This is a genomic window from Priestia sp. P5 (assembly GCF_029522155.1).
In the GTDB taxonomy this organism is placed as follows: domain Bacteria; phylum Bacillota; class Bacilli; order Bacillales; family Bacillaceae_H; genus Priestia; species Priestia megaterium_E.
This window is the reverse complement of record NZ_JAKWFJ010000001.1, coordinates 2171896-2227844: the sequence shown is the minus strand read 5'-3', so window position 1 is coordinate 2227844 and position 55949 is coordinate 2171896. Positions and strand designations below refer to the sequence as shown.

At 37.6% G+C, this 55949-nt stretch carries 60 protein-coding genes, 1 tRNA gene and 2 riboswitches (1 of these 63 running past the window's edge); of the genes, 20 read left to right on the top strand and 41 right to left on the bottom strand.

The window, feature by feature from the left end; all coding sequences use genetic code 11:
* Positions 1-11 precede the first annotated feature (11 nt).
* Complete coding sequence (locus MMB69_RS12050) at positions 12-989, top strand: DMT family transporter (RefSeq protein WP_277447776.1); 978 nt, start codon at positions 12-14, stop codon at positions 987-989.
* A 46-nt stretch (positions 990-1035) separates the two neighbouring features.
* Here MMB69_RS12050 and MMB69_RS12045 read toward each other — a convergent pair whose 3' ends face one another.
* The gene (locus MMB69_RS12045) at positions 1036-1824 is read right to left on the bottom strand and encodes a DUF4240 domain-containing protein (RefSeq protein ID WP_277447775.1); all 789 of its coding nucleotides are present in this window, start codon (positions 1822-1824) and stop codon (positions 1036-1038) included.
* A gap of 297 nt (positions 1825-2121) precedes the next feature.
* Here MMB69_RS12045 and MMB69_RS12040 point away from each other — a divergent pair, with 297 nt between their 5' ends.
* Positions 2122-2550, top strand: coding sequence for a GNAT family N-acetyltransferase (locus MMB69_RS12040; protein WP_277447774.1), 429 nt, complete (start codon positions 2122-2124; stop codon positions 2548-2550).
* A 67-nt stretch (positions 2551-2617) separates the two neighbouring features.
* On the opposite strand, the gene ilvD is transcribed toward MMB69_RS12040, so the two are convergent.
* Positions 2618-4294, bottom strand: a complete 1677-nt coding sequence (ilvD, locus tag MMB69_RS12035) for a dihydroxy-acid dehydratase (RefSeq protein WP_116373413.1) — start codon at positions 4292-4294, stop codon at positions 2618-2620.
* Between the two features lie 225 nt (positions 4295-4519).
* Between ilvD and MMB69_RS12030 the strand changes: the two genes are divergently transcribed.
* Entirely contained in the window at positions 4520-5464 is a 945-nt protein-coding gene (locus MMB69_RS12030) for an alpha/beta hydrolase (RefSeq protein WP_277447773.1), read from the top strand.
* Positions 5465-5484: 20 nt separating this feature from the next.
* Here MMB69_RS12030 and MMB69_RS12025 read toward each other — a convergent pair whose 3' ends face one another.
* From MMB69_RS12025 to MMB69_RS11995, 7 genes are all read right to left on the bottom strand, one after another.
* A complete protein-coding gene (locus tag MMB69_RS12025) occupies positions 5485-6411 on the bottom strand; it encodes a manganese-dependent inorganic pyrophosphatase (RefSeq protein ID WP_014459925.1) in 927 nt (308 codons plus the stop codon).
* A 255-nt stretch (positions 6412-6666) separates the two neighbouring features.
* Positions 6667-7125, bottom strand: coding sequence for a hypothetical protein (locus MMB69_RS12020; RefSeq protein WP_014459924.1), 459 nt, complete (start codon positions 7123-7125; stop codon positions 6667-6669).
* A gap of 106 nt (positions 7126-7231) precedes the next feature.
* Positions 7232-7513, bottom strand: coding sequence for a hypothetical protein (locus tag MMB69_RS12015; protein WP_269870761.1), 282 nt, complete (start codon positions 7511-7513; stop codon positions 7232-7234).
* Positions 7514-7650: 137 nt separating this feature from the next.
* Positions 7651-7878 carry a hypothetical protein gene (locus MMB69_RS12010; RefSeq protein WP_014459922.1) on the bottom strand — a complete coding sequence of 76 codons (228 nt, stop codon included), beginning with the start codon at positions 7876-7878 and terminating at the stop codon, positions 7651-7653.
* 224 nt (positions 7879-8102) lie between these two features.
* Positions 8103-9176, bottom strand: coding sequence for a branched-chain amino acid aminotransferase (locus MMB69_RS12005; protein ID WP_221785078.1), 1074 nt, complete (start codon positions 9174-9176; stop codon positions 8103-8105).
* 220 nt (positions 9177-9396) lie between these two features.
* Complete coding sequence (locus MMB69_RS12000) at positions 9397-9882, bottom strand: hypothetical protein (protein ID WP_221785077.1); 486 nt, start codon at positions 9880-9882, stop codon at positions 9397-9399.
* 20 nt (positions 9883-9902) lie between these two features.
* Positions 9903-10490, bottom strand: a complete 588-nt coding sequence (locus tag MMB69_RS11995) for a lysophospholipid acyltransferase family protein (RefSeq protein ID WP_221785076.1) — start codon at positions 10488-10490, stop codon at positions 9903-9905.
* 269 nt (positions 10491-10759) lie between these two features.
* Here MMB69_RS11995 and MMB69_RS11990 point away from each other — a divergent pair, with 269 nt between their 5' ends.
* From MMB69_RS11990 to uraH, 3 genes are read left to right on the top strand one after another with little or no spacing between them, the layout of a single operon-like run.
* Complete coding sequence (locus MMB69_RS11990; RefSeq protein WP_221785075.1) at positions 10760-12082, top strand: nucleobase:cation symporter-2 family protein; 1323 nt, start codon at positions 10760-10762, stop codon at positions 12080-12082.
* Between the two features lie 11 nt (positions 12083-12093).
* The gene (gene uraD / locus MMB69_RS11985) at positions 12094-12621 is read left to right on the top strand and encodes a 2-oxo-4-hydroxy-4-carboxy-5-ureidoimidazoline decarboxylase (protein ID WP_221780065.1); all 528 of its coding nucleotides are present in this window, start codon (positions 12094-12096) and stop codon (positions 12619-12621) included.
* Positions 12618-12974, top strand: a complete 357-nt coding sequence (uraH, locus tag MMB69_RS11980; protein WP_264409216.1) for a hydroxyisourate hydrolase — start codon at positions 12618-12620, stop codon at positions 12972-12974. The genes uraD and uraH overlap by 4 nt, the downstream gene beginning before the upstream one ends.
* A 36-nt stretch (positions 12975-13010) precedes the next feature.
* Here the strand turns inward: uraH and MMB69_RS11975 are convergent, their stop codons facing one another.
* Positions 13011-13511 (bottom strand): GNAT family N-acetyltransferase, encoded by a 501-nt coding sequence (locus MMB69_RS11975; RefSeq protein ID WP_221785073.1) that lies wholly within the window; start codon positions 13509-13511, stop codon positions 13011-13013.
* 416 nt (positions 13512-13927) lie between these two features.
* Between MMB69_RS11975 and MMB69_RS11970 the strand changes: the two genes are divergently transcribed.
* The 3 genes from MMB69_RS11970 to MMB69_RS11960 all read left to right on the top strand — a co-directional run bounded on the left by MMB69_RS11970 (position 13928) and on the right by MMB69_RS11960 (position 17295).
* The gene (locus tag MMB69_RS11970) at positions 13928-14422 is read left to right on the top strand and encodes a hypothetical protein (RefSeq protein ID WP_221785072.1); all 495 of its coding nucleotides are present in this window, start codon (positions 13928-13930) and stop codon (positions 14420-14422) included.
* 506 nt (positions 14423-14928) lie between these two features.
* Complete coding sequence (locus MMB69_RS11965; protein ID WP_221785071.1) at positions 14929-15858, top strand: PD-(D/E)XK nuclease family protein; 930 nt, start codon at positions 14929-14931, stop codon at positions 15856-15858.
* Positions 15859-16014: 156 nt separating this feature from the next.
* Positions 16015-17295: an Nramp family divalent metal transporter gene (locus MMB69_RS11960; RefSeq protein ID WP_029714919.1), complete on the top strand. Its 1281-nt coding sequence runs from the start codon at positions 16015-16017 to the stop codon at positions 17293-17295.
* A gap of 88 nt (positions 17296-17383) precedes the next feature.
* On the opposite strand, the gene MMB69_RS11955 is transcribed toward MMB69_RS11960, so the two are convergent.
* The 3 genes from MMB69_RS11955 to MMB69_RS11945 all read right to left on the bottom strand — a co-directional run bounded on the left by MMB69_RS11955 (position 17384) and on the right by MMB69_RS11945 (position 19801).
* Positions 17384-17893 (bottom strand): hypothetical protein, encoded by a 510-nt coding sequence (locus MMB69_RS11955; protein ID WP_221785070.1) that lies wholly within the window; start codon positions 17891-17893, stop codon positions 17384-17386.
* Between the two features lie 307 nt (positions 17894-18200).
* Positions 18201-18824: a hypothetical protein gene (locus tag MMB69_RS11950; protein WP_277447772.1), complete on the bottom strand. Its 624-nt coding sequence runs from the start codon at positions 18822-18824 to the stop codon at positions 18201-18203.
* A 188-nt stretch (positions 18825-19012) separates the two neighbouring features.
* Positions 19013-19801, bottom strand: a complete 789-nt coding sequence (locus MMB69_RS11945) for an HAD family hydrolase (protein WP_013057222.1) — start codon at positions 19799-19801, stop codon at positions 19013-19015.
* Between the two features lie 198 nt (positions 19802-19999).
* Between MMB69_RS11945 and MMB69_RS11940 the strand changes: the two genes are divergently transcribed.
* Positions 20000-20452 carry a MarR family winged helix-turn-helix transcriptional regulator gene (locus MMB69_RS11940; protein WP_221785068.1) on the top strand — a complete coding sequence of 151 codons (453 nt, stop codon included), beginning with the start codon at positions 20000-20002 and terminating at the stop codon, positions 20450-20452.
* Positions 20453-20488: 36 nt separating this feature from the next.
* Here the strand turns inward: MMB69_RS11940 and MMB69_RS11935 are convergent, their stop codons facing one another.
* The gene (locus MMB69_RS11935; protein WP_013083346.1) at positions 20489-20923 is read right to left on the bottom strand and encodes a hypothetical protein; all 435 of its coding nucleotides are present in this window, start codon (positions 20921-20923) and stop codon (positions 20489-20491) included.
* A 141-nt stretch (positions 20924-21064) separates the two neighbouring features.
* A complete protein-coding gene (locus MMB69_RS11930; protein WP_264409218.1) occupies positions 21065-22147 on the bottom strand; it encodes a tyrosine-type recombinase/integrase in 1083 nt (360 codons plus the stop codon).
* Between the two features lie 394 nt (positions 22148-22541).
* Here MMB69_RS11930 and MMB69_RS11925 point away from each other — a divergent pair.
* Positions 22542-22625, top strand: a tRNA-OTHER gene (locus MMB69_RS11925).
* A gap of 53 nt (positions 22626-22678) precedes the next feature.
* Here the strand turns inward: MMB69_RS11925 and MMB69_RS11920 are convergent.
* From MMB69_RS11920 to thiT, 7 genes are all read right to left on the bottom strand, one after another.
* Complete coding sequence (locus tag MMB69_RS11920; RefSeq protein WP_221785066.1) at positions 22679-23869, bottom strand: TcaA NTF2-like domain-containing protein; 1191 nt, start codon at positions 23867-23869, stop codon at positions 22679-22681.
* A gap of 47 nt (positions 23870-23916) precedes the next feature.
* Positions 23917-24846, bottom strand: coding sequence for a TcaA NTF2-like domain-containing protein (locus MMB69_RS11915; protein WP_277447771.1), 930 nt, complete (start codon positions 24844-24846; stop codon positions 23917-23919).
* Between the two features lie 143 nt (positions 24847-24989).
* The gene (gene eat, locus MMB69_RS11910; protein ID WP_221785064.1) at positions 24990-26339 is read right to left on the bottom strand and encodes an ethanolamine permease; all 1350 of its coding nucleotides are present in this window, start codon (positions 26337-26339) and stop codon (positions 24990-24992) included.
* Positions 26340-26360: 21 nt separating this feature from the next.
* Positions 26361-27074, bottom strand: coding sequence for an ethanolamine ammonia-lyase subunit EutC (eutC, locus tag MMB69_RS11905; RefSeq protein WP_277447770.1), 714 nt, complete (start codon positions 27072-27074; stop codon positions 26361-26363).
* 14 nt (positions 27075-27088) lie between these two features.
* A complete protein-coding gene (locus MMB69_RS11900; RefSeq protein ID WP_221785062.1) occupies positions 27089-28459 on the bottom strand; it encodes an ethanolamine ammonia-lyase subunit EutB in 1371 nt (456 codons plus the stop codon).
* Positions 28460-28485: 26 nt separating this feature from the next.
* Positions 28486-29904 carry an ethanolamine ammonia-lyase reactivating factor EutA gene (locus MMB69_RS11895; RefSeq protein ID WP_277447769.1) on the bottom strand — a complete coding sequence of 473 codons (1419 nt, stop codon included), beginning with the start codon at positions 29902-29904 and terminating at the stop codon, positions 28486-28488.
* A gap of 158 nt (positions 29905-30062) precedes the next feature.
* On the bottom strand, positions 30063-30668 hold the full coding sequence (gene thiT, locus MMB69_RS11890; RefSeq protein ID WP_277447768.1) for an energy-coupled thiamine transporter ThiT: 606 nt from the start codon (positions 30666-30668) through the stop codon (positions 30063-30065).
* 32 nt (positions 30669-30700) lie between these two features.
* A riboswitch (TPP riboswitch) is annotated at positions 30701-30801 on the bottom strand.
* Positions 30802-30975: 174 nt separating this feature from the next.
* Positions 30976-31160, top strand: a riboswitch (Lysine riboswitch).
* A 102-nt stretch (positions 31161-31262) separates the two neighbouring features.
* Here thiT and MMB69_RS11885 point away from each other — a divergent pair.
* A complete protein-coding gene (locus tag MMB69_RS11885) occupies positions 31263-32702 on the top strand; it encodes an amino acid permease (protein WP_025751749.1) in 1440 nt (479 codons plus the stop codon).
* Between the two features lie 36 nt (positions 32703-32738).
* Here MMB69_RS11885 and MMB69_RS11880 read toward each other — a convergent pair whose 3' ends face one another.
* From MMB69_RS11880 to MMB69_RS11860, 5 genes are all read right to left on the bottom strand, one after another.
* Positions 32739-33113: a hypothetical protein gene (locus MMB69_RS11880; RefSeq protein WP_221785059.1), complete on the bottom strand. Its 375-nt coding sequence runs from the start codon at positions 33111-33113 to the stop codon at positions 32739-32741.
* Between the two features lie 103 nt (positions 33114-33216).
* Entirely contained in the window at positions 33217-33708 is a 492-nt protein-coding gene (locus tag MMB69_RS11875) for a GNAT family N-acetyltransferase (RefSeq protein ID WP_221785058.1), read from the bottom strand.
* A gap of 91 nt (positions 33709-33799) precedes the next feature.
* Entirely contained in the window at positions 33800-34387 is a 588-nt protein-coding gene (locus MMB69_RS11870) for a cysteine hydrolase family protein (protein WP_221785057.1), read from the bottom strand.
* 21 nt (positions 34388-34408) lie between these two features.
* Positions 34409-34717 (bottom strand): cupin domain-containing protein, encoded by a 309-nt coding sequence (locus MMB69_RS11865; protein ID WP_221785056.1) that lies wholly within the window; start codon positions 34715-34717, stop codon positions 34409-34411.
* Positions 34692-35459: a YqcI/YcgG family protein gene (locus tag MMB69_RS11860; RefSeq protein WP_115654057.1), complete on the bottom strand. Its 768-nt coding sequence runs from the start codon at positions 35457-35459 to the stop codon at positions 34692-34694. The genes MMB69_RS11865 and MMB69_RS11860 overlap by 26 nt, the downstream gene beginning before the upstream one ends.
* 152 nt (positions 35460-35611) lie before the next feature.
* Here MMB69_RS11860 and MMB69_RS11855 point away from each other — a divergent pair, with 152 nt between their 5' ends.
* A complete protein-coding gene (locus MMB69_RS11855) occupies positions 35612-36253 on the top strand; it encodes a LysE family transporter (RefSeq protein ID WP_221785055.1) in 642 nt (213 codons plus the stop codon).
* Here the strand turns inward: MMB69_RS11855 and MMB69_RS11850 are convergent.
* The 4 genes from MMB69_RS11850 to MMB69_RS11835 form a co-directional block, all read right to left on the bottom strand.
* Positions 36239-37060 (bottom strand): alpha/beta fold hydrolase, encoded by an 822-nt coding sequence (locus MMB69_RS11850; protein WP_221785054.1) that lies wholly within the window; start codon positions 37058-37060, stop codon positions 36239-36241. The genes MMB69_RS11855 and MMB69_RS11850 overlap by 15 nt on opposite strands.
* Before the next feature lie 212 nt (positions 37061-37272).
* Positions 37273-39699, bottom strand: a complete 2427-nt coding sequence (parC, locus tag MMB69_RS11845; protein ID WP_221785053.1) for a DNA topoisomerase IV subunit A — start codon at positions 39697-39699, stop codon at positions 37273-37275.
* A complete protein-coding gene (parE, locus tag MMB69_RS11840) occupies positions 39696-41672 on the bottom strand; it encodes a DNA topoisomerase IV subunit B (RefSeq protein ID WP_221785052.1) in 1977 nt (658 codons plus the stop codon). The genes parC and parE overlap by 4 nt, the downstream gene beginning before the upstream one ends.
* A gap of 333 nt (positions 41673-42005) precedes the next feature.
* The gene (locus MMB69_RS11835) at positions 42006-42419 is read right to left on the bottom strand and encodes a CoA-binding protein (protein ID WP_221785051.1); all 414 of its coding nucleotides are present in this window, start codon (positions 42417-42419) and stop codon (positions 42006-42008) included.
* A 205-nt stretch (positions 42420-42624) separates the two neighbouring features.
* Between MMB69_RS11835 and plsY the strand changes: the two genes are divergently transcribed.
* Entirely contained in the window at positions 42625-43218 is a 594-nt protein-coding gene (plsY, locus tag MMB69_RS11830; protein ID WP_013083364.1) for a glycerol-3-phosphate 1-O-acyltransferase PlsY, read from the top strand.
* Between the two features lie 379 nt (positions 43219-43597).
* Positions 43598-43888: a HesB/YadR/YfhF family protein gene (locus MMB69_RS11825; RefSeq protein ID WP_013057245.1), complete on the top strand. Its 291-nt coding sequence runs from the start codon at positions 43598-43600 to the stop codon at positions 43886-43888.
* Positions 43889-43929: 41 nt separating this feature from the next.
* Here the strand turns inward: MMB69_RS11825 and MMB69_RS11820 are convergent, their stop codons facing one another.
* From MMB69_RS11820 to tlp, 3 genes are all read right to left on the bottom strand, one after another.
* Complete coding sequence (locus MMB69_RS11820) at positions 43930-44352, bottom strand: acyl-CoA thioesterase (RefSeq protein ID WP_195696906.1); 423 nt, start codon at positions 44350-44352, stop codon at positions 43930-43932.
* A gap of 78 nt (positions 44353-44430) precedes the next feature.
* The gene (locus tag MMB69_RS11815) at positions 44431-45858 is read right to left on the bottom strand and encodes a phospholipase D family protein (RefSeq protein WP_221785050.1); all 1428 of its coding nucleotides are present in this window, start codon (positions 45856-45858) and stop codon (positions 44431-44433) included.
* A 112-nt stretch (positions 45859-45970) separates the two neighbouring features.
* Entirely contained in the window at positions 45971-46213 is a 243-nt protein-coding gene (tlp, locus tag MMB69_RS11810) for a small acid-soluble spore protein Tlp (protein ID WP_014459887.1), read from the bottom strand.
* 173 nt (positions 46214-46386) lie between these two features.
* On the opposite strand from tlp, the gene MMB69_RS11805 reads away from it, so the two are divergent.
* Positions 46387-46998: a hypothetical protein gene (locus tag MMB69_RS11805; RefSeq protein ID WP_221785049.1), complete on the top strand. Its 612-nt coding sequence runs from the start codon at positions 46387-46389 to the stop codon at positions 46996-46998.
* A gap of 31 nt (positions 46999-47029) precedes the next feature.
* Here the strand turns inward: MMB69_RS11805 and MMB69_RS11800 are convergent, their stop codons facing one another.
* From MMB69_RS11800 to acnA, 4 genes are all read right to left on the bottom strand, one after another.
* Positions 47030-47173: an acid-soluble spore protein N gene (locus tag MMB69_RS11800; protein WP_221785048.1), complete on the bottom strand. Its 144-nt coding sequence runs from the start codon at positions 47171-47173 to the stop codon at positions 47030-47032.
* A gap of 44 nt (positions 47174-47217) precedes the next feature.
* The gene (locus MMB69_RS11795) at positions 47218-47361 is read right to left on the bottom strand and encodes an FbpB family small basic protein (protein WP_013057252.1); all 144 of its coding nucleotides are present in this window, start codon (positions 47359-47361) and stop codon (positions 47218-47220) included.
* Positions 47362-47573: 212 nt separating this feature from the next.
* A complete protein-coding gene (locus tag MMB69_RS11790; RefSeq protein ID WP_013057253.1) occupies positions 47574-48173 on the bottom strand; it encodes a TlpA disulfide reductase family protein in 600 nt (199 codons plus the stop codon).
* Positions 48174-48368: 195 nt separating this feature from the next.
* Positions 48369-51089 (bottom strand): aconitate hydratase AcnA, encoded by a 2721-nt coding sequence (gene acnA, locus MMB69_RS11785; protein WP_221785047.1) that lies wholly within the window; start codon positions 51087-51089, stop codon positions 48369-48371.
* A 221-nt stretch (positions 51090-51310) separates the two neighbouring features.
* On the opposite strand from acnA, the gene sspO reads away from it, so the two are divergent.
* The 4 genes from sspO (at position 51311) to ku (ending at position 53390) form a co-directional block, all read left to right on the top strand.
* Entirely contained in the window at positions 51311-51460 is a 150-nt protein-coding gene (gene sspO / locus MMB69_RS11780; RefSeq protein WP_013083371.1) for a small acid-soluble spore protein O, read from the top strand.
* 212 nt (positions 51461-51672) lie between these two features.
* Positions 51673-51813 (top strand): small acid-soluble spore protein P, encoded by a 141-nt coding sequence (locus MMB69_RS11775; RefSeq protein WP_013057256.1) that lies wholly within the window; start codon positions 51673-51675, stop codon positions 51811-51813.
* Between the two features lie 152 nt (positions 51814-51965).
* The gene (locus MMB69_RS11770; protein ID WP_221785046.1) at positions 51966-52406 is read left to right on the top strand and encodes an Hsp20/alpha crystallin family protein; all 441 of its coding nucleotides are present in this window, start codon (positions 51966-51968) and stop codon (positions 52404-52406) included.
* A 150-nt stretch (positions 52407-52556) separates the two neighbouring features.
* Positions 52557-53390 carry a non-homologous end joining protein Ku gene (ku, locus tag MMB69_RS11765; protein ID WP_221785045.1) on the top strand — a complete coding sequence of 278 codons (834 nt, stop codon included), beginning with the start codon at positions 52557-52559 and terminating at the stop codon, positions 53388-53390.
* Positions 53391-53412: 22 nt separating this feature from the next.
* Here the strand turns inward: ku and MMB69_RS11760 are convergent, their stop codons facing one another.
* The 3 genes from MMB69_RS11760 to MMB69_RS11750 all read right to left on the bottom strand — a co-directional run.
* Complete coding sequence (locus MMB69_RS11760; protein ID WP_014459877.1) at positions 53413-53811, bottom strand: hypothetical protein; 399 nt, start codon at positions 53809-53811, stop codon at positions 53413-53415.
* Between the two features lie 186 nt (positions 53812-53997).
* Positions 53998-55710, bottom strand: coding sequence for a DUF2357 domain-containing protein (locus MMB69_RS11755; protein ID WP_221785044.1), 1713 nt, complete (start codon positions 55708-55710; stop codon positions 53998-54000).
* Positions 55664-55949 carry the final stretch of an MrcB family domain-containing protein gene (locus MMB69_RS11750; protein ID WP_221785043.1) on the bottom strand. Its footprint extends 1349 nt past the window's final position, so only the last 286 of its 1635 coding nucleotides appear in the window; its start codon lies off the right edge, out of view — the gene reads right to left on this strand; its stop codon occupies positions 55664-55666. Before MMB69_RS11750 ends, MMB69_RS11755 begins: the two co-directional genes overlap by 47 nt.

The following is a 55949-nucleotide window of genomic DNA, read 5'->3' as shown; positions in this document are numbered from 1 at the left end:
GAGGGTAAACAATGAAAGCAATAATATGGGGACTATTATCTTCCATGTTCTTTTCCGCTACGTTTATCGTCAACCGAGCAATGAATATATCTGGAACAAGTTGGGCATGGACTGCATCCCTCCGCTTTTTATTCGCTATTCCTATTTTACTAATTTTAGTGCTGCTGCAAAAGAAATTTACGACTCTGTGGAAAGAAATGAAAAAACATCCGTGGGCTTGGCTTGGCTGGGGTACACTTGCAGGAGTAGGCTTTTATTCTCTCTTAAGTTTTTCCTCACTTTTCGGACCATCATGGCTAGTGGCAGGAACGTGGCAAGTGACCATTCTAGCAGGAGCCCTTCTTTCCCCTTTGTTTTTTATAAAAGTTCAAACTGCAGAAGGATATAAAAAAGCAAGAGGGAAAATTCCTCTAAAAACACTTAGCGTTTCAGCGTTTATTTTAGTAGGCGTGATTCTTATGCAGGTAAAAGAAGCAGAAAATATTACGGCTATGCAGTTTATTCTAGGGTTTCTACCTGTTGTTGTCGCTGCATTTTTATACCCGCTTGGAAACCGAAAAATGATGGAAATATGCAGCGGAAAGCTCGATACGTTCCAACGTGTGTTAGGAATGGCGTTAGGAAGCATTCCGCTAAGCATTATTTACGCAATATACGGCTTCTTTACTACAAGTATTCCGAGTGCTCCCCAATTTTCTCAAGCCTTTCTCTTGGCAATGAGTTCAGGTGTAATTGCTACGATGACGTTCTTTTACGCAACAGACTTGGCAAAAGAAAACTTAGGTTTGCTTGGAGCGGTCGAAGCAACTCAATCAGGCAGCATGATTTTTACCGTGCTTGGCGAAGTGTTTTTATTAAATGGACGTATGCCAACAGGGATTGCGTTAGCTGGTATGACGATAATCGTAATTGGAATGATTATGAACAGTATGCTAAACAAAAAAACAAAACTGTCTTCGGCCGCCCCGTCACGTACTCTATCAAAATAAAAAAAGAGGAGATGAAAATCTGTTTAAAGGTTTCCATCTCCTCTTTTTAATATTCGAGATGATTGTTCCAATAGCGGCTCCAAAGCACAGGGAATCGCATCTGTAAACCATCCTCATCATCTTCATCCCAATCAAGATCCAAATCTTGCTCATCGTACCACACTGGGTCAAACTGGTCATATTTATCATAATAATAGTCGTTATCTAAACCTGTCTTTTCTTCATAAGCTTCACACGCTACAGAAAGTAATTCTTCTAATTGAGGAGCATAGCCTTCTGCTTCTAGTGGTTTAAGTACAGAAATCATCGTCTCAGGAGATTCAATTGCTTCATAATAAATGTCTTTTCCCTGATATAAAAGCCACGCTCTAAAATAATCAAAACAATCATCTGAACAACCGCCCATTACAATATAAGCTGCTGCCCACAATGAAGAAGTATAGGATTGATCAAAATGCTGATTTAATAGCTGATCAAAGCGAAAAATGTCCTTTTCAGAACGCTTCGCTAGCGTGGAGCGGAGCCATTCCATTTGCTCATCGACATCTAATTTTGTCTTCGCCTTTTTTATCAGTTCCCAAAAGAGAGCCTCTGACATCGTGCTGTCTTTCATTACTTGCATCGAACAAGTTAAAGGCTTATATCCTTTCTTCAATTTTGCACGAATCAGCTTTTCAGCTTCTGCTTCACAAGCTTCTGCGGAAGCAAACTCTTTCACTTGCATGCGACCGGCTGTATCAACTTTTCCAAAGTGAATGACTAACTTGCTGTCTCTTCTTTCAACTTTCCAAAATTTATTCGATTGCTCATCTTTATACACTAAGGTTATTTGCATGATACATTCCCCTTTTTCATCCCACTACTATTGTGAATATTTCTCTTTTTACAAGTTATGTAGATTCACAGCGCTTCATAATCCCTTTTCTTTGCTTTTTTAACATGCTTCAGTCGATTTTACTATTGCTGAAGTCGTTTAAACAGTGAGCAATGACCACAAATTTGTGTAATATGTTCATTCGTTGGTTTTTTTGTTGCATTTACAACATTTTATTTTTCGTTTATACTCTTTTTATATCACGTATTTTTATTATACAAAAAAGAAGCCTAAATTCGTAGAAAAGGAAGGATTTTAATGAAAATTGAGCATGTTACAACAAAAGAGCAGCTTGAAGAAGTATTCCGTATACGTAAAACAGTGTTTGTTGAAGAACAAGGCGTGCCCGTAAAAGATGAATTTGATGAACATGAGGAAACGGCAAAACATATGTTGATTTACTATAACAATAAACCGGCAGCTTCTGGTAGATTCCGCATAGTAGACGATTACGCCAAAATAGAGCGAATATGCGTATTAAAGGAATTTAGAAAATACGGGCTCGGAAAAGAAGTGGTGGCCAGCTTAGAAGAAGCAGCGAAAAGAGAAAGATTAACTCAAGCTAAGCTTCACGGTCAAGTTCAGGCTGAACCTTTTTATCATAAGTTAGGCTATAAGACTGTTTCTGATGTCTTTATGGAAGACGGTATTCCACACGTTATTATGAAAAAAGAATTTACTCGTTAAAACTGCTTCTTTGCACAGTTACTTTAGTAAAGAAAAAGGCTCTCAGCAGAGAGCCTTTTTTGTACTATTAGATTTTCATAATTCCGCCCGTGCTTGCAGAAGTTACAAGTTTAGAATATCTTGCAAGATAGCCTTTTTTCACTTTTGGCTCAAAGCCTTTCCAGTTTGCTTTTCGTTCTGCCCAAACATCTGGAGAAACTTGAACATTCATCGAACGATCTTCAATGTCAATCACGATGTGGTCGCCATCTTCTACAAATGCTAGCGGCCCGCCTTCAGCAGCTTCTGGAGACGCGTGGCCAATTGATAATCCACGTGAAGCGCCAGAGAAGCGTCCGTCTGTTAATAGCGCTACTTTTGCACCTAGTCCCATTCCCATAATTTGAGAAGTTGGAGCTAGCATTTCAGGCATTCCCGGTCCGCCTTTTGGTCCTTCATAACGAATGACTACGACATGTCCTTCTTTTACTTTTCCGTTAGCAATACCGTGCAGCGCCTCGTCTTGAGAATCAAATACAATTGCTGGTCCTTCGTGGCGAGTAATGCCGTCTTGAACACCGCCTGTTTTAATGATCGCGCCGTCTGGAGCTAAGTTACCAAACAATACAGCAAGTCCGCCTTTTTCAGTGAACGGCTTATCGATTGGATGGATAACGTTATAGTCTTTTACATCGCATCCGGCAATGTTTTCACCTAGCGTTTTTCCAGTAACTGTCATCGTATCTAAATGAAGAGCCCCTTCTTTTTTAGATAGCTCGTTTAAAGCGGCTGATACGCCTCCTGCTTCATGTAAGTCTTCAATAAATACATCAGAAGCCGGAGCCAGTTTTGCCAAGTGAGGCACGCGTTCTGCTACTTCATTAATACGCTCTAATGGGTACTCAATTTCAGCTTCATTCGCAAGAGCTAGCGTATGAAGAACTGTATTTGTAGAACCACCTAACGCCATGTCCAAAGCAAACGCGTTGTCGATTGCTTTTTCTGTTACAATATCACGTGGTTTTAAATCTAATTTAATTAATTCCATAAGCTGTTTAGCAGATTTTTTAACAAATTCTCTACGTTCAGGAGCAACTGCTAAGATTGTACCATTTCCAGGTAAAGCAAGTCCTAACGCTTCAGCTAAGCAGTTCATTGAGTTCGCTGTAAACATTCCTGAACAAGATCCGCATGTCGGACAGCCGAATTGTTCTAATTCAAGTAATCCTTTATCATCAAGTTTACCCGCTTGATGAGCTCCTACGCCTTCAAATACTGAAGAAAGAGAAATCTTACGACCGTCGCTCGTTACGCCAGCCTTCATTGGTCCACCACTAACAAAAACTGTCGGAATATTCAGACGTAATGAAGCCATTAACATCCCAGGCGTGATTTTATCACAGTTTGGAATACATACCATTCCATCAAACCAGTGAGCAGATACTACCGTTTCAACTGAGTCAGCAATGATTTCACGACTTGGTAATGAATAGCGCATACCGATATGTCCCATCGCAATACCGTCATCTACACCGATAGTATTCATTTCAAAAGGTACGCCACCAGCTTCGCGAATCGCATCTTTTACGATTTTACCAAACTCTTGTAAGTGAACATGACCTGGTACAATATCAATATATGAATTGACAACCGCAATAAACGGTTTGCCGAAATCCTCTTCTTTTACACCAGCTGCACGCAGTAGGCTGCGGTGCGGTGCTCTGTCGAATCCTTTTTTGATCATGTTACTTCTTAATTCTGCCACAATAATTCCCTCCGTATTCATCTAACCTATTAAAAACTGAATCTTTTTAAATTGTTTAATAATTTTTAATATAAATACTAATTTAACAAATCACATAAAGGTTTGTAAAGGTTTATGACAAAATAATCATTTTTTATTTTAAAATAGTAAAATCACCCGCATAAATTAGTATAATATATACATATATCCCTTATTTTACAGGGAAGCAGAAGGTTGATGCTGAGCATGAAACAATCCTTTTACTACAGAGGTCATCAGGAAAAAGAAATATTTGCACAAAAATGGGATGTTGAAAACAATTCTGCAAAAGGTGTTGTCCAAATAGCCCATGGGATGGCCGAACATATTGGACGCTACGAATACTTTGCTAATGTATTAACTCAACATGGCTACATCGTATATGGAAATGATCACCGCGGTCACGGTCAAACAGCTTTAAAAGATGAAGAAAAGCGTTTTTTTGCTGAAGAAAATGGTTTTGACACCGTAGTTTACGACATGATTGCTCTGACTAGGCACATTTCAACGGAACACTCCAACCTACCAATCTTTCTTTTCAGTCACAGCATGGGATCTTTTCTAACGAGAAGATATATTCAATTGAATACGGATCATATTCATGGAGTTATTTTAGAAGGTACAGGAACGGTTCATACGCTAGCTAGAACTGGAGGTATACTTATAGCTAACCTACAGATGAAAGTAAAAGGAAAACGGTCACCAAGTCCTCTTCTTGATAAACTATCTTTCGGGGAATATAATAAGGCGTTTGAACCTGCTCGCACGTCGTTTGACTGGTTTACCCGAGATCATGAAGTGATTGATGCCTACATAAATGATTCGAACTGCGGAGGAGTTTTCACAGCGGGATTTTTCTATGACTTATTAACAGGAATTAAACAAATCTCTAACTTAGCTAATATAAAACTAGTACCATCAAACCTGCCTGTTTATTTAATATCTGGAGAACATGATCCAGTAGGCAGCTATACAAAAGGTGTACTCAAAGTATATAACGACTTTAAAAAAGCCGGATTGCAGGACGTAAGCTACCGTTTTTTTAAAGAGTGCCGTCATGAGTTGCTTAATGAACTAAATAAAGATGAAGTGATAGAAGATATACTAAATTGGCTTGACGTGCAAATGAACAAAAAAACGGTTCGTGTTTAGACACGAACCGCTTTTTTTTATTAAGCAAATACAGATGTTAATACAGGCACTACTTGTTTTTTACGTGATACAACGCCTTCTAAGACAGCTGTATTGTTTTCAAGCGTTACGTTGTATGCTTCTTCTACTTTCGAAGCAGCAGAACCTAATGCTAATGCAGTAGAGTTGCTGTTTAAAATATCTGTAACAACTAAAAGGAATAATTGTAATCCTTTTTCTTCGATTGTTTTAGTAATCGCTTCTTCCAATTCAACTTTGCGCACTAAAACGTCGTTTACGTCAATTGCATTCACTTGTGCAATTTCTACTTTGCTTGTACCCATGCTGAATTCTTTAGCATCTAATGAAATTAATTGTGAAGCTGTTTTATCGCCTAAGTCAGCTCCAGCTTTCAACATTGCTAATCCGTACTCTTCTGCATCTACGCCTGCAATTTCCGCTAATTCTTTAGCAGCTGCAACGTCTTGGTCTGTGCAAGTTGGTGATTTGAATAATAAAGAATCAGAAATGATAGCTGATAGCATAAGACCTGCGATGTTAGGTTCGATTTCTACGCCGTTTTCTTTATACATCTTGTTTAAGATCGTTGCCGTACATCCAACTGGCTCTGCACGATAGTATAAAGGATCTGCTGTTTCAAAGTTAGCAATACGGTGATGATCAATTACTTCAAGCACACGAACTTGATCAATATCGTTTGCACTTTGCTGGCGTTCGTTGTGGTCCACTAAAATAACTTCATTTGTTTCTTTAGATACTTCATCAACGAAACGTGGTAGTTCAGCGTTGAACTTTTCAAGAGCAAATTGCGTTTCACCGTTAATATCACCTAATCGAATTGGTTCAGCGTCTACACCTAATTTATTCTTTAAATCAGCGTATGCAATTGCAGAACAGATTGTATCTGTGTCAGGATTTTTATGTCCAAAAATTAACGTCTTTGCCATCTTAAATCTCTCTCCTTCTTACATATGTAAATAGCATTTTTGCGTAAATTTAGTTAATTCGTTCACGCAACATTGCCATTTTAACATAAACTTTTACATTATTTTAATTTTTTTGCGAAAAATGATGTTCATCCGCAGATATTTTGCCATTTTGTATCTTTTTCATAGTAAAAACACCTCTATTTCCGATATAAATAGAAGGTTTTATACGTTCATTATATAAAAGTTAGCGATAAAACACAACCTGTCTCTCTATCACTTGATAGATAACTTAAACGCAGTATCTTGCCACTTTTGATAAAGAAAAAGTAGAACAGCAATAACCATCATTAGTACAAATAATAAAAAATGATTCATTTCCTTCAGTGTATAAATGTCTAGTTTTTCAAAGATAGGACTCATGACAAATGCCTGAAATAAATCGAAAGCTGCATTGATAATCATAAACATCCAAAAGCCAGGATAGGTAAAATAAAAAATAAAAAGCGTGCCTATTATAAATATGCCAAAAGGAAAAGGCGTCATATTAACAAAGAAAAAAAGAGTTTTATTCACTTCCCACCAGTTAAAGCGATCTGCAATTTGAAAAACCATCGTTAACAATACCACTCCGAATAGTGATACAGCCATATACCGCTTTACTCGCTCTTTATCAACTGCAAAAAGCAATAGCCAAGGACCGATAAAAAACACCCACATTACAATTTGCGCCATGAACATTCCGCCTTTCATTTTAAAAAAAGAGAATATACATTATTCTGTCCTTATTTATGTAAAACAACCAAAAAAAGCACCCCATATGAAGGGGTGCTTTTTTTGGTTATCGTCGCGGTGTAAAGTTGAAATATTCATTTACTTTAGCTCCTAGCTCTTCAAGAAACTGCTGAGCAGTCATTTCCTCTACACTTTGGGTATACCAAGCAAGCTGAGATTTTTTGTGAACATTGTTGTAATATACATCTCTTGACCAATATGTTTTTGATCGGTATGTATAATTAAAGTGAATGAATAGTTCACTCCCGTCTGGACACTGCAACAATACGCGGTAATGTGGATTACGACGATTTTTATCTAAACTCATTTCTTTGATCTGCGCTAACATTATTCACCTCTAAAGCCATTACTTAATCATTTAAAGGTAAATGCCACACCACGCTATGTCCTAGCTCTGCCATCAACTAGAAAATCATATATTTTCTAAAATTCTACACGATATAGGACAAAAGAGGAAGAGATAATTTATTGGTGGACGTGTAAAGTTTCATATAAATCTTTTAGCTGCTCAGGGTATTGAGACCTTACGTAATAACCCGTAGGACGGTGCTCGATTAAATGAGAAGCAAATAAATAGCCAATGAGCACGTGCATTTGTTCATCTGAGGTTTCTTGGTTTAATTCTCTTTCCAGTCGTTCAGCTAAGTGTGAAGCCAGCTGTTTAATTTTTTCATCATGTGATAAAAAAAGCATTTTGTTCTCCCCCTTATAACGAATAAGTAATGCTGTGAATTTCAATAAAGACAAAGTATTGCTTTTATAAGGATAATTATATTTTATTTTACAATAAAAGTATATAAATAGTTCTAAATATTCAAAAAATAACTTGTTTCTTTTGGACTATTCGGCAACAAACAAAAAAAGAAGCGGGAGCTGTTCCGCTTCTTTTGCGTAAAAAGATATTCGATTACCGAAATTTATTCTACTTCCACTGCCCAGCCGAATGGATCTTCCACTGTACCATTTTGAATACCTGTTAGAGTGTCATACAGTTTTTGTGACACTTCTCCCGTGTTTCCACCGTTGAGGACCATTTTCTCGTTATTCCAAAATAGTTCGCCAATTGGAGAAATAACTGCAGCTGTACCTGTTCCAAATGCCTCTTCTAGTTTGCCTTCGGAATAAGCTTGCTTAATTTCTTCCATAGAAATACGGCGCTCAGTTACAGGCATATCCCAGTGTTTTAACAGCTCAATGATAGATTTACGCGTAATTCCTTCCAAAATACTTCCGTTCACAGATGGCGTTACTACTTCTCCATCGATTTTGAAGAAAATATTCATGCTTCCTACTTCTTCAATGTACTTGCGTTCAACGCCGTCTAACCACAGTACTTGTGAATACCCTTTTGAGTCAGAAAGCTGCTGAGCTTTTAAGCTTGAAGCATAGTTTCCGCCTGTTTTAGCTGTTCCTGTCCCTCCGGCTACAGCACGAACAAATTCGCTTTCAACCGCAATTTTTACAGGAGCAATCCCTTCTTTGTAATATGAACCAACTGGAGAAAGAATAATGATAAATTGATAGCGGCTAGATGGCGCTACTCCTAAGTAAGGCTCTGTTGCGATGACAAACGGGCGAATGTATAGTGATGTACCTTCAGCAGTAGGAATCCATTCGCGGTCAATTTTAATCAGCTGCTTTAACGCTTCTAGCGCTAAGTCTTCATCAACATGAGGAATACAAAGACGATCGTTTGATTTATTTAAACGTTTGAAGTTCTCATCTGGTCTAAATAGTAATACTTGCTCTTTTTTTGTTACATATGCTTTTAGTCCTTCAAAAACAGACTGCCCGTAATGAAAGATCATAGATGCCGGATCTAATGTGATAGGTTGATAAGGTACAATACGAGCATCGTGCCATCCTTGGCCTTCTGTATAATCCATAATGAACATATGGTCCGTAAAGACTTTCCCGAATTGCAATTGATCAGATTGCGGCTTTTCTTTTTTTGTTTGACTTAGTGTTACATCGATTGAATAAGTTGTCATAGTTGTTTCTCCTTGCTCTTTATATTTACGGGTTTTTCGCTTAAACCTCTATATAAGTTACATTGTACAACTTTAGGGAAGCGTGTCACAATAGTTAGAGACGAAAAATTCTAAAAATTTTATAAAAATTATAAAGAAATAGCACCTAATCGAATTAAGTGCTGAACTGAGAAGGTTTTCTTTCTTAAAAAAACTATTTCTACATTTTATTTACAACCATTTATAAACCAATTTTCACTCGAAGCTTTTCATCTTGTATTGAAAATTGTTTGATTTTCCCTACTGGAATGACCCTTACTTTATCAATTTCATTGAGATTGATATGAATTTGTTTTTCTTCATACGTAGTAACAGGCGGCTTATGAAAAATTCGATAGTTGATCCAATTTTGATTAAGAGGTTTCATTTCATGGATTTTGAATAAAAGCGTACGTTCTTTTGCTTCAAGAGGTTCTAGCACAATGGAAAATGGAATTCTCACCAGAAATTTTTTAATAATTCCATTCACGTGAATATAGGAGTCTTGAAATGAAATAGAAAATTGCTGAATTTGATCTTGCTTTGTCATTTGCTTTTGAAAAATTCGCATGAGCATAGAAGCGGATATAGGAACGGTTACACCGCTTTCAGCCATCTTTTCTTTCATTTTTGCCTGCACATCATCACTAATCACATTGTTTAGCTTTCTCTGTACCCAATCCTTCATGATGCACCTCCGCTATGAAGTTATTTTTCTGTTTCCTCTAACGCACGAATCGAAGCTGTTAAATGATTGGACACGTCCGCGAGCCGATTTTTTGTAAGTTTCCCTTCAGCAAGATAGATGGGCTTCCCAAAGGAAATGACAATGGGATCCTTTGAAAATATCTCTTTTACATTTGCGGGTCCTTTGTAAACTGCGGGTACAATAGGAACCTTTGCCATACTTGCTATAGTGACTGCTCCTCTTTTTAAGGGAACGTCTTCCTCTGTTCGCGTGCCGCTAGGGAAAATCCCGACGATATGTCCTTCTTTTGCTAATTTAATAGGTGTTTTAATGCTGCTGGGTCCCGGGTTGTTACGATCTACTGGGAATGCGTTAAGTTTTTTTAATACATTACTAGTGAGTATATGATTAAAAAGCTCCTTTTTTGCCATAAAATGAATTTGGTGAGGCAAAATAGCCACACCAAGCGCTACAACGTCTACCCATCCTTTATGCGAACAAGCGATCACAAAACCTGTGTCTGTTGGTAAAGACTCTTTATTCCTTATGTAAAGCTTACCTCTTCTTTTTAATAAAAATTTACATGCGTGAGCCGCAAGATTATACATAAACATTTCCTCTTCCCTCTATTATTTGAAAATATATACAAAATTATATCACTTGATATTAATATCTGGTACTAAAAAATAAATGTAACATCTTTTTACACGATAGCTTACCTACTTCTCTATATATTGTAAAAAAGTAGATATTGAAACCTCTGTTTTTGGTCAACTTGACTAATGACATCCCTTAAAAAACATTTTACTATTAATGTATCATTCTAAATGTAATATTTATTAACATTACATGTGATATAATTAAAGGAGGTTTTTAGGTGAATAACCAAAATCGACCGTTTCGACTAGCTTCATTAGGATTACAGCACGTACTCGCTATGTATGCAGGTGCCATTCTCGTTCCGCTGATGGTAGGACGCGCATTAAATTTAAATGCACATGACTTAGCCTATCTCGTAGCCATTGATTTACTGACCTGCGGACTAGCTACGCTGCTGCAGGCTTGGACGAACAGGTGGTTTGGGATTGGCCTTCCTGTTGTACTTGGAAGCTCATTTGTAGCGGTGACTCCTATGATTGCAATTGGAACTCAATATGGAATTAGTGCCGTTTACGGAGCGATTATTGCCGGTGGTATTTTCATCGTACTGGCAGCAAGTTTTTTAGGGAAGATTATTAAATTTTTCCCTCCCGTTGTCACCGGAACGGTTGTGACGATGATTGGTTTATCGCTTGTACCATCCGCTGTCCGAAATATGGCAGGAGGAGTGGGAAGCAAAGATTTTGGTTCTCTTTCTAATCTTCTTCTTTCTTTTGGTGTTCTAGCGCTTATTTTAATTTTAAATCGATTTTTCAGCGGTTTTCTTCGTTCTCTTTCTGTGTTGATTGGAATTGTAGTTGGAACAATAGCCGCTGTATTAATGGGAAAAGTTGATTTTACTAATTTTAATGAAGCTTCTTGGCTGCACATTCCCACTCCTTTTTATTTCGGGATGCCTACTTTTGAAATCGGCCCTATTTTAACAATGATTCTCGTATGCTTGGTCATTATCATTGAGTCTACAGGCGTATTTTTAGCGTTAGGAAAGCTGTGTGATCGGGAATTAACGGAAAAAGATTTTACAAAAGGCTACCGTGCAGAAGGAATCGCCATTGTCCTTGGAGGACTATTTAATGCTTTCCCTTACAATACATTCGCTCAGAATGTAGGACTGGTTCAATTATCGAAAGTAAAAACAAAAAATGTAGTGGTAGTAGCCGGCTTCATTCTCGTATTACTGGGGCTTGTTCCGAAAATAGCTGCTTTTACAACCATTATTCCCACCCCTGTTTTAGGAGGAGCAATGGTCGTGTTGTTCGGTTTAGTTATTTCATCAGGCATCAAAATGCTAAGTGCTGTCGATTTGGCCAAACAAGAAAATTTGCTGATTATTGCGTGCTCTCTTTCACTTGGCCTTGGTGTAACGGTGGTACCTGATTTATTCGCTCAGCTCCCAAGTGCTTTGCGCGTAATTGTAAGTGATGGAGTTATTACGGGAAGCTTGGCTGCCATTTTATTAAATCTCTTTTTTAACGCATCAATTGAACGAAAAGTACCTTCTGTCTCTTTAGAGAAGACAGATTATTCGGAAATAAAATAAAGAGGTGTAGTATGAATAACGTATCTGTGCAGTATGTAAATCAGCTTAGCAAGAAGCATTTTGTCTCATTAGTTGGTGATATATTTGAACATTCACCTTGGGTTGCAGAAGAGGCTTATTTTAAAGGCCCTTTCTCTTCCGTTGAACAACTTCATGGCATGATGAAAGAAATTGTAGCGCAAGCATCTGTAGAAAAACAGCTAAAGCTGCTGCAAGCTCATCCAAATCTAGGTGAAAATATTGCTATGACATCTGCTTCTACTGAAGAACAAACCAAAGCAGGCTTACAAAACTTAACACAAGATGAGTATGAACAGTTTTCTTTTCTTAATGGAAGGTATATGGAGAAGTTTCCTTTTCCTTTTATTTTGGCAGTACGAGGTAAACAAAAAGAAGATATTTACGAGGCAATGCAAAGTCGTTTACTAAATACCGAGCAAATAGAGTTTGATACAGCGTTAGAAGAAGTATATAAAATTGCTTTCTTTCGCTTAACTGATAAAATTACTGAAGATAAGGAGACAAAGAAACGAGCATGACTAAAATTACAACGCATATTTTAGATCTTACCCACGGATGTCCGGCTGCTTTTGTCAAAGTTGATTTTTATCATATTCAGTCGGAAAGTAAACGAATAAAAATTTCACACGGTACTACAAATGAAGACGGGAGGTTAATAACTCCGCTCTTCTCTTCTGAAGCGTTTGAGTCAGGAGATTATGAACTTTTGTTTCACATTGGGGAATATTATAAAAAACAAGAGGTCCAAACAACAAATCCCCCCTTTTTAAATCAGGTTTCTGTTCGAGTCGGATTGTCTTCTGAACAAGAACATTATCACGTCCCTTTGCTTGTGTCACCGTGGGGATACCAAATTTATAGAGGAAGTTAAAAAAAGAAACGGCGTCTTTAAACGTCGTTTCTTTTTTTAGTTGAGCAATTTAGACATATAGTATTCATCAATAAACAAACCGCCAATTCGCAGTGAATGTTTTTTTGTTCCTTCAATTTCGAATCCTACTTTATCATATAAAGAAAGAGCCTTTTCATGCTGTATAGCGACTGTCAGTTCAAGACGATGAATATGGTGTTCTCTCGCCCATTCTTCAAGTGCACCGATTAAAGTCGTCCCAATCCCTTGATTTTGAAACGTCTTTCGAATACCTAATGTCAAAGAAGCGATGTGAGCGTTTCGGTTAGCTTCGCCCCCTGTTGCAGCTATATATCCCACAAGCATCTCGCTTTCTTCTGCTACAATAATCGTAGAGTTTGGCTGTTGCTTAAAGATTTCGATGTTTTTCTCCTGCTGATCTGTACTCAGCTTTCGCTCTCCGCTTTCGAACAGCATAAACTTACTTTCTTCTTCAATTTGTTTAAGCAAATCTACAAAGTTTGCAGCATCATGTAATTCTAGTTCTCTAATTTCCATGCTGATCCCCCTTTTTCTGTGTCCCTTTTGTTTGTATATGTATTGGTTCACCTTTATGAAATATAGCTTTACAGTTTCTTACGAAAAATACGACTTTTTAAGAAGTGGAAGTAGAACAAAAAACCTACTAATCTCCCTTTTTTTGAAATGCTTTTTTCCTCTGTATAATTTTAAATCACTTATCAACTTCTGTAAATTTTTTAGATTCCCTCTTTTAATTTCCATTTATCTTCCTTTTATATGAGTTTGATTTTGATCTAAGGAGACCTTTTATAGAAAACACATGACTATTATCCTGTTTTTTGTGAAGAAAGAAAGCAATAAATGTAATTTTATTTATAATCGTTTAGAATATAAAAAGTGGAAATTTTATGTACCTATTCTCCTTAATTATTAGTCTGTGAAAGGAAATTATTATGAAAGTACAACCCGCAAAATGTGGTGTATATGTCTTAAGCGGTCTAGGAGCTGTTATGGTGTTCTTCTTACTTTTACTTAAGAACAGTGCTTTCTTTCTAGAGGAAGAATACGATCAAAACAAACCTGAAGCTGCGCTTGCGGTCAACGAACATACCTATCACCTTCACAAAGGTTCTATTAACTGGTCAAACGGCCGTTCAACAACAAAAAAAGAAATAAATATATATGATTTATATACATACATATCGCAGCAAAAAAGCATACCATTGAAGCAGCAGCAATCAGTTAAGCTCCATTTTTCGAATTTAGACGGTGCTTATATTCGTAGTGTGAGTGTGCATATATGGAGAGATAACGGTGAAAAAACCAAGCTGTTTGTCAAAAATAATGAATTTAAGGTTCCTACAAATCAAGGTTTGTACGTTGTTGATATCGCGATTAACTCTACAAGAGGAACCATGCAATATGCGGCAAATGTGCAAATACAGTAAGTTTTTATATATTTACGTTTGGTCTAGAAAATCGGATAAGAAAACTCTTGTTGCAAGTAGGAAACGATCTGTGGAATAAAAAAGAAGTATTAAAAATATAGTGAAAGCATTCAAATAACAGCCCTTAACTTTTTCAGAAAATAATCCCATAAAAAAAGAGAGCGATAGCGCTCTCCTTTTTTATAAAATGAAAAAGACGTCCACGCAGGACGTCTTTGATGCGTTTGTGGCGGGGACCGTGTGACCACATTCACACGTTTAGCTCGAAAGCATGTCCTTCGACTTACACAAATTAGCTCATCGCTTTATTAATATAACATCCGCCACAGAAAAAAGCAATCAATTTTTAAATAGTTTTTTTCTATTTATACATATTTCGCGAGAATCCACAAAATAATATGCATGCGTAGCTATTCACTCTCTACATTTTTAGTCTATTTTAACTCAAGTACGAATATACTAATAGACCAACCTATGCGCAGTTTTTGAAAAAGGATGTGAATAGCTTGTTTCAAATCACTGATTTCCCTGAATTTTCATGGTCGTACTCCAGGCATAAAATGGTCACACAATGCAAACGAAAGTATGCATATCATTATTATGTCTCACATAACGGATGGCTTGACAGCGCTTCTGCTCAGTCTCAGAGCGCTTATCGTCTAAAAAAGGTTTCCACTTTATCTATGTACGCCGGACAAGCCGTTCGTCAGGTGATTACAGAGGCCATTTCTGACTATACCTCTACACAGATTGTCCCGGATGAACAGAACTTAACGGAGAAAGCGCAGCAGCTACTAAATAACGCACTGCGTGATTCTACTGACTATGGAGAGCTTTGGTATCATAAGCCTGCTCAGTATAAGATGCTTTTAGAATTCTACGAAAACGGCTATATTTCTAAAAAAGATCTTAAAGACATGCAAAAACGGGTACACATTTGTGTACATCACTTTTTACAAAGTAAATCGTTTGGCGACATCGTATCTTCACCTTTTTTAGAAGTGGAGCCTCATCAGTCGTTTCGTTCTATAAATGTGTATGATCATAAAGTATATGCGCCTTTTCATTCTCTTTTAAAAAATCCAGTCACAGACGAATTTACGATTGTTGATTGGAAAACAAGTAAACAAACAAAAGACGATTTGTTTCAACTGGCGATATACGCCCTCTACGTGTTAGCCGAATATAATATTTCTGTTGATCAGATAAAAGTCCGAAACGAATACTTGCTTTCAGGCAGTGCGCGTACCTATCAGCTTACTCTTCATGAAATTGAAGCTGTTCTTCAGCAAGTTGATACAAGTATTGATTATATGAAAACTTTTTTGGAAGACTCAGAGGTAAATCAGCCTCTTCCGCTTGAGCATTTCCCTCAAGCAGATACGCCTTCCTCCTGTCATGGCTGTGCATTCAAAGAATTATGCCAAACGGGGTAAAAAACAGCTAAAGATGATTTATATTTTTTGCTAAACTTTTTTATTGTCAAAAGAACCTTTGCTAGCATATAATTTGCATTAAGGAAACATTTTATACTTCATATAAAAAAATTAGCTTGGGCTATTTATTGTTCATCAAAGAAAGGAGCACTAGACATGAAAGATCAAAACGGCAGTAAAGCATTATCAGCTATGCAGCTAAGTGCTCAAGACGTATTGTCGGGTAAAACAAAAGGAATTAAGCGATTGTTACCTTTCTTAGGGCCTGCCTTTATCGCAGCGGTTGCTTATATTGACCCGGGTAATTTTGCTACTAACATCGCAGCAGGCTCTCAATACGGATACATGTTGCTTTGGGTTGTATTAATTTCTAACTTAATGGCTGTCTTAATTCAATCGTTATCAGCTAAATTAGGTATTGCAACAGGCTTGAATTTACCCGAGATAGCACAGGAACACTTCCCGTCTTTCGTTTCTTTTGGTCTTTGGATACAAGGGGAATTGGTCATTATGGCGACGGATTTAGCAGAATTTATTGGGGCTGCTCTTGGCATTTATTTATTATTTCATATTCCTTTGTTCCCAGCTGCACTCATCGCAGCGGTAGGTTCTTTTGCTATTTTAGAGTTACAAAGACGAGGTGTTCGACTGCTAGAAGCAGCGATTGCGGCGATGGTTTTTATTGTGGTATTAGCTTTTGGGACTCAAATGTTTCTTGCGCATCCAGACGGCGCAAGTGTTGTCCACGGCTTATTTGTCCCTCAGTTTCACGGGACAGACAGCGTGCTGTTAGCTTCCGGGATTTTAGGTGCTACAGTTATGCCACACGCGATTTATTTGCACTCAGCTCTTACGCAGCGCCGCGTGGTAGGAACTACAGAATCAGAGAAAAAAGCGATTTTCCGCTTTGAATTTATCGATATTGTGATTGCCATGATTATCGCTGGTGCAATTAATGCAAGCATGCTGATTGTCGCAGCCGCTCTATTCTTCAAAAACGGACTAAACGTGCAAGATTTGGACGTGGCTTTTACACAATTTGAACATTTAATTGGTCCCTTTGCAGCTATTGCGTTCGGTGTTGGATTATTATCTTCAGGCCTTTCCAGTTCTTCGGTCGGAACGATGTCTGGAGATGTCATCATGCAAGGGTTTATTAAACGCAGAATCCCTTTATATCTTCGCCGTTTCATTACAATTATTCCGCCGCTTTTGATTATCGGACTTGGCGTAAATCCAACAAGTGCACTAGTTGTCAGTCAAGTTATTTTATCGTTCGGAATTGCATTTGCGCTTGTACCTCTTATCATGTTCACAAGTAATAAAAAAATCATGGGCGGATTGGTTAATCATAAAGCTACAACGGCTGTAGCTTGGGTGATAGCTGCATTAGTCATTTGTTTAAATATCTTTTTGATTTACCAAACGTTCGCGTAGTAAATCAAACCTTCAAGAAAAAACAAAAAAGAGACCCTGAAAAGTTAGATATAGTCTAACAACTGGGTCTCTTTTTTATTATTTTTTATTAAACGATAGTAAAAATGAAGTAGACGAGAGTTCCAATAATGGCCGACAGTACTAAGCAACCCAGTGGATATAAATAAGAATAGTTTTCTTTACGGATTGAAAGTATACGATCAACAACAAAAATAAGAACAATTCCTATCATTCCGAATTCAAACATTAAAAATCCAAAAATGGCATGGAATATGAAGGATAGGACAAAATCAATTTTTTTACTACGGTCTTTTACAAAAGCACTGACTAATAAATCAACGATAACCGTGCCTAACGTCCCCATTATTAAAAAGAAGGGTGTAAAAAATAAAAGGTATAAAGGAAATAAATCAATGAAATGCGGACTGGTTTTTTTAATAGAAAAATTGGGAATTGACTCTTTTATACCTGGCATAAAACAAAAAAGTAAAGTAAAAAGAAACGCAGCTATAATAGCGGCTGATAGCTTTCTATTTAAATGCATGTTTATTTTTTTATTACTAAATTCAGTAGTTGTTTTTGTATGTTTATGATTCATATGTCTTTAACGTGATGTACGCACCTTTTCCTTTCTCATAACTTTTTTATTTATATTTTATGTCTATCTTTTGTTACCAGCAGTTACAATGATACACGTTCTTTTTGAACTTGACTACACTAACGCGCTTTATGTCTATTCTCTTTTTCTTTTTGTGTCTATCGTTTACTCCGCTTCCCTTGTATATTCCTTCTTTTTATTCAGGGGTTGCAGTATAGTTAACGCTTTCTATGAGAAACAAGATGATGTTACAAAAAACCCCCTCTTTTTCGATAAAACAAAAGACGGGCGTTTTTTCTGTATGTAATTAATAATTCTGTTTGGCTTCTTCAAACTTAAACACATCCGCTCGTTCTGATTGCTGTGTAATTAACAGGTTATACGTATGGTTGGCCTTTTTTGGAATTTTAAATGCAACATCGAGGTTAAGTGGTTCATCGTCAGATAGTGACGGTAATGAAAAAGCTGTCCACAGGGTGTGCGGGGTTTCTGTCGATAAATTTCCTCCATCAGACGGTTCGTAGGTTTGATAAGTTGCTGTGTCTTGTAATGTAAACGTCGTGTCGTTTAATACTACAGTCGAATGTTCATTAGGTGTTCGCTGAAACTGAACGGATACGACAATGTACTGGGTGTTTACTTGTTTAGCTCCTTTAACAGGATAAGATTGCGCATCCGTTGTGGACACATAATATTGACCGTGTTTTGATCGTTCTCCAAATGCTAATCGATCATCGGTTTCATCTTCTTGAGCTACCCGACTTACAGGAGCCATCGTTTCATCTGTTGCTGAAATGGTATCTGTTCCCGGGGCATGTTTAGGTTGAGGTTTTTTGTAAGTGACGTGCGTATCGCCTTGTTTGTCTTCACAAGCGGCGAGACTTGTGAACAAAACAGCCGCTACAAGGCTTCTGGTAACTATTTTCTTCATGTTATTCCTCCAATGACTAGTCTATATACTATGCTACATGGTATTTATCTGTTAATAAAGGATAAGATTGGTACAATGTGAATGAAGTCAGTGAGATTTGGAACGGATATAGGACCTGCAAAGACTGCTGTGCTTATTTTTACAACAAAAAAAAGAGACGATTTACGCCTCTTTTTTGTTTGTTCATATTATGAATTTAGTTCATCTAAAATTGAATGCAGTTCACTTAAATGGGTAATTTCATAAGTAGGAATGACTTCATTTCGCTCTTTATCGTGACGATTAATCCATACAGATTTCATTCCAACGCGAGAAGAACCCAGTATATCTGTCATTAAATTATCTCCAACCATAATCGCTTCATCTTTCTTTAAATCCATAAGTGATAAAGCATGGTCGAAAATAGATGGATCAGGCTTACCGCGGCCAAATGCACCTGAAATCACAATCTCATCAAAATATGGAACTAGTTCTGATGTAATATCTAATTTAGTATTTTGTAAGTCAGGTGAACCGTTTGTTAACAGCAGCAGCTTGTACTTTCCTTTTAATTGATCAAGCACTTCAAACGTTTCTTCGTATACAAACGGTGTTTTGCGGCGCTCTAACGGAAAACGTTCAGCTAATTCCGCTCCAAAAGCATCGTCGTGAATTCCTAGGGCACGAAGGCCTCGAGTCCAAGCTTCTTTGCGATAAGTAGGAACAATATCTTTCATTTTGCGGAATTCATCATGATCGTCTAAAAAATTTCCCCATAACCCTTCAAATGGATTAATACCAATCATTTGCGTAAATTCATAGGTTTCATACGAAGCGTATAATTCTCTTGCTTCCTTACGCACCGCTTCTTCTAGTTCTTCAGGTTTTAGATTATATTTTTCACTTGCATATGTACATGTTGCAACGAATGCTTCTTTTACGCTTTTTTGATCCCAAAGTAGCGTGTCATCTAAGTCGAAAAATACCGCTTTAATCATGGATGTGTGTACCCCCTACTGTTTTTGAAAAAGTTTAACTATTCTTACACTAGATTACAAGGATACACACAATAAGTCTAGTGTATTTGCGATTTATTCTGTAAATTTATTTTTATCAAGCGTCCTCTTTACAAACAAATTTACAGAAATAAAAACAGCTGATATAATCACAGCATGTATGTATGCAGGAGGTTTTATATGGAATCGTTAGAAGAAATGTTCGGCATTCCCACCGTTCGTACAAGTAAGCGCTTAAGCAGAGTAGTTGCCGCACGCTTGCGTCCTTTTGGGATTACGCCAGAACAGTGGACCGTTTTAAAACGCGTATCAGAAGCTGAATATAGTACGCAGAAACAATTAGCTGAACGAGCGGATAAAGATCAAGCGACGCTGACTAAAATTTTAGATTTACTAGAAAAGCAAAATTGGATTCAACGTATCAGAAATCCAGAAGATCGCCGCTCGTTTTTTATTCAAATAACAGAAGACGGCCTGCGTTTAAAAGCAGAAGTAACGCCTGCTGTAGAACAGGTATTTTTCGAATTAACGTCCGGATTAAACGAGCAGCAGGTTAAAATTTACACCGAGACTTTACAAAAACTTGAACACCGCGCCGAACAATTGCTTCAAGACGCAGAAGACCTGCGTTAAATACCCAAAACCCCACAGCTAACATTCTGCGGGGTTTTACACGTAGTTGGCGATGCATAGTACTTCTTTGATTTTTGAAATCACTTGTTTGGTTTCATCTGTTAAAGAGGTGAATTTAAACGCGATGGATTCTGCATTTGGATTAATGAAGGGTTCTTTGTTCGTGTCTTTGCGGTAGTCTTCAATTTGTTCTAAACAATATTTTAAAATAAACGACAAGTTCGCACGTCGAAATCTCAAACTGACGGTAGAAGGCCACCTTTTTTGAAACTGATTGCTTCCCTCATACTGAATCGCTCCAATGTAGCGCTCTCCGGATAAAAAAGATTCCTTGCTTCGGTATAGCTGAACGGTTTGGGCTGTTCCGCTCCAGTCAATATAAATACCTGCTGTTTCACAAACTTCGTATATGTAATGAAAAAGCTCCGTTACTTCTCCGAAATGGTAGTGAAGCGGATGTTTAGCCGTCATAGGTAGCTCCCTCCTTTATCGACTTTCTACCATTATATTGTAGGAAAAGTAACTTATTCATTTATACAACTTATTTCATACGCATAAGCAGTAAAAATGAAAAAATATGTTTTTTAGTTTACATAAAAATATTATAAGTAATTAGCGATAACCCGATTTTCGAAACGCGTCGTATATTGTATCCTCTTGAAGTTTTTCAAGATAAACGTTCGTTGTAGCAATAGAAGAATGCCCTACTACTTGTTTCACAACCGCAAGCGGAACGTCATTAGCTAAACTATTTGTAATAAAGGTATGACGAAACCAATGAGGAGAAATAGACGCGTTTCCTTTTACTTTATAAACAGCTGATTTAATCGTTCGATACAATGTTGTATAGGACAGTCGCTTCTTTTCCCCGGTACGATAGTACTCTTTAATGGAATAAAAAAGCGGTTCGGTGTCAAAAGGACTTAGTTCAGTGCTTTCATTTAACGCTTGCCGGTAAGCGTTAAGCGTTTCTTTCACATCGTCAAACACAGGAATCGTTCGTTCTTTTTTTCCTTTACCAATCACATCTACAACCAAATTTCCTCGGCGGTCTTCGCGGAAGCTTCCCCAATTTAAACTCAGCAGTTCACTTGAACGCATTCCACTCATATACAAAAGCATTCCCATTAAGCGGTTGCGCGCTTTGAATTCCTTTTCATGTTGGCGAATGCGCACGACGGATTCTAACGCATTTACAATTACCTGTGCTTCGCGATCGGTTAGCTCTCGATACTCGGTGCGATTTTGTTTTTCTTTATCACTGTAGTGTCCTTTTGCAATAGATGGCTTTTCAATCCACGTCGTATACAGCGAAGGATAAAAATGAGTAGCGTGTCCAAACTCTAGCATTCTTCTAAAAAATTCTAGCTTTCTTGCAGCAGTTCGATTTGCATATTGATTCATCATTTCTTCATTAAATAATTTGACTTCCATAAATCCAATCGATTTTAATGTAATCTCTCGTTCATAGAAAAAAGACAGAATCGTTTTCATGTCTTGATTGTAAGATCTGATCGTATGAGGAGAAAGTGATTTTTTGATAATACGCATTGAAAAAAAGAGCTGAATAAATTCTTCATCTGAAACGTGCTTTAAATTCAAGTTGTTATCTTCATCTAACAGCTCTGCCTCTTCCCACTGCTCTTTTAGCTGGCGAAACGAATTTTTCGCAGGCGACAATTCAAATTCTTCCATTTTACCCCTCCTAATTATAAAAAACGAAGATATACTTTTTAAACGAACCAGGATTCGATATAACAAATTTTTATCAATCCACGACAAATGCCATTAAAAGTTTTTAAAAACCTCTCAAAACTCAATTTAAAAAGCCGGTTTTTAAAGATTCCAACATATATATCCATTATATGTAAAATTTATTCTATTTTCTGCTTATTTTTCTACTTTATCATATAAACGCTTGATAAGGAAGAGTTATCTTGCGTTAGTCAAGTAAAGGGTTTTAAAGAGAATAAGCTTTGTTTAGCAATGAGAAACTAACGTTGCAAGAAGTTAGTTTGCTTGTAAAGAAAAATCAATGAATCGTAAGCCGATGAATAACAAAAGCAAAAGAAACAAATACTTCTATTGTGAACTTGTAGCTCAATAGCAGAGCAGCCAGTCGTATTATCCTATACAGCTGTGCATCTTGCGGGTTCGAATCCCGCCAAGTTCTTTTCTAGAATTTCTTTCTGTAACAAAAAACATCACGCTCTGCGTGATGTTTTTTTAAAGTGATTCAATTTTAGTCAGGTGCAGCTGTTTATTGCTGTAGGAAACGGTATAGGTTCGATAATACTCTTTTTCCTGACTTTGACCGTTCGTTGTAATTGAAATGACTTCTTTCGTTTGGATTGTATAGACCGCTTCGCCCTCTTCTTCACTCATAGATTCAACATCTAATACCGAATAATCAACGAGTTCTTCTCGAATATCTCTTTCATACAGCATCTTCACAAGCTGCTTTTGATCATTCCATAAAACACTGTCCTGTTCGATATAAGGCTGTACGTGTTCAAATTTATTTGTGTTAATGGACTTTGTTAAATCTCTTAAGTAATGTTCAATAAAAATATCCGCTGTTTCTTGATCAACTTTTTGGATGTTTTTTAAATTAAAATCTTTTTCTTCCTTCTTTTCTTTTTCTTTTTCACCTTCTTTAAAATCGTCGATCCGCTGAGAACTGTTTTTGCTGATGGCATACTTTGTATTGTTCTCTTTGAAAACTAAGATTTCTTCCTTTTCCCCTTTTTCATTTGTACGTGTTGTTTCACCTTGGTATGAAATATCACTAGAGGGATTAATTGACTTTACGTATTCGATATATTCATCGGCCGTAATGTTGAGGTATTTTTGATGATAGGTAACTTCATCCCATTCGTTTAACTTCCAGTGCTTATTAACGTATTTAAAATTCATGTAAATGGTCAGTCCGCCGCTTCCTTCTTTACTAATTGGCTCAATAGCCGAGACCGAAAATTGCCCAGCATGATTGTTAATAAGTTCAAATCGAATGAGATGAGTTACATCAGGAAAAAAGCTCATGTTGCATTCTTTGCAGTAATAATTAGTAGAGATACTTTTTAGCTTTGTTGCAATTAAAGATGATGTTGCGTATGGCGTTAGCGCTTTTTTTAGCGTTTCATAATCAGCAGGGTTAGATTCATTTTCCCATTCGTACTCTTCGCCTAATTCTTTATAGGTACTTGAAATTTTGTTCATCGTCTCAACCGCAGTTTTTTGTGCTTTTTTTTCTGATACAAGATCAGGCTTGATAGATGACTTGGCTTGATCTTTTGGGATCACTTCATCTGAGGAAGGTTCGGTTGGTTTGGATAACTTAACTGTTTCTTTTTCTTCACAGGCTGTCAAAACCATTAGCAGCAGTAGAACGAATGCAATCGTCCATTTTTTATACATAAGGTGTCCTCCTCAAGGCCGAATTTAGTCTGTTTTTAAAATGATCTTTAATTCTCAAACGTATCGAGCACGTAATCACCGCTTGGAATTCCCCACTTTGCCTTTTTATTTTGATCTGTTTTAGCAAGTAATGAAATGGAATTTTCTTTGAGCGTAATGACAATTGTTCCTTTATTTCCTTGTCCATCATTTTCATATTCAATGGCTGCTTGGTTATTTTCAAAGCGAATATTTTTTTGTTCAACGGTTGACACGCGGATTTTGCTAGGTGGCTGGTACGAGTTTATTTTAATCGTTGCTTCCGAATTGGATGTAGCAAGAAATTGAATGATAGGAGATCCGTTATCATTGCCAGTGGTCCATTTTCCATCGTAGTCGTGTAAGTCTGTTGTTTGTGTAGTGGGAGTTTCAGTGCTTTCATTTGGTTTAGATGAAAAGTCAAATGGTTCTACACTCGATAGCTTTAACGTATCGTTTTGATAAACGGCTGTATAAAGGCGGTCACAAATTTTATTATAAGGTTCTTTACCCGGCTGCTTTAATAAGCTTTCCTCGTGGGTTTGTATTTTGAACACATGGTTAGGTTCTTCATACCAGTTGACAATATGAAACGTTTGCTTCTTCTGCTCGATACCTTGGCGTGTGAAATTTTCAACAAGAAGTTTCTGCTCTTTATAAAAAGAACTGTCCGCTTTCAAAAAAGCTTTTAGATCATCAAAGGAGTTTTGATCAACTGCTTTTCCAAACGCTGAAAAGTAATCAGTCATCCAGGCTGTAATAAATTTTCCGCTCATTGCTTCTTTATTTAAATCAATCGATTGAATGCTTTCCATTTGTGTTTTTGGTTCATTTAGTACTTTTTTTGCATCTTTTTCTACTATCATTGTATTTCCGTCTTTTATTGTCTCTTCTTGCTGACAGGCTGATAACAGAATAGATGAAACAACCGTGATAATGATCGTATTACGTTTGTTCATCATAATTGCCCCTTCTTTGTCTAATATAAATGTATGTATAATCTTCCAACAAACAGACCTAGTATATCATTCTACAAAAAAACGCTCAACCCTTTAATTTCACAAGAAAAACGGCTTGCCTTTACAGCGAGCCGTTTTTCTTCTTATTTAATAGACGCTTCTTGATATGAATTGGCTGCTTCTTTTTTAAGCTGTCTAGAACCATAAAAGACATAGTAAATAATTGAAAGAAGGAAAATTCCAAGAATCACATACATTAAAGGTAGAGAAACACCAAACAGCATTAAATTTGTTGTAAGAACACTGTATTTTATAATGCTGTATAAGCATAGAATCCCTAATACTAAGGCAACGCTTGGCACTACCGGGTATTTCACTTTAAAAGGACGGGATAGATTAGGTTCTTTTTTGCGTAAAATAAAAAGAGAAACTAAACTGATGCAGTACATCATCATTGCTCCGAACACGGATAAGATAATAAGTGCATTGGCAAACGTGGCAGATCCTGCACAAATCACGCCGATTGCTCCCGGAATCAACAAACCGCCGACAGGAACTCCTTTTTTATTCGTTTTAGCAAGAAATTTAGGGAAGTAACCATCTCGTGCAAGTGCATAGGTTTGTCTTGAAAATCCCATGATGATTCCATTTAAACTAGCAATCAATCCGAATAATCCAATAATAGCAACCACGGTTGAAATGCCGTTTCCGTATACAGAAGACAGTGCCTGCGGAAGTGGATAATCGGCTAGTTTCCCGCTTCCTCCGCCAAGTCCTGCTGTTACAAATAGTGTAAACAAGGTTGCGGTTGCTAGAGTAATAATCGCTCCAATAAACCCTTTAGGGATATTTTTCTTAGGATTTTCCACTTCTTCTGCTGCCATCGCTCCGCCTTCTATTGCCAGATAAAACCAAACAGCAAATGGAATAGCTGCTAATACCCCTGTTGGCCCGTTAATAAATGAATGATCATTAAAAATATTCGATGTTTGTACATGAGGCAAACCAGCTACATAAAAAATAGATAAACCAATTAGTGCAACAATGGTAGCTGTAAGCTCAATCACTGCTACTTCTTTTACCCCGATTAAATTTAATAAAACAAAGAAAATAAAAGCGCCTACCGTTGCATATACAGGGTTAACGGCTGGAATAAGGAAGTGTAGGTATGCTCCTGTTGAGACCGCAATAGCAGGAGGAGCAAAAATAAATTCAAGCAAGCATGCAATTCCTGCGATATATCCCCCAAAAGGTCCAAGTGCTCTTCTTGCATAAGCTGAAGGCCCACCGGCTTGCGGGATAGACGTTGAAAGCTCTGCATAACTGAACATAAACGTTGTGTAAAACACGGTTACAATTAAGGTTGCAATTGCAAGTCCGATAATCCCGCCTTGTTCAAACCCGTAATTCCACCCAAAGTATTGTCCTGAAATAACCATGCCTACTGAAATAGCCCATAAATGAATAGGTTTTAATTGTTTTTGTAACGCCATATCTTCTCCTCCTTTTGATGTTTAGACAATAAGATGTACACCACTTGTTTGCTGCTTGATCATTTTGTCAATCATGGTACCGATATGCGCGGCTGCCTCAATAGGGGGCGTCCCTCTTTTATGAATATTAGAAATAACCATACGGTCAGACTCCTTTTTACCTTTTCTAGGTTCATAACACATGTAAGCACTCATTGATTCAGCACTAACCAGCCCAGGTCGCTCTCCAATCAATAGCACAAGTGCTTTTGGCTTTATGATCTCGCCAATTTCATCCATACACGCAACTCGTCCCCCTTTTACAAAAAATGAAGTTCCGATACGAAGTCCATATGACTCCAGTGAATCGATTAAAGCAGGATACACGTCGCTCATGTTTTCTTCAATTGCCTTAGCGCTCAGTCCATCTGATACCACTACTTGTACATCAGGCTGTGGCACGCAGTTTTTAAAAATTTCTTTCTTAGCGTCATCTGCTAATAACCTCCCTTGATCCGGCCGTTTTAAATAATGTTCTTTTGACTCCACGCGTGTATTCACAGAAAAAAGGTTAAACTCAGATAGAATATCTTCTGAAACTGCGCCGTATACAGAATCTACGGCTGCAGCATGATCCGCGCGAAAAGATAAAACGTCTTTTGTTAGCGGCCTTGTTCCTGTACGGCCGACACCTATGCGGGCAGGGGTAAATTGTTTAAGTGTTTCTAGCGGATCTCGATTTGACATTGGTATCATAGTAAGCACCTTCCTTAAATCAAATTCATAAAAATAGTTGGATCTCCAGCTCTTGATGTAAAGCGTCCGTTTTCCATAATACGCTGATCTTCAAGCCACTTTTGAAATAACGGCGTTGGGGTACGGCCAAGTACATTACGTACTGTTGCGATGTCATGATAACTAAGAGACTGGTAGTTTAGCATGCAGTCATCAGCCATGGGCACTCCTATGACAAAGTTCACTCCAGCTGTTCCCAGAAGCATACTTAAATTATCCATGTCATTTTGATCAGCATCCATGTGGTTGGTGTAACATACGTCTACTCCCATAGGCAGGCCGTGCATTTTGCCCATAAAATGATCTTCTAACCCAGCTCGTAGAACTTGTTTGCTGTTATATAAATATTCAGGTCCAATAAATCCAACAACCGTATTAACTAAGAAAGGCTTATAGTGACGAGCTAAGCCGTAACATCTAGCTTCAAGCGTTACTTGATCAATATTATAGTGAGCTTCCGATGACAGTTCAGAACCTTGTCCTGTTTCGAAATACCAGCGGTTCGGACCTTTTGCCGTCCCTTTTTCATGAATTAGCGCTGTCGCTTCATCAAGCATAGACAGTGAAATTCCAAATGAATCATTACCGGCTTCTGTGCCTGCCAAACTTTGAAAAATCAAGTCAGCAGATGCTCCTTTTTCAATTGCTCTCATCTGACTCGTCACATGTGACAACACACAGTTTTGAGTTGGGATTGCCCATTCATTGATTATATTTTTTGTTTCATTCAAAAGCGCGTAGATATTATCCGTTGTGTCAATAACAGGGTTAATTCCGATAACCGCATCTCCAATTCCATAGCTTAACGCTTCATATAGAGATGCTCTCATTCCCTTTAAGTTATCTGAAGGATGATTAGGCTGGGCTCGAGAAGCCAATACTCCTTTTTGGCCGATAGTCGTTTGACAACTAGTTTGCACTTCTATCTTGGCAGCTCCTTGAATTAAATCTAAATTGGACATGATTTTAGTAGCTGCCGCAATCATTTCGCTGCTTAACCCTTTGCTAAGTGCAAGAAGGTCTTCTCCGCTATGCTGATCGGATAAAATGTATTCTCTTAAACCTCCTACTGTCCAATTTTTAATAATGTCGTAAACCGATGAATCAATCTGACTTTCGATTAATGCCGAGACGTTGTCTTCATCTGCGCTGAGCAGCGGGTAATTTCGAATATCAGCAAGTGTGATATCCGCTAGAACTTGCTTTGCTGCCATTCGTTCTTTCATTGATTCAGCGCTAACTCCCGCTAGCTGATCTCCAGAACGCTCTTCGTTTGCTTTGGCCATAATTTCTTTTAAGCTATAAAATGAAAATGTTTCTCCTAACAATCGTGTAGTTTTAAACATCTTTTCCTCCTTAGATATTTAATAGATTATGATGAAAAAGCGAGCGTTTTAACGGAAACGGAGATCGCCTCTCCAGCTACTGGTAACCCTAGATCAATGTAATCTCCGTGTGTAAAATCAATTTGATCTAAACAAATAATTTCTAACTCTTTGCTCTGTTTAGCTAATGCTTGTCCTAAGGCTTTTGCAATATCTTGTTCGCATAGAACAACGAGGCACTTAGCTCCCTTAAAACAAGCAATAAATTCAGCGCTTATTACTTTTGCTAATTCTTGAAGCATCTTATAGCTGCAGTAAGGAAAATGAGATAAAGCAATAGCAGCGGGGGGATCTTCTGCACTGAAAATAGTTGAAGCCTGCATACATGACGCCCGAGCTCTTTCTTGAAACAGCTGCGGATTCCACGTCTCTTCTTGCTGAACGGGTATCTCTATAATCGGAATATTTTTTAGCGGCAGCCGCTTCGACCCAATGTATACGGTTGATCCGCTAACTTCTGTATTTTGCATACCAGCACCAATTACAGTAGCGCGCGTTGTCTCAGCGGCTTGAGATATTTGGATGGATTGAAAATGATATGCTAGAAGCGGACCAATGTCTCCATGTATGGCCACTTCTTTCACGGTTTTTGGCTTTTGCTTCTCCATCATTGCTCCTACTCCTCCTGAAACCATGATCGTTTCGGGGTGTATAGAAGATCTTGTATGAGGAGAAACAAGCAGCGTGGAATTTTGATTCAGCACTTTTACATATTTCACGGTTTCTTCAGCTAGTAATTGACAGATAGACGAAAGCTTTTCAAATGTTGCTTTTTCACCTTCTCGTAGTGTTAAAGAATTATTTTTTAAAAATTCAGTTAAATAAGGTGAAATGTAGGTTACAGCACCGTCTGAATTCAGCCGAATTAATCTCCCACCTACATGCAGTGTGAACGTTTCTATCACTTTTCCATTTTGACATAAAGCGATGTTAGCAGTGCCTCCTCCTACATCAATATTGGCAATTACTGCATTTGTTTCAGCAGAACGTTCGATTGCTCCCGATCCTTTTGCTGCTAATATTCCTTCCAAGTCAGCGCCGGCTGTTGCAACAACAAAATCCCCAGCATGTTCGGCTAGATAGTGAACGATACTTTCTGCATTTTGCTTTCTAGCCGTTTCTCCTGTAATGATCACAGCACCTGCCTCCACTTGATCTAAGGAGATTCCTGCATTCTTATACTCTTGTTCTAGTAGTACCGTTAATCTTTGAACATCGATTTCAACATCGTTTAGCATAGGGGTGGTATAGATAGAACTTGCATACGTTACGCGACGATCAATAATTTGACAGCCTGGCAGCGTAAACTGATTTTGTTGATTTGCTATTAACAGCTTGCTTACAACCAGCTTTGTTGTGCTTGTTCCAATATCTAAACCTATGCTCGTGATCCATTTCTGTAGCATGCTATCAATCCCTTATCTCGTTTGAATATGGTGATTATCATAAAACAGTTTTTTGAATATTTCACTAACTATGTTATCAAACCTGACACATTTTCGTGTAAACAAAGGTGACAAATGACAAAAAAAAGACTAAACCTTGGTAGATTTAGCCTTTTTTATTATGAGTGTGATTTAGTTACAATCATTCTTGATGCCGATGGGATTAATAGTGAAAGGATAATTAGACATGATAGCAACGACCCAATCATCGAAATCCCGTTTATCGAGAAAGAATACCATAGAATAGGCATTCCTTTTGGGGCAGCAAATCCCCAAAATATTAAGCCTGCAATGAAATGGCAAAAATAACGAGCAAAACTTCCTATAATTAAAGATAAGATAATAAAAAAGAAAGCTTTTGATCTTTGATTATTAGCTAAGTATCCTTTAATAGAACTAGAGAAAATCCCGCCAAATCCAATAAAGGTAACAGCGATAATATACTCTATAAAAGCTTGCAATGGGGTTAAAATATATGCATTTCCTAAAGCTAATTGCAATATTCCCCATAAAAATCCGGATAAAGCTCCTCCTTTGACTCCCCATCGAAAGCACATAATAAAAATAGGAACCATAGAGAACGAAATGCTTACGCCTATTGCAATTTTTATAGAAGGTAAAAGATCAATTAAAAAAGCCAATGCTGCAAAAATAGCTATTTCAATTTTAGCCTGTAAAGGTAATGCTTTATTCACGTTTCTCACTCCTGTTTTTGAATCATTCATATCAAACGGTTTACACAGGAGTAAGCAAATATATGCTACTATTCCCACATTCCTACGCTAGCGTTAACTAACAGGTTCTAAGGGTCTGAACAATTTGTTCACTCTCAGCACGTCGGCTCCCCCTGTGGTACGTTCGGATATTTATGTAGTATTATGACAACACTCATTATACCATATGTAACAAAATAGATTCGAGAGATTTCAAAGATGTTTCTATTTTCTGAATCTATTTTTTATAATGACAATCGTTTTAGTATTTGTTATACTTCTTTTATGTCAAATGAATATAAAAAACCCTCATCCTAATCGATGAGGTAGAGGTCGCAGTTTTTAATAGTAAAGTAACGGAAATGCAGAGAACATTGAGGATGTTGCTTGAAAGGAAAAATTGCCGAAGTTTAGATCACTTCTCGGTTGATTTAAGCTGGGGCTGTCTCCGAACAGGAACAGAACTGTCACATCATGCGAGTGATGTGAAGAGCTATCTTCACGGAAGGTTGACGCGGTTTTCAGATTTAAAAGCGCGCACATATACTGCGGGCTTTTTTTATGTTATCCCGTCTCTTTCCGTACATTCGAAAGGAGTATTTATCTATGCAAGAGCAGCAAGAATTAAAACGTGGGTTGAAATCTCGCCACTTAACGATGATTTCATTAGGAGGAGCCATCGGAACCGGCTTATTCCTAGCAAGTGGTGGAGCAATTCACACAGCAGGACCTGGGGGAGCGCTTTTAGCTTACGCTATTATTGGTGTCATGGTTTACTTTTTGATGACCAGCCTGGCGGAGCTCGCAGCTTATATGCCTGAAGCTGGTTCGTTTAGTACGTATGCGTCTCGATTTGTAGATCCATCCTTTGGTTTCGCTCTCGGCTGGAACTATTGGTACAACTGGGCTATTACAATTGCAGCTGAATTATCTGCTGGAGCCCTTATTATGAAATTTTGGTTCCCGAACTCTTCTTCTATTTTATGGAGTGCCCTGTTTTTATTAATTATGTTTGGGCTTAACTACCTTTCTGTAAAAGGATTTGGCGAATCTGAATTTTGGTTTTCATTAATTAAAGTAGTAACGGTTATCATCTTTTTAGTTATTGGTATTATGATGATTTTTGGTATCTTTAACAATGAAGCGCCAGGTTTTAAAAACTTCACGCTTGGTGATGGACCGATTCACGGTGGATTCTTTACTGTCTTAGGTATTTTTATGGCTGCTGGTTTTTCATTCCAAGGAACAGAGTTGCTTGGGGTCGCGGCTGGAGAAAGTGAAGATCCGGAAAAAACGGTTCCTCGCGCAGTTAAACAAGTCTTCTGGCGCATCTTGTTATTTTATATTTTAGCTATTTTTGTTATTGGAATGCTTATTCCATACACAGCGGATTCATTAGCAAGCGATGATGTGCGGGTAAGTCCGTTTACTCTAATATTCGAACGAGCAGGTCTGGCGTTTGCGGCATCGGCTATCAATGCCGTTATTTTAACAGCCGTTTTATCTGCTGGTAACTCAGGTATGTATGCTTCTACGCGTATGCTGTGGAACTTAGCGAAAGATGGAAAAGCACCAAGGTTCTTAGCAAAAGTGAATAAACGAGGCGTTCCAGTTAATGCCTTAATCGCAACGGCACTTGTCGGTACACTTGCATTTGGTGCTTCATTTTTTGGAGACGGTGCGGTATACACATGGTTACTTAACGCTTCTGGTATGTCTGGTTTTATTGCTTGGTTAGGAATTGCAATCAGCCACTATCGTTTTAGAAGAGCTTTTGTTGCCCAAGGTCATGCTTTGAGTGAACTTCCATATCATGCAAAACTTTTCCCGTTTGGTCCTATCTTTGCCTTTATTTTATGTGCTGTTGTTATTTTAGGTCAAAACTATTCGGCGTTTATGGGTGATTCGATTGACTGGTACGGTGTACTTGTTTCTTATATCGGACTTCCTTTATTCTTAATTGTTTGGTTAGGATACAAATGGACGAAAAAGTCAAAACTTATTCCGTTAAAAGAATGTCAAGTAACAGTGAAAAAATACGAATAAAAAAAGCTCTCTATTCTTTTGAATAGAGAGCTTTTTTTATGTGATCTGATCAGCAAAATGTAGAGATATATAGGCGGGCTGTTTTTTCATAACAAGCATATAACCTTTGAGGGGACGATTACGATTGCAGTAATCAGCAGCTTCTATATAATAAATATGCTGAATTAACCTGCTTAAATGGGTTACAAAAGATGGAAGTTGATGAGTAGGAATGCTTTGGATGTAGTCTATGATTTCTTGCTTAGTTTGAAGGCCCGAACGAGTACATTGTAACAGATGAAAAAGCGGATCTGCTGTTATAGTAGATAGTTCAGAATTGTGTTTGATTCTATTCAGCTGGATATGCAGTTCTTTTTTGGACCATCTTTTTGGAATAGCTCTTATATGCTGATATTGAAAATGTGTATTCATGATAGCTAACACCTTTCGTATTAAAATAATAAAATGACTTATTATTTTAATAACCTTTACACATGAAACTAAAACGTTACAATGTGTAAAGGTGTCATACATCTTATAAAATAAGCTGATAAAAAAGCACATCTTGCCACTGATCGAATTTCCAGCCTACTTCTTTAAATTCTCCGCAAAATGTAAAATTAAATTGCTCATGCATTTTGATACTGATATCATTCCCTTTTGTAATCCCTGAAATGACAACGTGATGGTTGAGTTCTTTAGCCAATTCCAAAATTCGCTTCATAAGCTGTTTTCCAATGCCATACCCCTGCTGATTTTTATCAATATAAATCGATAGCTCTACCGTTTGAATGTACGCTTCTTTATCTCGATAAGAAGAAAGCGAAGCATAGCCCGCTACTACCCCATCTTTTTCCGCAACAATAAGCGGAAAAAGTTCATTGCTAATATGATTATTAAACCAGCCCCTTCTTTGTTCTACCGTTACAGGCGTTAAGTCAAAAGTAGCAGCACTTTTTTGAACGGACTGATTATAAATTTCAACAAGCATAGGTAAATCTTCTTCTTTAGCATAACGAATGATCATATGTACAAACTCCTTATAGTATAGAATTATCTTTATTTTACTTCTTTTAATAAACATAATCTACATAAAAAAACCGATGTGCACATGCACATCAGTTATGATTTTGAGCATATTGAAAGGTTTGAAGAACTTGAAGTGTCTCTTTTGTAGAAACGACCGTTGCAAATTCCTCATGCAAAGAAGACAGTGCGAATGTATGTACATCTTCTGCAGGAAGCCTTGTCTTTCCATCGTAGGACATACAATCAAAGCAAGCTGTTGCATCGTTTACAACGTACGTCCTGTACCCTAGATTTCCAGCCATGCGGGCAGTCGTAGAGACGCAGTGATTAGTAGTTAGTCCTATTAAGATAAGCGTATCATAGCCATTTGCTTTTAAATAACTGTCTAGCTCTGTTCCAATGAAGCAGCTGTTCACGTGTTTGCGAATTAAGTATTCATCTTCTTGTGGACCAAATCCTTCCTTGAATTGAAACCCCTTCGAACTTGGGTGTAAAGGAGAATCTGGATTTTCCGAAGCATGCTGTACGTGAATGACAGGATAATTTTGGCGCCTCCATGCTTGCAGTAGCGTCAGCATATGTTTTTCTGCCTCTAGATTATTTCTTTCCCCCCACTGTGGTGAATAAAATCCTTCTTGCACATCGATAAGCAGCAGCACTGGCCGGGAACGTAGCATAAGCATCATCTTCTTTCGTCTTTATTTTAAAATGGAAATAACGTATGTGCACCCATCAGGACCAGCTTTTGACGAATGAACCGTTTGTTTCGGTAAATGTATTCGATCTCCTGCCTGACATAGAACCGTATCACGTTCAACTGTAAAGTAAATAGATCCTTCAAGGATATGAAGAATTTCATCAGTTGGATGCGTATGAGTCGGGTGCGTTTGAAAAGCAATGTCATGCTGCACTTCAACGTATCCAGTATACGCCGGAAGCAGCTCTTTAATTACTTCTTCAAACTTTCCGCCAACTCCTTTTTTAATAGAGGCTTTTTTTACGTCCATGCTGCTCACTCCTTTTTAATTTAAACGGACATTGTCCGGTAGTATGGTTATTATTATCGTGTAAAAAATATTGCTTCCACTCTCTGTTTTCCTGCTGTCCATACCAGCCTAACTCAGGGTGAGCTGCTACGTCATCATATGTTTTTAAGCGATCGCGGACGACTTTTTGTACATGCTTCCCTATTTTTGAATCCCCTGTCATACCTTCAAACACCCACCGCGGCTGAAATGTAATCATAAATCCTCTGCTCTTACGGCTTTTACGTAAAGAATGAGCAGGCGTATTACAGACGACAAAAATAGGTTCTCCGTGAAAGCAAAATTCCCATAATGCATCTTTTGGGTCTCTTGGAATGTCTTGCGGCCATTTCTTTTGATCAATTTGATGAAGAAACGTCAGCGTATCCCAAAACATCGTTTCATACTCTTCCATTGAACGTTCTTTATGTTCAGGCTTAAAGAATAACACAAAGGATGTATAGCGACCTATGGTCTTAAACGTATCTATGTATTCTCTAAGTGCCGACGCTGCATTCCTAATATCTTGGTAGTTATAAGGAGTAGTCACAAATGAAAAACGCAGTAAATCTTTTTTAAAGCCTTCTACCCCTAATATACAAGGAAATGGATTTTCTTCTGATAATATATCGCTTTGGAAATATTGAAAAGCATCTTTTCCCCAGAACGGGACATGCGTTGACTCTAAAATCTCATTAGCTCGAAAAAGCATTTTTGATGCCATTAAAACCCTCCTTATGGAACTCAACGTTACATGTGTATTAAAAAAAAGAAAGTTTATGAGTATTTTTAACTAAATCCCGCTTCTAAATTATAAAACTCTAATCTATATATATATAAGCTACTGTTGGACAAGTTAGAAAGGAGGCTGTGTTTTTGGAGTGGTTTTTGATTGCTATAAAACAAATAATTCTAGGTGTTAGTCTCGCAGCACCGGTAGGTCCAATCAATATAGAGATGATTAAAAGAGGTCTGACAAAAGGATTTTGGGCTTCTTGGCTAGTTGGTTTAGGGGGCATGACGGCCGATATCTTATTTATGCTTCTCATTTTAATAGGGTTAACGCCTTTTGTTCAAATGCAGGCTGTTACGGTTGTCCTGTATGCAACGGGTTTTGTCATGCTCACATTTGTTGGCTTTCAAAGTATGAAGCAAGCTGTCTCTCGTTCCTTTTCAGTAGATGTAAATAACCCTTCTGTTAAAAAAGATAAGTCGTTTTTTACAGGTTTTTTTATTGCTCTTATGAACCCTTTAAATATTGTGTTTTGGTTTGGTGTATTCGGGTCAAGCTTAAGCGAAAGCCTCCAAAGTCAAACGTGGTTATCTGTCTTTTTTCACAGTTTCTTTATTATCTTTGGCATCCTTCTTTGGAATTTAAATATTGCGAGCAGCATTCATTTTACAAGAAAATTTATCACGCCTAAGCTTTTTCGCCTCATTACGTTAGGTGCTGGTTTTCTACTTTTTTTATTTGGCTGCCAATTCGGTTTTAAATGTGTATCCTTACTTATCGGCTGAGCTTTTATTGATGAGTTCAATAAGGGTGTCATTTACTTTCTCACGTTCATCATAAAAAAGACCGTGTCCACTATTTTCAAATGAAAGAAGTGTAGAAAATGAAATATGACGATTCATAACTTTTGCAAGATCAAATGGACAAATTTGATCTTTTTTTCCGTGTAATATATATGTCTCAGCGAAAATTTGACTCAAATCTTCCCGCAAGTCTTCGTCTCGTAAAGACACCGCAGTTTTAATCGTTCCATGGCCAGATGCCTCTAAACCTAAATCTTGAAACCATCCTCTAAAAGCTGCGCTGGTAGGCTGATTAAAAAATTTTTTCCCAAAGTCTTCAAGCATGTTAGGACGATCTCTATACGTATTTTGAATAATTGTATTTACTTCTTCAGCTGGAAGTCCATATGGAAAATCAGTTTTTTGAATAAAGCTTGGAGCCGCTGCCCCTAATAAAATTAACTTCTTCACGCCATATCCTAAGTGTCTACTCATATATCGTATGGCAATGGCTCCCCCCATAGAAAAGCCTACGAGCGTATAATTTTTAAGTCCCAGTCTTTCTACTAACATGCGAATATCATCCGCTAATTGATTATAAGAATAGCCCGTGAAAGGCGCATCTGATTTTCCGAATCCTCGAAGATCAGGAGCGATACATCGAATACCTCGGGCCGGCAATGTTGTAAATTGATATTCGTACATTTTAGCGTTAACAGGCCATCCATGAAGGAAAAGAACGGCTTCCCCTTTTCCAATGTCCCGAACAAAAAGTTTAGTCTTAGGAGTTACGTGAATAAAATAGTTCATGTATAACACCTCCTAGTTGTTCTTTTATATATATGTTTAGGACAATTGGAACATTCAAAAGTTTCTTAGGTGCTTGTGTAGGAGGTGTATTATGTTTATTTGGGATGAGGAGTAGGGTAATTCTTTTATATTGTTTATTTAGAACATAGTTTAATTTAAAAATATTGAACAAAAAAAGTAGTAAAGCTTTAAAAACTTTACTACTTTTTTTGTTATTTTTCTTCCAGCCACACATCAACTAAATTGCCAGCTTCGCTTTGGTCCAATACGAACGAACCGTTGCTGTATCGGTCGCTAGCTCGCATTGTAGACGGATCAACCTGCTCGATTTGACCTTTAGATGATTCCACTATCATATAATGTTCTTTAGAGATTGCTTTTACTTTTGCAATTTGATGCGGATTAGATTTTAGTTCTCGGACCATCACTAGCCCTCGTTTTGCTCGTGATGATTCTTCAAACTCAGTAATTTTTGTCTTTTTCACAGCTCCTCGCTGCGTGGCGATAAATAATTCAGTTGATAGAGCTTCATCTTCATCGAAGATAACGCCGCTTACAACATAATCATCGTCTTTTAAGTTAATTCCTTTCACACCAGAAGCGCGAGTTCCTACAATATTGATTTCTTCTTCCCGGAAACGCAGTCCGTAGCCAGAGCGAGTGGCAATAAACACTTGTTTTTTACCATCCGTTTGATATACATCGACTACTTCATCATCACCTTTTAAATTAACGGCGACAAGAGCTTTGGAGTAGCGCTGTGCTTTATATTGAAGTAATTCTGATTTTTTGACCATACCATTTTTCGTAAAGAAAAGCAGATACTGATTTTCTTTAAATTCTTTTACCGGTATCGCCTGTACAATTTGCTCTTCTTTATCAATTGGAACAATGTTCATGATATGCTGCCCCATGTCTTTCCACCTGATATCAGGAAGTTCGTGCACTGGCATATATAAATAATTCCCTTTGTTTGTGAAGATGAGCAGGGTTTCGGTTGTATTAATTTCATACTTCGCTAAAATTCGGTCCGTATCTTTCATACCGAAGTCTTGCCCGTTAGACGCGGCGTAAGAACGAAGGCTTGTTCGTTTTACGTATCCGTCTTTTGTGACTGTCACCATCACTTCTTCAGATGGAACCATCACTTCTAGATTAATCTTAATTTCTTCGATTTCCGCTTCAATTTTTGAGCGGCGTTCTGTACTGTATTGCTTTTTTACACGGCGTAATTCTTTTTTGATTACATTAAAAAGTTTTTTCTCGCTATGTAAGATTTCTTCTAACTCGTTAATTTTAGCACCTAGCTCTTCAGCTTCCGCTTGTAGAGCTGTGATGTCCGTATTTGTCAAACGGTATAATTGAAGCGACACAATCGCTTCTGCTTGAGGTTCTGTAAATTCATATTTGGCAATTAAATTATTTTTAGCATCGCGCTTATCTTTAGAAGCTCTGATGGTCGCAATAACTTCATCTAAAATCGACAGTGCCTTAATCAATCCCGCTACAATGTGTTCACGTTCACGTGCTTTTTGCAGTTCGTACTTAGAACGATTTGTTACCACTTCTTTTTGATGATCAATATAAGCATCAAGAATGTTAGCCAAGCTCATAAGCTTTGGTCGCTTTTTAGCAATAGCAACCATGTTAAAATTATACGGTACTTGCAGATCCGTATTTTTATAAAGATAGTGAAGTACTCCTTGAGCATTTGCATCCTTTTTTAATTCTACTACGATGCGCAGACCGGTACGATCCGTTTCATCGCGAACTTCAGCAATGCCTTCCACTTTTTTATCTAAACGAAGCTCATCCATTTTCTTAACAAGGTTGGCTTTGTTTACTTCAAACGGAATTTCCGTAATGACAATTTGCTGTTTTCCGCCGCGAATGGACTCCACTTCCGTTTTTCCGCGAATAATAATTTTTCCTTTACCTGTCTCGTAGGCTTTCTTAATCCCGTCTACCCCTTGAATGATTCCTCCCGTAGGGAAATCAGGACCTTGAATAGCCGTCATCAACTCTTCAATTGTACACGTTGGTTTATCAATTCGCATGATCGTTGCGTCAATTACTTCACCTAAATGATGAGGAGGAAGTTCTGTAGCATAACCAGCTGAAATACCCGTGGATCCATTTACTAGCAAGTTAGGAAACATAGCCGGTAACACAGTTGGTTCGCTGCTTGTATCATCGAAGTTAGACACAAACTCAACCGTTTGTTTGTCAATATCTCGTAGAAGTTCTGCAGCAATCGATGAAAGGCGAGCTTCTGTATAACGCATTGCTGCTGGGGGATCTCCATCAATACTTCCGTTGTTTCCATGCATTTCGATCAATACATTTCTAACTTTCCATTCTTGACTCATTCGAACCATGGCATCATATACAGATGAATCACCATGAGGGTGATAGTTACCAATTACGTTCCCTACTGTTTTAGCTGACTTGCGAAAACCTTTTTCTGCTGTATTTCCATCTACGTGCATTGCGTATAAAATACGGCGCTGAACGGGTTTTAACCCGTCTCTTGCATCCGGCAGTGCACGCTCTTGAATAATATATTTACTGTATCGACCAAAACGGTCGCCTAGTACATCCTCAAGAGGTAAATCTAAAAAGCGTTCTGTTTGTGTCATTGTGCGTCCTCCTCTGCGACCGTTAATACATTTTCATTATCTAAAATATTTGGATCTTCTTCTAACCCAAACGCTACGTTGCTTTCAATCCATTTTCTGCGTGGTTCTACTTTATCGCCCATCAAAGTGGTCACACGACGATCAGCGCGAGCAGCATCATCAATACGGACACGAATCAGCGTACGCGTCTCTGGGTTCATTGTTGTTTCCCAAAGCTGATCTGCGTTCATTTCACCGAGACCTTTATAGCGCTGAATCATATAGCCTCTTCCTACCTTATCAATAGCACCTTGCAATTCTTCGTCACTCCATGAATATTCAACCACTTCTTTTTTACCTGACCCTTTACTTACTTTGTAGAGTGGTGGAAGAGCAATAAATACTTTTCCTGCTTCCACAAGCGGTTTCATATAGCGGTAGAAAAACGTTAGAAGAAGCACTTGAATATGAGCGCCATCCGTATCCGCATCGGTCATGATGACTATTTTATCGTAGTTAATATCATCGATGGTGAAATCTGCTCCTACTCCTCCGCCTATCGCGTGGATGATCGTACTAATTTCTTCGTTTTTAAAAATATCTTGAAGCTTGGCTTTTTCGGTATTGATAACCTTCCCTCGCAGTGGCAGCACAGCTTGAAAGCGGCGGTCCCTTCCTTGTTTTGCTGAACCTCCGGCGGAATCCCCTTCGACTAAATACAGTTCGTTTCGCTGAGGATTTCTTGATTGCGCAGGCGTTAACTTCCCGCTTAGAACGGTTTCTTGACGCTTTCGTTTCTTCCCGTTTCTTGCGTCTTCTCTCGCCTTTCGTGCTGCTTCACGCGCTTGAGCAGCTTTGATTGCTTTTTTTACAAGAAGAGAGCTTACGTCTGGGTTTTCTTCTAAGAAATAGGCAAGTTTTTCAGAAATAACTGCATCTACGGACGAACGAGCTTCACTTGTACCTAACTTTCCTTTTGTTTGTCCTTCAAACTGAAGCAATTCTTCAGGTATTCTAACGGAAACGATGGCTCCTAAGCCTTCTCGTATATCTGTTCCTTCTAAGTTTTTGTCTTTTTCTTTTAGCAGGCTCACTTTACGGGCGTATTCATTAAATGCACGGGTCATAGCGCTTTTTGCACCGGACTCATGCGTTCCACCATCTTTGGTACGAACATTATTAACAAATGATAAAATGGTTTCAGAATAACCATCGTTAAATTGAAAGGCAAATTCAACTTCAATATTATGGTGAATCCCTTCAAAAAAGACGACTGGATGAAGTGAATCTTTTTCTTCATTTAAATATGAAACGAAGGCTTGAATACCTGTTTCATAATGAAAGATATCGTGACGATCATGCCTTTTATCGATTAACTCTATTTTGAATCCTTTTAACAGAAAAGCCGATTCGCGGAGCCGTTCACAAAGCGTATCATAATTGTACACAGTTGTTGAAAAAATCGTGGCATCCGGTTTGAAATGAATCGTTGTTCCCGTTTTTTTCGTTTTCCCTATTTTTTCTAGCGTCGTAACCGGCTTTCCTCCATTTTCAAAACGCTGTTCATAAATAAATCCATCTCTATGAATGGTTACAGTCAACCATTCAGACAGCGCATTTACAACAGATGCACCTACTCCGTGTAAGCCTCCGCTTGTTTTATATCCACCCTGTCCGAATTTACCTCCTGCATGCAAGATGGTTAAAATAACTTCAGGCGTTGGTTTTCCTAGTTTATGCATGCCCGTTGGCATACCTCGACCTTTATCTTGTACAGAAATTGAATTATCTTTGTGAATGGTTACAATAATTTCTTCTCCGTAGCCTGCTAGAGCTTCATCGACAGAGTTGTCGACGATTTCATATACTAAATGATGCAGACCTCGTGTATCCGTACTTCCAATATACATACCAGGACGTTTACGAACGGCATCTAATCCTTCTAGTACTTGAATTGCATCTTCATTATAATTAAATTGTTGTTTCCGAGCCATTCATACTACCCCTTTCATCACAACGAACATTACTACATTATGTATGAAACACAAACGTTTGCGCTTCGTGTCTAAGAATAAATGATCATGTATCCTATCTTTTAATTTTATAGTGTTCGCATCAACAGAACGTATGTTTCTATTTTTGCGTACTTACAAGATTTTAGCACAAATTTCCGTATTATAAAAGCAATATCTTGTGTATTCATGGATTATAAGCATTATAAAGCTAGCTGTCTAACGTCTATTGTAGCGGAAACGCTCTTGCTATTTCAACGCATGGTGAAACCCATGCAAGCAGTGTGCATGGGTTGGTTGTTCTGCTTATAGATCTTACTTTGTTAAAGCATGCTCAACTTTTATACAACGATCCATAACTACAGTATACCCTTTTTTAGCGAGCAGGTCATATGCTTCTTCATTAATTAAACCAGATTGTGCCCAAAATACGTCTGCGTCTACTTCTAAAAACTCTTCTGCAACTTCAAGCAAATGCTCAGAGCGACGAAATACATTAACGATATCAATATGCCCTTCAATTTCTTTTAATGAAGATACGGCTTTTACGCCGAGCGCTGAGTTGATTGTCGGGTTCACCGGAATAATCTCATAACCTTGCTGCTGCATGGCTTCTGAAACCATATAAGACGTTCGATGAGGATCATCTGATAAACCTACTACAGCAATGCGCTTGCTTTTTTTTAATATTTTACCAAGCTCTTGACGGGAAGGAATTTTAATGGACATGTCTATTACCTCTCTTAGCTATATAATATGTACTGAACAACATTCGTGATTTATAGTTGATTTCCTGCATATAGTACCCGTTTTCTCTATTTTTGTAAACGTCTTCTTTTTTTAAAATAATTGTCTCTCACCCAAAACTAGCTATGTTTTTTTAAGTATCTCATGGTAAAATAGAAACGATATAGAAATAAAGGAGCTTTCAAACATGAATTATTTATTACCTATTCTTGCCTATATCTTGGGCTCTATTCCTTTTGGACTAGTTGTTGGAAAACTAGGATACGGCATCGATATACGAGAGCATGGAAGCGGCAATTTAGGCGGCACCAACTCCTTTCGTACATTGGGCGTAAAAGCCGGAATTATCGTTACGCTTGGAGACATTCTAAAAGGAACCCTAGCAGCTTCTTTACCGCTTTTATTTAATACGAATCAAAACATTCTCTTCATTGGTTTATTTGCTGTCATTGGTCATATTTTTCCTGTTTTCGCGAAATTTAAAGGCGGGAAAGCTGTTGCCACGTCCGCCGGAGTGATTTTGTGTTATGAACCTCTTTTATTTGCTTTCGTACTATTATGTTTTTTTATCTGCTTATACATAACGAAGTATGTATCACTGTCATCAATGGTTACCGGGGTATTAACCTTTATCTACACGCTGTTTAAACAAGACTACATGCTTATTATGATTATTGGTTTAATTGTAGCCTTTGTCATTTACAGACACCGCGCAAACATTACCCGAATTCTTAACAAAACAGAACCGAAAGTCACATTTTTGTCAGGTAAAAAGAAATAAGAGGATCTTCCTCTTATTTCTTTTTTTATAACGACTTTGTAAGCGAATACATTTCTTATTTATTAGTTATACTGATACTAAAATAAGGAGGTGAATGATGTGAAGAAAAAATGCCCCATTTGCAAACGAAATAAGAAAATGGATTCACAGCTAGAAGGAAGCCGCTACTGCGTTCACTGCTGGGAAACCATTGGAAAACAATATGATTTCAAATGAAAGAATGAAACGATTTAATATAGAAATGAAGCCTTCACCTCTATATTAAATCGTTTTATTTTATTTTATCTCATTCCTTCCTAGCTGGATTCGTATATATTGGTAATTTATCTACCTTTCTACTATAATAAATGTATCCGCAGTATTGGAAGGAGCATAATTAATGAAATTAACAGTAACAGAAGCAGCAGCTACGTGGTACAAAGACGAAATGATGCTAGAAGGAAATGAAACAATTCGCTTTTTTGTTCGCTACGGCGGGTGCAGCAACGTTCAAAAAGGTTTTTCTTTAGGTGTAAACACAGATTCTCCTAAAAACGTTGGCGTTGAAACAAAAGTTGACGGTTTAACATTCTTCGTAGAAGATGAAGACCTTTGGTACTTTGATGGTCATGATTTGACTGTAAATTATAATGAAGAAACAAAAGAACCTGACTTTCATTACGAAGCGTAAGAAAAAAAGCATCGATTTATCGATGCTTTTTATTCTTGCGCTTAACCCTGCTTTTTGGCATTTTCATAGGCTTTATGCCATTCCGGATAATTACGGCGAATTGAAATAGGCTTAAAGTTTTCTTTTTTCACACATACGTGTGACGATGTTCCTGTTAACGCAAGTTCTTCATTTGAATTAAAAATTTCGTAGCCGTACACAACGCGTAGCCCGTCATAGCTCTCAACCCAAGTATGTACTACAGCTGTCTCGCCATAATGAAGCGGCTTTTTATATGAAGCCTGTATATCAATAACTGGCGACAGCACACCGTCTCTTTCCATTTGTGCATAGCTAAAACCTAAATCACTAATAAACTGCGTTCGACCTATTTCCATCCATACTAAATAGTTAGCATGATACACAACGCCCATCTGATCAGTTTCTGCATAGCGCACTTCGATTTCTTTCTTCGATACTAGCATGATTTTACCTCCTCTTGCACTGTTCCTGTTTTATCTTACCATATAAGGAGAATATACTCCTACTAGTTTGGTTCTTACTCAATATGTTGTAAGACTAAGCGCATCTTGAATGCGATATATCAGCATTTCCAGCCGCGTCATCTTATTTTCATGCCTTTTATAAGGAAGTGTATATGTGTAGTCTTTATTTGTCCATAAGCGGTCAAAATAAGCGTTTAGTTCGGTCATAACCTTTTTGTGAGAAGGTCCTGATACTTTAATATCCGTTTCTAAGTTCAAGTCAGCCAAATTTCGTTTTGTGAAATTTGCTGCTCCTGCAATAATAGTTGCATTTTTTTTGTTCCGAATAAATAAAGTTTTAGGATGATACTGCTCTTTTCCCGTATGATACCAGCGAACTTTAATATTTCCTTTAGATTTTTTCACAAGTTCTGCTGCGACTGGACGGTTAGGCAGTCCGAACTTCTTTCTTCCAAACGCATTTTCATTAGGATCTAAAATTAATCGTACGTTTACGCCTTGTTTAGAAGCTTTCAAAAGCGCCTCTATTACGTCTCGATCTCCAAGATAAAACATGCCAAGCCATACATCGTCACCTTTTTTAGCATGACTTAAATCATTTAATACGTGCTTATAGATTTTACCTTCTGTTAACAGCTGAACATAGAGGTCTCCCTTTTCTTTTTCTTTCTTCTTATACCGAGGTAACTTTCCTCCGTAAGAAAAATCTGACACCGCTTGTTCACTTTTTACCACATCTCCAATGATATTCCCTTTTACTTCAAAGGCCATGTTAGAGTTATAAAAACTTGCATCATGAGGATTAGCAGAGGAGATAATAATGCTTTGATCTGTTGCTACTACTTTTCTATGATTAGCTTTTACATTTAACAACTTAAAATAAGCACGGGCCGTCACGTTAGGCGCATTATTTCCAAAAGGATTGGTGATCCATCCGTTTCCTTTTTCACCAAACCACTGAACAAACGTTCTCCACACTGAAGAATACAGTGGAATGGAGTCTCTGAGCTTAGATAAATTGGTTTGTACCACTTTGATTCCGTTTAGCCGCAGTGAATCTAACCACTTTGAATCATGTGAGCCGTAGGTTGTATTGATTTCATCTGTAATAAAGACGATTTCGATAGGAGGATGTTTTCGTTTCTTTTCAATCAGCTTACTTGCAAGCGTATCACTAAGGTGAGGAAACGTTTCGCCTTGGTTATAGTAGCCATTAAATAGAAACATATCCATAATAATAAAAGCTTTTGCGTCATCAATCGCATTTGTAACTGCTTGAAAAATATGTTGTTCAGAAACAGACGTCTGCTGGTCTTGATACGTTAGGTCTGATAAAAGAAATACATCTTCTACTTTGTGAGGCTTACTTTCGTATGAAACTCCTTTAGGCAAGGGCTTATGCGTGTGATAAGAGCCCACAATAATCAAGACGACAAGTAAACTGACCAAAATCCTTACTATTTTCTTTTTCACGTGCTTTTTCACCTACATAAACCTCTTCGCTAGTTTGTATTAGTATTGACCTTACTAAAAAAATATAGAAAGAAAGCAGCTAAAACCGTTTATTTTTAGCTGCTTATTGTCGCTGTTTTATTTATTAAATCGTACCTTCGTAACCATTTTGACGAGCTTCTGACTCATCTTTTATTTCGCTGCGCATTGCTTCGATACTTACTTCACGATTGTGATTTTTTTGCTGAATGCGCTGACGTTCTTCTTCAGTGCTGCATGCAGCTGCTTCTTCTGCTTCTTCAATGTTTTTCATTGTATTTTGGACCATTGTTTGTAATTTTTCAACGTTATCACTGCGATCGTCTGGATTTGATTTATTCCATGCCATTGTATCTTCCTCCTCAAAATAACTTTGTTACAATTGTAGTATGCCGGATTTGTTCATCTCTATAAGTGGAAAAAAATGATTTTAGTTTACATAATATGATTATAATAAAACTAAAATGTATATATAAAAACATACATAATATGGTAATATATACATACAAAGGGGGAATCGCTATGACCAAACGAATGATAACATTACTAAGCGTCATTTTTATTGCAGTGCTTGCCGTATTTTTTATGTCGCAAACCTCATTAGCATCAAAGTTAACAGGAAGTGCCTTTATGAAGCCTCATCATTACTCAAAACATGAAGAAAAGATGTTAGCCGTGACAAATTTAGACTACAAAAGCAATATCATTGCATACGATGTGAAAGCTCCTAATGACACAAAAGAAGCTTATGTAAAAGCTACTTATTATGAAAAGGGAAAAGCAAAAGAGCCTTTATTTTCAGGAGGGTTGACTGTTTCAAAAGAATTTGACATGTTTGCTATTACATATAAAATCGATGATGATGCGCATAAAGTTATGTTTAATGTAGGCAGCAACGATACAAACCTAGGAATAGAAGCGGAAAAGCCAAAAAAAATGAACGGCTATTCCTTTACTGGATTAGAGAAAAAACAAAAAGTAAAAATGAATAAAACATATCCAGTTGCTGCTTTATTTGGTGACGATGGCAGTGGCATACGAGTTGCTCCGCTTTCAACCGACGATGGAGAAGTCGTTAAAGAGCTTATTTCGAGCAATCCTTACGTTTATTTATTCACGGTAGAATTCAAATAATAAAAAGTCGCTGAATTCAGCGACTTTTTATTCATTCACCTTTGGTTTGAATAACTTGAGGATGCTTGCCGGATTTATCTTGCATTTGTTTTCCGTTATTTCCACCAGCTTCTCTCGGTTGAGTGCCGATGTGATTCGGAACAAAAGATTTGCTTTGTTTTTTAGGATTTCCCATGCTTATCCCCTCCTCACCGTTACTCTAACCAACTTACTTTAAAATTATTCAGCTCTTTCAAGCATACGATCTTCTAACCGCTTTTCAATTTCCATTTCAATGCGTTCAATTTCTGACTGATCTTTTAACAGCTGCGTTTTATTTTCTTGCACTAACTCTTCAAATGAACGTTTGCGTAATTTTCTCATGATTTCAACACCTACTTTATGTAATTTTTATGAAAAATCTGAAAAATCTAAAGAAACTGATATCATACAACTATCTATATTGTAACCAATTTGTCAGATAAGTAAACATACTTTTTGAAAAGTTGTAAGAAAGTTTGACATGTTTACTGACTTATCTATGTATACGATGGTAAAGTCAATAAGTTTCATTTTTAATAAAACAAGCAGCGAAGTTAATTCGCTGCTTGTTGAGCAAAGTTTTCCATTTGTTTAAGCGTCATTGGACCATTCACTCGTTGAACAATTTTCCCTTCTTCATCTATAAAGTAAGATGTCGGAATGGTGGAAACCCGATATTTTTTACTTCCTACACTATCTTGGTCGTCCAATAATACACGAAACGTAAACTGTTTTTCTTTAAGAAACTTAGATACTGCCTGTTTACTGCCTTCTGACGAAGTTAAATTAACCGCAAGCAGCTGTACATCGTTTCCATATTTCTCATAAAACGCTTGCATATCGGGCATTTCTTTTTGACACGGCGGACACCATGTTGCCCAAAAGTTTAAAATGACTTTTTTTCCTTTAAAGTCCGATAATTGAACGGATTTCCCGCTCGTATCTGACAGTGTAAACGGAGGCGCTGTATCTTTTGGTTCCAACCCATAAGCTTGACCCGAAGCCTGACGAGCACTATCGCCTTTTTTGATATTTAAATCCTTGTATTCGCTTAAGTTAGAATTATCGGATGCTTCATTTGGAGAAAGCCCTTGCCAAAGTGCGTAGCTAAGAAAGCCTACTAGAAGCAAGACCGCAATTATTTTTTTAACCATATGATCGGCTCCTTTGTTTCTTCTAAAAAGTGATAATCTATGTACTAATAGATATGTGCAATATCTACTAAAATAATCCTTTTATAGGGCATTTTCTTTTATAATATAGCATATTTCCCTCTCACTTTTTGTCGAAAGCGGTGTGTTTGCATAAAAAAAGAGCGGCTCACAAGAACCGCTCTTTTTCTTTATAACTTACGCATGTGTTTTAGACTGTAATTTATCACGAAGCACCATTTGAAGGATACCACCGTGGCGATAGTAATCAATTTCAACTTCACTGTCGAAACGAACCAGCACTTCAAATTCTTTTTTGTTTCCAGCTTCATCAGTTGCTGTTACTTTTACAAGATCACGTGGTTTTACTGTTTCATCAACTGCTACTGCAATTGTTTCTTTTCCAGTTAAACCTAATGTATCCGCGCTTTCACCATCTTTAAATTGAAGAGGTAAAACACCCATTAATACTAGGTTTGAACGGTGAATACGCTCAAAGCTTTCAGCGATTACTGTTTTAATACCTAAAAGGTTTGTGCCTTTTGCTGCCCAGTCACGAGAACTTCCCATGCCGTAATCTTTACCTGCAAGTACAACAAGACCTGTACCTTGCTCTTTGTATTTCATACAAGCATCATAAATGCTCATTACGTCATTTGTTGGCCAGTGTGTTGTCCAGCCGCCTTCTGTACCAGGAGCTACTTGGTTTTTAATGCGAATGTTTGCAAACGTACCGCGCATCATCACTTCGTGGTTACCACGACGAGAACCATATGAGTTAAAGTCTTTTGGCTCTACACCGTTTTCTTGAAGGTAAAGACCTGCAGGTGATGTTTTTGCAATTGAACCCGCTGGTGAAATGTGATCCGTTGTCACTGAGTCACCAAATTTCGCTACTACGCGAAGATCATTTAACGGTTCTACTTCACCTGGCTCTTCTGATAACCCTTCAAAGAAAGGTGGGTTTTGAATGTACGTTGAATCATTCTCCCAGGTATAAAGAGCATCTTCGCTTGTTTTAATTTCATTCCAGCGCTCGTTGTCATCGAATACGCGCTCATACTCGTTACGGAATAATTCAGGCGTTACCGTACGGCTAACAACTTCTTTAATTTCATCTTGTGAAGGCCAAATGTCACTAAAGAATACTTCATTTCCGTCTGTATCAATACCGATTGGATCTTTTTGTAAATCTACATCTACCGTCCCAGCCAGTGCATATGCTACAACAAGCGGCGGAGAAGCAAGGTAGTTACCTTTTACTAATGGATGAATACGTCCTTCAAAGTTACGGTTTCCTGAAAGAACAGACGTTACAAGCAAGTCGTTGTCTGCAATCGCTTCTTCAATTTCAGCTGCTAATGGACCAGAGTTACCGATACAAGTCGTACAGCCGTAACCTACGATGTTAAAGCCGATTTTATCTAAGTATGGAAGTAATCCTGAATTTTGCAGGTAAGCCGTTACTACTTTTGAACCTGGTGCTAATGACGTTTTCACATAAGCTGGAACATCCAATCCTTTTTCTACTGCTTTTTTGGCAACTAAACCAGCTGCTACTAAGACGTAAGGATTTGATGTGTTCGTACAGCTTGTGATAGCCGCAATGGCAATGGCACCTGTTTTCATTGTTGTTTCTGAACCGTCTGCAAGCTTAAACGTAATTTCTTTATCCACGTCTTTAGCATCAAGTCCGAAGCTTTGGTTGCTAACAGGAGCTGTTAAAGCCTTTTTGAATTCTGTTTGCATTTGAGAAAGTGGAATTAAATCTTGCGGACGCTTTGGACCAGAAAGATTCGCTTCAATTTCTGCAAGGTTAATCTCAACAACGTCAGTGAAAATTGGATCTTCATTTTCTGGTGTGAAGAATAAACCATTTGCTTTTGTATATTGTTCGACAACCTGAATGTCTTTTTCATCTCTTCCTGTTAAACGCATGTATGCTAATGCCTCTGCGTCAACTGGGAAGAACCCGCATGTTGCACCGTATTCAGGAGCCATATTAGCAATTGTTGCACGGTCAGCTAATGGAAGTTCTGCTACGCCAGGACCGAAGAATTCAACGAATTTTCCGACTACTCCTTTTTGACGAAGCACTTGCGTAACTTTTAACGCTAAGTCTGTAGCTGTAGTACCGTTTGGTAATTCACCAACAAGTTTAACACCGATTACTTCAGGAACTGGGAAATAAGAAGGTTGACCAAGCATGCCTGCTTCCGCTTCAATACCGCCAACACCCCATCCTAAAACACCGATACCATTAATCATCGTTGTATGAGAGTCAGTACCTACTAGAGAATCAGGGAAAGCTACGAATTCGCCATCTTCTTCAACAGCATGAACAACGTTTGCTAAATATTCTAAATTTACTTGATGCACGATACCAGTAGCTGGCGGAACTGCACGATAGTTATTAAATGATTTTTGAGCCCAGCTTAAGAAATTATAGCGCTCTGTATTACGTTGAAATTCAAGGTCCATATTAATTCGTAATGAGTCAGCTGTACCTGCTTTATCAACTTGTACGGAGTGGTCGACAACGAGGTCTACTGGAATTTCTGGATTGATTTTGTCAGGATCTCCTCCTAAATCAGCCATTGCTTTACGAAGTGACGCTAAGTCTACAACCGCTGGAACTCCAGTGAAATCTTGAAGAATAACACGAGATGGTTTGAAAGGAACATCGATATCTTTGATATCTTTTGTTCCCCATTTTGCAAGGTTTTCGACGTGTTCTTTTGTAATAACACGGCCATCTACCTGACGAAGAACAGATTCTAATAATACTTTAATTGAATACGGCAGCTTAGATACGTTACCTAAACCTGCTTCCTCTAAAGCTTGTAAGCGGTAATAATTATATGTGCTGCCATTAAGATCGAATGACGAACGAGCGTTAAAAACGTCTTTTTTAGTCATTGCTTTTACCCCCTTAAAATTCTATGTATAAAGGATTTACTTACCCCATCCTCTATTCCCTTCACCATCTATCTTAATATAATATTATACATAAGTAAATAAAAAGAATGTTATTAATTAACATAAGTTTCACTTATAACTTTTTTCCATCTGCCTTTTATTTTTCTAATAATTCATATTTCATTGATTTTTACGCATGCTAGAAACGGAGGTGATTCAACATGGCTAAACGCAAGTCCAACCACGTCATTCCTGGAGCTAACGCGGCTAGCGCTCAAGGAAAAGGAGCGGGTTATAATGAAGAATTTTCAAATGAACCATTAACCGAACAACAGAAACAAAATAATAAAAAACGCAAAAAAAATCAATAAAACACTCTCTTATTGGATATACTAATCACTAGTTAGAAAAGCAAAATCGTTTAACTCCATGAAATCTAACGAGAAGGCGTCATTATATATGGCGCTTTTTTTCTGTTCCCATTTCCTGTTTTTGCTAAACCTATTTTTAGAAAGGGGAATTTTTCATCGGATAAATCCCCTGTCACTATCCCACCCTAATAAATGAAAGGGAGGGTTTAACTATGAACAAAAACAGCAGCAAAGACATCAGAAGAAATGCGCCAAAAAGCAATTCTGGACAGCCCGAACCGCTAAGCGGATCTCATAAAGTAAAGAACCGTAAGCATTCTCGCCAAAAACACAATAGCGGACATGATATGTAAAACAGCGGCAAGCTCTATACAGAGCTTGCTTTTTTATGCATAGAAAAGGCAGCTAGTACTTCAAGCTTATTCTTTGCACAGGAGTTCACTAAGTACATAAACGCGCATATGATAGTAAAGTGAAACAGTTTAAATAATGGAGGAACGCAGAAATGAAAAACAAGCGTCTGCCAGCAGACCAAATGTTTGTAAAAGGCTTTCAAGAGTTGTTAGAAGTCATGCTTTCAAATCCCTTTATGAGCTATTTAGATTATGATTCCGTTCGTATAGATTTATTTGAAACAGAACAATCATTTATTGTCGAAGCTGAATTATTAGGGTATCACCCTAAGGATATTATCGTTCAGATACATGCTGACCACTTACAGCTGACAGCAAAAAAATACTGCATTAGAGAATTTCATGACGAAAAGCAAGGAACGCTTGCAAGAGAACAAATGGAAGAAAGCGTTGAACGTACAATCGACTTTCCATTTCCATTGATGAATAAAAAAATTACCGCTACATTTAGTAACGAAATCCTTGAAATTACGATTTCTAAACATGAGACAAATGAATCTAATCAGCAAATAGTCCCTATTGAATTCCAATAAAGCTGCAGATGTTGTCTCTGCAGCTTTATTGGAATTATTTAATTGTTTATTTAGCACATAGTTTTTTAAGAATATTCTTCTTTTCAAAACAATGGGATATCTAATTTATTTTACGGCACACTACTAAAAAAGAGTAAAAGGAGAACGTTTATGCTTCATACTGCTTGGAAAGGTAAAATCAGCTTTGGATTAATTGATATCCCTATTAAACTGCACGGAGCAATTGAAGAAAAAGATGTAAAGCTGCGCACACTGCACTCCGTTTGCCATACACCCATTCATCAAGAAAAACATTGCCAAACGTGTGGACGAGAAGTAGAATCCGATGAACTGGTTAAAGGATACGAAACCGCGACCGGTCAGTTTGTTGTACTTTCACAACAGGAAATTGACAGTGTCAAAGAGCCCTTTGCAACAAACAAAGCCGTTGAATTGTTACACTTTGTTTCGTTAGATGACATTGATCCCCTGTTTTTTGATAAGCCCTACTATATTTCTCCTGGAGAAACGAGCCTAAAAGCTTATTATACTTTATTAAATGCACTTGAAATAACGAATAAAGTCGGCATTGCCAATGTATTTTTATATTCCAAGCAGCAAATGGCAATTATTCGTTCCGTTGGTGGCTCTCTTGTTCTTCACACGATGCATTTTGAAGAAGAGCTTCGTTCAGTCACAGATGTGCCTAACTTATCCAGTACTTCTTCCATTAATGAAAGTGATACACAAGTGACGGTGGAATTAATTGATAAGCTATCTACTTCTTTTAATCCATCTATTTACAAAAACAACTACCGAGATGCCTTACAAAGCGTCATTCAACAAAAAATAAATCAAGGCGAAGTTACAAAAGTAAGCGGAAGCGAAGAACGAGATATTCGACATTTAATGGAAATGTTAAAGGTGAGCATAGATCCTTCTACTTTACAGCCGACAAAATCAACAGCAGAGAAAAAAACGTCATCCTTAAAAAAGAAAGCATAAAAAAAGCTAACGAAGAAGTTCGTTAGCTTTCATTTGCAACAGAAGTCTTAGGAACAATAGCTCCATATGACGCCGGTATTTTTAAATATTGCGTTACTTGATCATTTTCTACAAAAACAATAAAGTTATCTTTTTTATCTTTTCCAATACCTTTTGCTTTTGCTTCAGACCAATTGAAGCCCAGCTTTTCATTTACCTCACTGCGGGTCGTTTCCGGTCCAAAAACATATACTTTATCCCATCTAAAATCACATAATTCATTAAAATCAAGGATGGAAGCTTCTTCTTTACTTTGATTTGTTTTTTTAATTTCATTAATTACGGTTTGCTGAAGTTGCGCTTGGTTGCGTTCGCTGTATACCCTGTCAATAAAAAAAGTTGCCAATAGCGCTACTAACGTGAATAGTAGAATCTTTTTCACTTCGTTGTCCTCCTGATACGTTCTCTGCACATGATACGACTTCTTTTCGATACGGTTTTATTCTCTACTATTCTAGAAAATTCAACAGGAAAATACAACTAAAATCTCGAAATGTCATCAAAACATAAAAAACTTAACACTGTGTCAACGCATAAAAAAAGACTTGTTCACGTTCTACCTATTTACCTAATCAGCGCTGAAAAGATTTGGTTCTTCCGTACAAATAGTTTCAATAAATTCTTCTACTAGCCCTTCCTCTCCCGGCAAAAAAGGCAGCGCACCCACTCCAACGCGTTCAATACTTTTATAAAAATGATGCTGCTTATAGCCTTCTGCTTTCCCTGGAAACAGCACAATCGCTGTTTGTACCGGTTTTATTCCATTTTCCTCTACAATAGCGTCTCGGTAACGGTGCATGGTATTAATATCTTCTTCTCTAGGAGAGGGCGTATCATGATTTGGTTTGATACGATACTTAGCGTCAAAAAGATATACACTTTTTTTCTCCCCTTGCTTTACTTCAAGCAGTAAGTCCGGCTTTTGAATAACGGTATGAGTATGATGGTATGCTTTCTGATACCATAGCGTGACTTCTGCTTTTCCCACCTGAAAACGATGGTAAGAGGCCTGCACCCTGACATTCAACCCTTGTTCTGTCGTTGTCATGATGTTTTGTTCTATCCGTTTGCCGTAAATTTGCAACTTCTTTAAAAGACTAACATACGTCCAGTATTCATAGAGAGTTGCGATATCTTTTAATGAAAGGTGGTAAAACTCTCCGTTAAGAGCCAACCCTCGAGTTAAGAACATAAAGTATCTGCTTGCTTCCCGGTAGCGGGGTGCCGTACGCAGTGTAGAAGGAAGAGTTGAAGCTTGTATGGTCTTCACCCGTTGCCAAAACACATTGTTTAACAGTCTTTTTAATTCGGTATGATTAGTTTCTAGAGCCGACACCGCCTCTTTTTTTACATATCTATCTTCTATTAATTTGTCAATTAGTGCAGTTAGCTTATGGTACAGCTGCGTCATCATCCATTTAACACTTTGATTTTCCAGATTATCATAGGTAGCTACATGTCTTGTGCCAATTGCTTTTGTGGGTACTACTTTTATATGCCGATTAATTTTAATTCCTCTGCTTGAAGATGCAAGATAGGTAGGGTGTGTTCGGACAAATGATATAGCACGGCTATCTTGTTTTTTTATTTGATCTCCTCTCATGAGCTCATGTTCAACTTTTACCGATTGAAACGGCTGATTTTCAATCTGACGAACAGAATGAAGAAAGGGTTTCATATAGTGAGAAAGAACATGATAAAATTCCGTCCATGTTGCTTGCTTAGACCAAACAGATTTCGCTTCAATATATGTTTTACGAAGCATATCGTATGCCAAATCATGAATGTATCCGTTCACTTCATCAACCATGTGTACATAATCTGTTTTGTAGCTCATCTTTGATGGGAAAATTTCAAGAGTAAAGGACAGCTCTTTTTCTATTTCACTGTAGACATGAAACGTAGAATACCCTACTTCATTTTGAAAGCTTATATTTCCTGTTAAAATGTAGGGAAATCCTACGGTTTGAAAACTTTGTTCAACTGCTTTTGAATCGTGGTTAACAAACAGGCTTGTTTCATTTTTAGAAACAACTGTAATTTGATAGGTTTCATTTTCAAAAAATAAAGGCTCAAGCGGCGGTTTTGAAGTCATCATGCCTTTTGTTTGATTTAGTACTTTTACATGTGTGATTCCTTTTCCCGTACAAGAAAAAAACATCACTTCTTCTGCAGATTTTATTTTTTTCTTATTCTTTCCTTTTATAACCACCGTACACGTATCGGTTTCAATTTCAACGTACGGTATTAATCCAAAATGACGTGTATCCGTATACTTCAAAACGTCTCATCATCTCCATTATTTTGCGTGCGCTTTTAGGAAATCTCATTCCATCTGCATTTACGACAGCTGTCTCAAATTCATCATCTAACAGTGTATTTGTACAGTAATAATAAAGGTTTTTTAATAAGTCAAATGTGTACCCATCGCTTCCTGAAATACGAGGCAAAACTTTTTGCAAAATCTGAAAATCAAACGCCTGATCAAATGTAAACATCCCGCTTTTCACCGCGTAAATT

Bases quoted from the DNA above. Each gene is read 5' to 3' on its own strand.
- MMB69_RS11975 (WP_221785073.1), bottom strand. From the start codon at position 13,511: ATGGAAATTAGAGAACTAGAATTACATGATGCTGCAAACTTTGTAGAT.
- MMB69_RS11950 (WP_277447772.1), bottom strand. From the start codon at position 18,824: ATGAAGAAAATAGTTACCAGAAGCCTTGTAGCGGCTGTTTTGTTCACA.
- MMB69_RS11995 (WP_221785076.1), bottom strand. From the start codon at position 10,490: ATGTATAATCTTGCGGCTCACGCATGTAAATTTTTATTAAAAAGAAGA.
- MMB69_RS11955 (WP_221785070.1), bottom strand. From the start codon at position 17,893: ATGAATCATAAACATACAAAAACAACTACTGAATTTAGTAATAAAAAA.
- MMB69_RS12030 (WP_277447773.1), top strand. From the start codon at position 4,520: ATGAAACAATCCTTTTACTACAGAGGTCATCAGGAAAAAGAAATATTT.
- MMB69_RS11960 (WP_029714919.1), top strand. From the start codon at position 16,015: ATGAAAGATCAAAACGGCAGTAAAGCATTATCAGCTATGCAGCTAAGT.
- MMB69_RS12015 (WP_269870761.1), bottom strand. From the start codon at position 7,513: ATGTTAGCGCAGATCAAAGAAATGAGTTTAGATAAAAATCGTCGTAAT.
- MMB69_RS11850 (WP_221785054.1), bottom strand. From the start codon at position 37,060: ATGAACTATTTTATTCACGTAACTCCTAAGACTAAACTTTTTGTTCGG.
- MMB69_RS11805 (WP_221785049.1), top strand. From the start codon at position 46,387: ATGACCAAACGAATGATAACATTACTAAGCGTCATTTTTATTGCAGTG.
- eutC (WP_277447770.1), bottom strand. From the start codon at position 27,074: ATGATACCAATGTCAAATCGAGATCCGCTAGAAACACTTAAACAATTT.
- ku (WP_221785045.1), top strand. From the start codon at position 52,557: ATGCTTCATACTGCTTGGAAAGGTAAAATCAGCTTTGGATTAATTGAT.
- eat (WP_221785064.1), bottom strand. From the start codon at position 26,339: ATGGCGTTACAAAAACAATTAAAACCTATTCATTTATGGGCTATTTCA.
- parC (WP_221785053.1), bottom strand. From the start codon at position 39,699: ATGACACAAACAGAACGCTTTTTAGATTTACCTCTTGAGGATGTACTA.
- MMB69_RS11930 (WP_264409218.1), bottom strand. From the start codon at position 22,147: ATGGAAGAATTTGAATTGTCGCCTGCGAAAAATTCGTTTCGCCAGCTA.
- MMB69_RS12010 (WP_014459922.1), bottom strand. From the start codon at position 7,878: ATGCTTTTTTTATCACATGATGAAAAAATTAAACAGCTGGCTTCACAC.
- MMB69_RS12040 (WP_277447774.1), top strand. From the start codon at position 2,122: ATGAAAATTGAGCATGTTACAACAAAAGAGCAGCTTGAAGAAGTATTC.
- MMB69_RS11775 (WP_013057256.1), top strand. From the start codon at position 51,673: ATGAACAAAAACAGCAGCAAAGACATCAGAAGAAATGCGCCAAAAAGC.
- parE (WP_221785052.1), bottom strand. From the start codon at position 41,672: ATGGCTCGGAAACAACAATTTAATTATAATGAAGATGCAATTCAAGTA.
- MMB69_RS11970 (WP_221785072.1), top strand. From the start codon at position 13,928: ATGAAAGTACAACCCGCAAAATGTGGTGTATATGTCTTAAGCGGTCTA.
- MMB69_RS11835 (WP_221785051.1), bottom strand. From the start codon at position 42,419: ATGTCCATTAAAATTCCTTCCCGTCAAGAGCTTGGTAAAATATTAAAA.
- MMB69_RS12025 (WP_014459925.1), bottom strand. From the start codon at position 6,411: ATGGCAAAGACGTTAATTTTTGGACATAAAAATCCTGACACAGATACA.
- MMB69_RS11895 (WP_277447769.1), bottom strand. From the start codon at position 29,904: ATGCTACAGAAATGGATCACGAGCATAGGTTTAGATATTGGAACAAGC.
- MMB69_RS11945 (WP_013057222.1), bottom strand. From the start codon at position 19,801: ATGATTAAAGCGGTATTTTTCGACTTAGATGACACGCTACTTTGGGAT.
- MMB69_RS12045 (WP_277447775.1), bottom strand. From the start codon at position 1,824: ATGCAAATAACCTTAGTGTATAAAGATGAGCAATCGAATAAATTTTGG.
- MMB69_RS11825 (WP_013057245.1), top strand. From the start codon at position 43,598: ATGAAATTAACAGTAACAGAAGCAGCAGCTACGTGGTACAAAGACGAA.
- MMB69_RS11915 (WP_277447771.1), bottom strand. From the start codon at position 24,846: ATGAACAAACGTAATACGATCATTATCACGGTTGTTTCATCTATTCTG.
- thiT (WP_277447768.1), bottom strand. From the start codon at position 30,668: ATGAATGATTCAAAAACAGGAGTGAGAAACGTGAATAAAGCATTACCT.
- MMB69_RS11920 (WP_221785066.1), bottom strand. From the start codon at position 23,869: ATGTATAAAAAATGGACGATTGCATTCGTTCTACTGCTGCTAATGGTT.
- MMB69_RS11940 (WP_221785068.1), top strand. From the start codon at position 20,000: ATGGAATCGTTAGAAGAAATGTTCGGCATTCCCACCGTTCGTACAAGT.
- plsY (WP_013083364.1), top strand. From the start codon at position 42,625: ATGAATTATTTATTACCTATTCTTGCCTATATCTTGGGCTCTATTCCT.
- sspO (WP_013083371.1), top strand. From the start codon at position 51,311: ATGGCTAAACGCAAGTCCAACCACGTCATTCCTGGAGCTAACGCGGCT.
- MMB69_RS11820 (WP_195696906.1), bottom strand. From the start codon at position 44,352: ATGCTAGTATCGAAGAAAGAAATCGAAGTGCGCTATGCAGAAACTGAT.
- MMB69_RS11800 (WP_221785048.1), bottom strand. From the start codon at position 47,173: ATGGGAAATCCTAAAAAACAAAGCAAATCTTTTGTTCCGAATCACATC.
- MMB69_RS12050 (WP_277447776.1), top strand. From the start codon at position 12: ATGAAAGCAATAATATGGGGACTATTATCTTCCATGTTCTTTTCCGCT.
- MMB69_RS11860 (WP_115654057.1), bottom strand. From the start codon at position 35,459: ATGGCATCAAAAATGCTTTTTCGAGCTAATGAGATTTTAGAGTCAACG.
- MMB69_RS11935 (WP_013083346.1), bottom strand. From the start codon at position 20,923: ATGACGGCTAAACATCCGCTTCACTACCATTTCGGAGAAGTAACGGAG.
- MMB69_RS11875 (WP_221785058.1), bottom strand. From the start codon at position 33,708: ATGATCATTCGTTATGCTAAAGAAGAAGATTTACCTATGCTTGTTGAA.
- uraH (WP_264409216.1), top strand. From the start codon at position 12,618: ATGACTAAAATTACAACGCATATTTTAGATCTTACCCACGGATGTCCG.
- MMB69_RS12005 (WP_221785078.1), bottom strand. From the start codon at position 9,176: ATGACAACTTATTCAATCGATGTAACACTAAGTCAAACAAAAAAAGAA.
- MMB69_RS12020 (WP_014459924.1), bottom strand. From the start codon at position 7,125: ATGGCGCAAATTGTAATGTGGGTGTTTTTTATCGGTCCTTGGCTATTG.
- MMB69_RS11870 (WP_221785057.1), bottom strand. From the start codon at position 34,387: ATGCTACGTTCCCGGCCAGTGCTGCTGCTTATCGATGTGCAAGAAGGA.
- uraD (WP_221780065.1), top strand. From the start codon at position 12,094: ATGAATAACGTATCTGTGCAGTATGTAAATCAGCTTAGCAAGAAGCAT.
- tlp (WP_014459887.1), bottom strand. From the start codon at position 46,213: ATGGCATGGAATAAATCAAATCCAGACGATCGCAGTGATAACGTTGAA.
- MMB69_RS11770 (WP_221785046.1), top strand. From the start codon at position 51,966: ATGAAAAACAAGCGTCTGCCAGCAGACCAAATGTTTGTAAAAGGCTTT.
- MMB69_RS11900 (WP_221785062.1), bottom strand. From the start codon at position 28,459: ATGTTTAAAACTACACGATTGTTAGGAGAAACATTTTCATTTTATAGC.
- MMB69_RS11865 (WP_221785056.1), bottom strand. From the start codon at position 34,717: ATGGACGTAAAAAAAGCCTCTATTAAAAAAGGAGTTGGCGGAAAGTTT.
- acnA (WP_221785047.1), bottom strand. From the start codon at position 51,089: ATGACTAAAAAAGACGTTTTTAACGCTCGTTCGTCATTCGATCTTAAT.
- MMB69_RS11885 (WP_025751749.1), top strand. From the start codon at position 31,263: ATGCAAGAGCAGCAAGAATTAAAACGTGGGTTGAAATCTCGCCACTTA.
- MMB69_RS11795 (WP_013057252.1), bottom strand. From the start codon at position 47,361: ATGAGAAAATTACGCAAACGTTCATTTGAAGAGTTAGTGCAAGAAAAT.
- MMB69_RS11880 (WP_221785059.1), bottom strand. From the start codon at position 33,113: ATGAATACACATTTTCAATATCAGCATATAAGAGCTATTCCAAAAAGA.
- MMB69_RS11790 (WP_013057253.1), bottom strand. From the start codon at position 48,173: ATGGTTAAAAAAATAATTGCGGTCTTGCTTCTAGTAGGCTTTCTTAGC.
- MMB69_RS12000 (WP_221785077.1), bottom strand. From the start codon at position 9,882: ATGAAGGATTGGGTACAGAGAAAGCTAAACAATGTGATTAGTGATGAT.